We start from the raw sequence: 57,671 nt of genomic DNA on the forward strand, positions 1-57,671 counted from the left end.
TAGACCCACCAAAACCACGCCAGTCAGGAATAATAAATTTATATTTCTTTAAATTAAATGCAAAAAAAGGAATCCATTGCCAACTTTGCATTCCTAAACCAGATAGCACCAAAACAGGTTCACCTTGACCAATTTCACGAACATATAATTTTTCGTTATCTTGCATAGTAAAAAATGGCATAGATATATCCTTTATTTTGTATTCATTATTTTCAATTGTGGAATTACACGTTCTAACCAACTGATCCAACCTTGCTCTAATTCAATGCCTAATTGAAGAATCATTTTATGAATATAGAGTGTACGGTCATCATTATCTTTCTTAGCAAAATCTTTATCGTAAATCGCTTGATATATTTTTAACTTATTTTTATGAATCTCTAAATGAGATTCCAATTCTGTCAACACATTATTACCACCTAGTTGTGCTTCAGCTCTTAAACGCACCATCAATTCTTCTCTGAGTTGGGCAGGCTCACTATGCTGTACCATCCAATTGGCAAGTTCAGTTCGACCTAGAGCATCAACTTTATATTTTTTCTTTCTCGAGTTGGGATCACCTTCATCAATAGTCGAAATCCAACCTTTTTTTTGCATAGCATTGAGTTCACGATAGATTTGTTGGTGAGTTGCATTCCAAAAGAATCCCATAGAACGGTCAAAGCGACGCGCAAGTTCAATACCTGTACTTGGTTTTTCAATGAGACTGGTCAACAAAACATGTGCTAAAGACATAAATCATATATCGTAAAATGTTGAATCAACTTTATTATGCAACATGTTGCATAAAAAGCAAAATTAGAATATATATTTATGCAACAAGTTGCATGAAACACACAATAATAGCAAGCAAACGCGAGCCATGAGGTCAGAATGTCAAATTATCCAAACTTACTTGCACCACTAGATTTAGGTTTTACCACTTTAAAAAATCGTGTATTGATGGGTTCAATGCACGTAGGTTTAGAAGAGGTTGAAGGTGGCTATGAACGTATGGCCGCATTTTATGCTGAGCGTGCTCAAGGACAGGTCGGTCTTATCGTGACTGGGGGGATTTCACCCAACGATGCTGGTGTGACTTTTGCTGGAGGGTCAAAATTAGACTCGATTGCTGAAGCTGAGAAACATAAAATCATTACACAAGCAGTACATGATGCTGGCGGTAAGATTGCAATGCAGATTTTGCATACTGGTCGATATTCATATCAGCCTGAAAATGTTGCACCATCAGCAATTCAGGCACCAATTAATCCAGTTAAACCTCATGCTTTAAGCTCGGCTGAAGTTCATCAAACCATTGATGATTTTGCTAACTGTGCAAAGCTGGCTCAATATGCAGGTTATGATGGTGTTGAGATTATGGGGTCTGAAGGTTACCTCATCAATGAATTTATCGCAGCACGTACCAATCACCGTGATGACGAATGGGGTGGGAGTTATGAAAACCGCATTCGTTTGCCGATTGAAATTGTAAAACGTACCCGTGCAGAGGTGGGTGAAAACTTTATTATCATTTATAGACTTTCGATGCTCGACTTGGTTGAGGGCGGTTCAACGCTTGAGGAGGTCATCCATCTTGCAAAAGAAATTGAGAAAGCCGGAGCGACTATCATTAATACAGGGATTGGTTGGCATGAAGCGCGTATACCCACGATTGCAACGAAAGTACCTCGAGCAGCATTTACATGGGTGACAGAAAAGCTAAAAGGTGAAGTTAATATTCCATTGATTACCTCAAATCGTATCAATACCCCTGAAATGGCTGAACACGTGTTAGCTTCAGGTCATGCAGATATGATTTCTATGGCTCGCCCAATGCTTGCAGATGCAGAATTTGTACTAAAAGCTGAACAGGGTAGAAGTGACGAAATCAACACGTGTATTGGCTGTAACCAAGCGTGTTTGGATCATATTTTTTCACTCAGAATTGCGTCATGCTTGGTTAACCCACGTGCATGCCATGAAACTGAACTCATTTTTAAAGAAACCCATACGCCTAAAAAAATTGCTGTCATTGGTGCAGGTCCTGCAGGATTGAGTTTTGCTACTTATGCTGCTGACCGTGGTCATCAGGTCACCATTTTTGAGGCAGCCGATCAAATTGGTGGTCAATTTAATATTGCAAAAACGATTCCAGGAAAGGAGGAGTTTTATGAGACATTGCGTTACTTTAAGCGAAAAATTGAGTTGCAGCCTTTAATTCAATTAAAACTTAACCATACTGCAACTTTTGAAGAGCTCAATACAGATCAGTTTGATGAAATTGTCGTCGCTACAGGTGTGACACCTCGACATTTAGATATTGAAGGAATTGATCATCCAAAAGTGTTGTCTTATATCGAAGTTTTAAGAGAGAAAAAAACAGTCGGACAGCGTGTTGCGATTATTGGTGCTGGTGGTATTGGTTTTGATACTGCTGAGTATCTAACCCATGAGGGGGAAAGTGGAAGCTTGAATCCTCAAAAATTTTATGATGAATGGGGAATTGATACATCATATTCTAATGTAGGAGGTTTAAAACCTGCTCAAGTAGAACAGCCATCACGTGAAATCTACTTATTACAACGTAAAGCCACTTCAGTTGGTGCAGGCTTGGGTAAAACGACGGGTTGGATTCATCGTACTGGATTAAAAAATCGCGATGTAAAAATGATTCCAGGTGCAACGTATAACAAGATTGATGACCAAGGTTTACATATCACAATCAATGATCAAACTACCGTCTTAAACGTGGATCATGTGGTGATTTGTGCAGGTCAAGAGTCATATACGGCTATGTTTGATCAACTTGAGCAGGCAGGTAAAAAAGTTCATTTAATTGGTGGGGCGAAAGAAGCGGGTGAGCTAGATGCAAAACGTGCGATTCGTCAAGGTGCTGAATTGGCTGTCAAGATTTAAGCCATAAAATTTCTCTCTTATATTATAGATGAAAGTGCAAGAAGAGGATTTGGAGAGGGTACTTAATTAAATGAGACCTCTCCTTGACGCAGTATTCTCCCTTTTCTTCTAAAAGGTTGGACTGATACAACAAAAAGGACATAAAAATGACACTCGAAACCACACAAAAATCTATTCAACGTTGGCACCACATGCTTGAAACACGTGATTTAAGTCTATTGAATGAGCTTTTGTCTGAAGAAGTCGTATTTAAATCACCCGTCGCATTTAAGCCTTATCCAGGCAAACAAGTTGTTACTTTTATTTTGACCAATGTGATTGAGATCTTTGAAAATTTTCGTTATCACCGTGAGTTCTATACAGCAGATGGGCTCAGTGTTGTGCTCGAATTTTCCGCAAATGTCGGTAAAAAAACATTAAAAGGGATTGATATGATCCAGTTTAATGAGCAAGGTCAAATTATTGACTTTGAGGTGATGATTCGGCCTAAAAGTGGTTTAGAAGCTTTGGCGTTGCAAATGGGCCAACGTATGGCTCAATTTCTACCTAAATAAATTAGGCATGTTTTTGGCTTATGAATTGGAGTAAGTAGATTCGGAGTCTGTATGAATCTTAATCAGCGTTTCAAGTGGATGCAAGAATTCACTCAAACCCAACTTGATCATTTTACTGGTGCAGCTATACCTTCAATCTATTTTAATCCGCAAGGTGAGTTAGCCCATGTGATTTCAAACTTGAAACGTTTGCATTATAAATATAGACCAACGCCGTGGCTCTCGAATACGCATGCTCACTTGGTGTATTTTGATAAAGTTCGAAAGAAAACCGTAAAATTAGAATATGACTTCATTGAACAGTTAACAATGTCTGATGGCGGAACGACGGGTATTGCTTGGTATGGCATGCATCTTTCTGCGCAAACGCCAACTATCTTAGTGCTACATACCATTACTGGAAGCCCAGCCAGTATGAGAGAATTGGTCAGAGACTTACATCAAGTAACTGGTTGGCGTATCGCATTGTGTTTAAGACGAGGGCATGCAGGTCTACCACTTTCAGTTCCTAAAATTAATCTCTTTGGAAACACGCAAGATCTAAGAGAGCAGATCGAACGTATTCAACAGCGCTTACCATATTCTAAATTGTATGCAGTTGGGTCTTCAGCAGGAACTGGATTATTGGTTCGATATTTAGGTGAGGAAGAAAGCTCCACACCAATTCAAGCGGCTTTCGCACTTTGTCCTGGATACAATACGGAAACTGGTTTTTCAAATGTTCATCCTTTTTATAGCCGTTTGATGGCAAAAAAGTTAAATGCACATTTTTTAAAACCGTATGAGCAACATTGGCGAAATTTAGAAAGTTTAAAGCAACTGAGTGTTGCTAAAGATTTATTTGATTTTGAAAAAACATATTATCAGTTCGCTGGATTTGAAAATTATGACGCATATTGTAAAGCGACAAATCCCATCTATGTCTTTGAGAAGATTAGAGTGCCGTTGATGATTTTAAATTCGGAAGACGATCCAGTATGCCATATCCGCAATTTAGAGCCTTATAAAGAAGTGATTCAACATATGCCGAACATGGCAGTAGTGACCACAAAAAAAGGAAGCCATTGCTGTTTCTATGAAGGTAATAAAAATCCAGAATCTTGGGCACACAAATTAATTGCAGAATTTTTTTTAGAATTAGAGAAAGCCTGACAATTTTTGTTGTTTATAAATGAATAACAATTTGACTTTCATTCATGTTGACATAAAAAACCGAGTCATGTCACTCGGTTTTTTAATCTGAAAATTAGTTTTCTAAAGCAGGGGTAGCAGCAGCAATAGCAGCGGCAACAGCATCATCTTCAGATTGAGAACCACCCGTTGATGCACTTGGAGAAGGTGTAGGGCGTTCTACATTTTCAACAGTTGGTGCTGGCGCAGGATTCGTTTGTGCAGGAGCATCACGGTATTCACGACGAATAGTCGCTGACGTATTGTTTGTCTCCTGATGCTCAATTTCAACTTGAGTTGGTGGCTCAGGTTCGATTTCAGGTTCAGAAATCTCTATGTTCTCAATTTGTTCTGCCTGTTCAGTTGTTTCAACAGTTTGTTCCTGTTCTTCTTCCTTAGGCGCTTCTTTTTTTACACATGCAGTAACGAGGAGTGCAGATAAGATTGCACCAGCGATTAAAAGTTTTTTATTCATAGTTGCTCAAAACAAACTAGCTAGATCGACTAACGTAGTATAACAGCAAATTAACAGATGAAAATCACTGAAAGTGTGCGTGAATCTTTATTGGAAATGATGATAGAATAACCAATTGTTTATTGTTCTTTGAATTGATGCGGATTGACTTTGCTTTATAGGTACAGAGTAAAGTAAAATTGCGCAACATTGCAGGCCGATTTAGGCTCGATTGTACGAGAAACCCAATGACCCATTTTATTTTCGTTACTGGTGGTGTTGTTTCATCACTAGGTAAAGGTATTTCAGCTGCTTCAGTTGCTGCACTTTTAGAAGCCCGTGGATTAAAAGTAACCATGGTGAAAATGGATCCATACATTAATGTCGATCCAGGGACGATGAGCCCGTTCCAACATGGTGAAGTTTTTGTCACAGAGGATGGTGCGGAAACTGACTTAGACTTGGGTTATTACGAACGTTTCTTGCGTCGTGCGAAAATGACCAAGCTTAATAACTTTACATCTGGTCGCGTGTACCAAGACGTTTTAAATAAAGAGCGTCGCGGTGATTACCTTGGTGGAACAGTTCAAGTTATTCCACACATTACAGACAATATTAAAGAACGTGTTCTTCGCGCTGGCGAAGGCTATGACGTTGCTATTGTTGAGATTGGCGGTACAGTAGGTGACATTGAATCTCTCCCATTCATGGAATCTGTTCGTCAGTTAATGGTTGAACTTGGTCACAAACGCACAATGCTGATGCATTTAACGTTGTTGCCATATATCAAGTCAGCTGCAGAGTTGAAAACAAAACCAACTCAGCACTCGGTGAAAGAATTACTTTCAATCGGTATTCAACCAGATATTTTGATCTGTCGTACTGAACACGATGTTGATGCTGATACAAAGCGTAAAATTGCGTTGTTCACGAACGTAGAAGCTCGTGCAGTTGTGGTGTGTAAAGATGCACGCACAATTTACGAAATTCCACGTACGTTCTATGAACAAGACGTTGATGATTTAATTTGCGAGCGTTTTGGTTATAACGATTTACCAGAAGCCGATCTTTCAGATTGGGATAATGTCGTAGAAGCATTATTAAACCCTGAGTACACTGTTCGTGTTGCGATGGTGGGTAAATATGTTGAACTTCCAGATGCTTATAAATCTGTGAACGAAGCACTTTTACATGCGGGTATCCAAAACCGCGTTAAAGTTCAAATTGATTATGTCAATGCCGAAGAACTTGAAAGCCAAGATGTAGCAGAAGTGTTGAAAGATGCTGACGCAATCTTAGTTCCTGGTGGTTTTGGCGAGCGCGGTACTGAAGGTAAGATGCAAGCGATTAAATTCGCACGTGAGAATGGAATTCCATTCCTTGGTATTTGCTTGGGTATGCAACTTGCGGTCATTGAATACGCACGTAATGTTGCTGGTATTGTAGATGCAACTTCAACTGAATTTAACCGTTCAACTAAATCGCCTTTAATTGGTTTGATTACGGAATGGTTAGACGAACGTGGTGAAGTACAACAACGTTCTGTAGATTCTGATCTTGGTGGAACAATGCGTCTTGGCGCTCAAAAATCAGAATTGGTTGAAGGCACTAAAACTGCAGAAGTGTATGGTTCAGTAGAAATTATTGAACGTCATCGCCATCGTTACGAAATGAATAATCGTTATATTCCTACTTTAGAAGAAAAAGGTATGAAAATTTCTGGTTATTCACCAATCCAACGTTTAGTTGAAACTGTTGAAATTCCTCAACATCCTTGGTTTATTGCTGTACAATTCCACCCGGAATTTACAAGTTCTCCACGTGATGGTCATCCATTATTTGCTGGTTTTATTGATGCTGCTAAAAAACAGTATCAAAAATCGAAATAATGAATGTCTTAGGACATAACTAGGAAGTTTAAATGTCACAATTAAAAGCACAAGAAATTGTACGTTTAGGCGATATACAAATGGCAAATCATTTGCCATTTGTATTATTCGGCGGAATGAATGTACTTGAATCAAAAGATTTAGCTTTTGAAATTGCAGAAACTTATGTTGATATTTGCAAACGTTTGGATATTCCATATGTTTTCAAAGCAAGCTTTGATAAAGCAAATCGTTCGAGCTTAAATTCTTTCCGCGGACCTGGTCTTGAAAAAGGAATTGAGTGGTTAGCTGACATTAAAAAACATTTTAATGTACCCATCATTACAGATGTTCATGAACCATATCAAGCAGCACCTGTGGCTGAAGTGGCTGACATCATTCAATTACCTGCTTTCCTCAGCCGTCAAACAGATCTTGTTGAGGCAATGGCAAAAACTCAAGCCATTATCAATATCAAAAAAGCGCAATTCTTAGCACCGCATGAAATGCGTCATATCCTGCATAAATGTTTGGAAGCCGGGAATGACAAGCTGATTTTATGTGAGCGTGGCTCAGCATTTGGTTACAACAACTTAGTTGTCGATATGCTTGGTTTCGACATCATGAAAGAAATGAATGTGCCAGTCTTCTTTGATGTGACACATGCACTTCAAACCCCAGGTGGTCGTGCAGATTCAGCAGGTGGTCGTCGCGCACAAATTACGACATTAGCGCGTGCGGGTATGGCTACAGGTCTAGCAGGTCTTTTTCTGGAAGGACATCCTGATCCAGAAAAAGCAAAATGTGATGGACCTTGCGCTCTTCGAATGTCTCAACTTGAGCCATTCTTAGCTCAGCTTAAAGAATTGGATACCTTGGTTAAAGGTTTCAAAAAATTAGATACACACTGATGCAGCGTTAGACGCATCGTTTTATTAATCAACTGAGGAATTGTTCATGAGCCAAATCGTTGACATTCGTGCACGTGAAATTTTGGACTCTCGTGGTAACCCAACCATCGAAGCAGACGTTATCTTAGCATCTGGCGTAGTTGGCCGTGCATGTGCACCATCTGGTGCTTCAACTGGTTCTCGTGAAGCTTTAGAACTTCGTGATGGCGATAAAGCACGTTACTTAGGTAAAGGTGTTAAAACTGCTGTGAACAACGTAAACACGTTAATCCGTGACGCGTTAGTGGGTAAATCAGTATTCGAACAAAAAGACATCGATAATACGATGATCGCTTTAGACGGAACTGAAAACAAAGAAAAATTAGGTGCGAACGCAACTTTGGCAGTGTCTTTGGCTGCTGCGCGTGCTGCTGCTGACGAAAAGAAAATTCCTCTTTTCCAATACATCGCAGACCTTCGTAACAACAGCATTTTAACAATGCCTGTTCCAATGATGAACATCTTAAACGGTGGTTCACATGCGGACAACAACGTTGATATCCAAGAGTTCATGATTGAACCAGTTGGCTTCACTTCATTCTCTGAAGCACTTCGCGCAGGCGCAGAAATTTTCCATTCTTTAAAATCAGTTTTAAAGAAACAAGGTTTAAATACTGCTGTTGGAGATGAAGGTGGTTTCGCGCCGAACTTACGTTCAAACGAAGAAGCAATCACAGTTATCCTTGAAGCGATTGAAAAAACTGGCTACAAAGCGGGTTCTGACATTATGCTTGCGCTTGACTGTGCATCTTCAGAATTCTACAAAGATGGTCAGTACATCCTTGCTGGTGAAGGCAATAAAGCATTCACAAACAACCAATTCTCTGACTACCTTGCTGGTCTTGTAAACCAATATCCAATTATCTCTATTGAAGATGGTTTAGATGAATCTGATTGGGAAGGTTGGTCTTACCTAACTTCGATTCTTGGTGACAAGATTCAATTGGTTGGTGATGATTTGTTTGTTACAAATCCTAAAATCCTTCAACGTGGTATCAACGAAAAAGTTGGTAACTCTATCCTGATTAAGTATAACCAAATCGGTACGTTGACTGAAACTTTAGATGCGATCTATCTTGCTAAAGCAAATGGTTACTCTACAGTGATTTCTCACCGTTCTGGCGAAACTGAAGATTCTACAATTGCGGATCTTGCAGTAGGTACTGGTGCTGGTCAAATCAAAACTGGTTCACTTTGCCGTTCTGACCGTGTAGCGAAATACAACCAATTACTTCGTATTGAAGAATTAACGAATGCTATTTACCGCGGTAAAGCTGAGTTTAAAGGTTTAAATTAATCGTTTAGATTATTTTGAATTTCAAAAAACCACTCTGTAAAGAGTGGTTTTTTTTTGTTATTAAGCTATGAAATAAAAAGTGTAAATATAATGACTCTAGAATATTCAATAACTTTTGATATTTAACAGTACATATTTTTAAAAGAAATCAATCAATGTGAATTTGTTTAACATTTGCATATTTAACACAGTTACACATACTACCTTTCTTTGTTTTAGGGTATATTAGTGCTCTAATTTCATGATGTTAACTAAGCCTCAAATATAATGTTAGACGTCTTTAAAACTACTTCAAGTAAAGTGATTTTGCTGGTGGCAATAATTTTAATTGCCATCTTTCAATATCGCTTTTGGCTCGGTGAAGGAGGATATTTCCCTCATCAGGCGCTACTTCAGCAAATGAATCAACAAGCTGAAACAAATGAAGAGTTAAAAGAGCGTAATCGTATTCTGGCTGCTGAAGTATATGATCTAAAAAATGGTGTAGAGGCGATTGAAGAACATGCACGTTTAGATCTTGGCTTAATTAAGCCTCATGAAACGTTTATTCAAATGAGTACAATCAGTACGAATTACAAGCCGATTTACATCGACCCAAATGCTAACGTAGATTTAAGAACCAATGAGTCTAGACAACCTGAATCTGAACAACCGTAAATTATGGGCTATTATTCCGGCAGCAGGTTCTGGTAGTCGATTTTCCAAATCAGCGTTAAAGCAATATCAAATTATCCAGAATAAAACTGTACTTGAGCATACTGTAGAACGTATTGCTCAATTGCCTATTGCTGGCTATGTGTTGGCAATCTCAGAGCATGACCAATTTGCTCAGACACTTCAATTTGCTAAATCAGAAATCCTTCATTTCTGCTTAGGTGGTCAGGAGAGGGTTGATTCTGTACTTAATGGTTTAAATTATTTAACCAATATTGCAGATGAAAATGATCTGGTGTTTGTGCATGATGCTGCTCGACCTTGTGTGAGCTTGAGTAATTTAGAATCTTTGATTCGCCATGTTATCGAATCTAAGCATAGCGCAATTTTAGCAACGCCTGTACGTGATACTTTAAAAAGAGTAGATCAGTCGAGTGCCATTGAAAAAACTGTTGATCGAAGTGCATTGTGGCAAGCACAAACTCCACAATTGTCGACCATTAAATTGCTAAAAACCTCGATTGAACATGCATTAACTTACAAGATCACAATCACGGATGAAGCGAGTGCGCTTGAATATGCTCATCATCCAGTAGATGTGGTGATTGGACGATCTGATAATATTAAAATTACTTATCCTGAAGATTTAGAACTTGCTCGTCTGATTCTTCAGTCACAGTCTGACTCGAAATAATTTAGTTTTATGTTTGGGACTTTGCTTAAATAGCCAAAACATTGTCTTATAATAACGCCACTTAGAATATGCAATTCAGCCAATGATACCTTCACAACAGTACCGTTTTTTGCGTCATGCCTTGAGAGATGGACGAACAATCAAACATGATTCGTCACGTTGGACTAAATTACATTTAGATCCATGGTTACTTGGTTTTTTGATATTAAACGCAGCTTTTGGACTCATGGTTGTTTATAGTGCAACCAATCATGATTCAAGCATGGTGATTCGTCAGGCGACCAGTTTTGGTATCGGTTTTATTTTGCTGTTTATTTGTGCACAAATTCCTCCAAAAGTTTATCAAATTGTCAGTCCTTATCTGTATGCATTTTCGATTGTGCTTCTGCTTTTGGTATTGATAATTGGTGATGTCCGCTTAGGCGCAAAACGCTGGATTTCTATTCCTGGATTAGGGAGTGTGCAGCCCAGTGAATTTATGAAATTTACGATGCCACTCATGATGGCTTGGTTTTTCAGTCTGCGGACTTTACCACCCAAATTTATGCATATTCTCTTTGCATTATTTCTGATGATGATTCCTTTTGTTTTAGTCGCATTACAGCCTGACTTAAACATTGGATTAATTATTCCCGGAATTTTTGTCATTTTTTTAAGTGGTATTTCTTGGCGTTTGATTGGGGCTGTGGTCGCTGGGTTTGCAGTGGTTGCACCATTATTATGGAATTTCTTTCTACAGGAATACCAAAAAAAGCGAATTTTAACTTTATTTGATCCTGAATCAGATCCGCTAGGTGCAGGGTGGAATATCATTCAGTCTAAAATTGCGATTGGTTCTGGTGGACTATTTGGTAAAGGTTTTAATGAAGGAACACAGTCTCATTTAGGTTATCTCCCCGAACATCATACAGACTTTATTATGTCTGCTTATGCAGAGGAATTTGGCTTTTTTGGTGTGTTCGTATTATTTGTTATTTTTGCTGCGATCATTATTCGTTGTTTGATTATTTCCATGAACAGCTTCCATAATTTTGGACGTCTTTATGCCGGTGCGGCAGGTTTAACTTTCTTTTTCTTTGTGTTTTTGAACAGTGGAATGGTGAGTGGAATACTTCCAGTAACGGGTGATCCATTGCCACTCATGAGTTATGGTGGTACGGCAGTCATTGCAACGCTTGCAGGTATGGGCATTGTAATGTCTATACATACTCATCGCTAAAACATCTAGGGTTGACAGCAAATTTTCAACTCACATTCTGCTTACTCTCACATCTATTGAAACTTTGAGCTTCAATGATTGCTCTAATCAGTCATTACACTTTTATGCTGAAGAAGATGAAAGTGTAGATGGAAGTTGATCTATGCTATTTGAGAGAGTAACTCTAAAATAATTAACTTATTTCCTCATTTTTTTGTAATAACTAAATTTTTATCGATGGTAGAGAAAATTTGAGCTAAACAATGATCTTTGTAACGTTTCCCAAGCTAAAAATTTCTGTCTTAGCTGTTGTCTTAAACTTGGTGATCCATTTGTATAAAAATATTTTTTAAAATTGATTTTCGTAGATGTATAAAAAAATTAACTATGGCATATTAATTGCTGAATAAGAATTAAACGAATATTGCAGGAGAGAGGTCTTCTGTAGATCCGCCGAAGGAGCAACGACCCCGGAATCTCTCAGGCAAAAGGACTGTAATTATTCTCAATCATCTGGAGAGAAGTCTAATGATGTTTAGACTCACCGAAGGGGATGGAAATAATCATATGTTATGAAGATTTCCGAAGCTCTCAGGTACCGTGACAGATGGGGCATTGAAAATATAAAATTTTCAAGGAGCTTTTATGTCACATATTATGGTGATTGGTGCTGGCATTACAGGAATAACCACTGCCTACGAATTGTTAGAACTTGGTTATCAAGTCACGATTTTGGATAAAAACTTATACCCAGCAATGGAGACTTCATTTGCGAATGGAGGTCAACTCTCTGCATGTAATGCAGAGGTGTGGAATCAGAAAGCAACGGTACTGAAGGGTATCAAGTGGATGACCCAAAAAGATGCACCATTATTACTCAATCCATCTTTTGATTTGCATAAATACGCTTGGCTGATTGAATTTATGGGTAATATCAAGCATTACGAAGCCAACACACAAGAAACGGTAAGGCTGGCATTATTGGCAAGAAAACGGCTATTCGAAATTGCACAGAAAGAAAATATTCAATTCGATTTGGAAAAGCGTGGAATTTTGCACTTTTATCATAATCAGCAGGATTATGATGTCGCAATAAGAGTGAATGATTTGTTATGCAAAGGTGGATTAGAGCGTCACGCTGTTACAAATGGAGAAATTCACAGTATTGAACCAAGTTTGAAGGGAGAATATTACGGTGGTTTTTATTGTCCTGACGATGCCACAGGAGATATACACAAATACACCACGCATTTAGCCCAAGTGGTGGCGAATAAAGGTGGGAAATTTTTATACGGTGTAGAAGTTGAAGATTTAAATCTGGATCATTCAACAGAACAAGTTTCAGCTAAATATCGCGCTTGTGATCCTAAAAGTAGAGATATACCCGATGGATTTATTCAAGCTGATGCAATGGTCATTTGTGGTGGAGTTGGAAGCTATCATTTAGCACAACAGGCTGGAGATCGTGTCAATGTTTATCCAGTGAAAGGGTACTCGATTACAGTTCAGTTGAATGATGAACATAGCCAACAACATGCACCATGGGTAAGTTTATTGGATGAAAGTGCAAAAATTGTGACGTCGAGATTAGGTCGAGATCGTTTAAGAATTGCTGGTACTGCAGAATTTAATGGCTATAACCGAGACATCCGTATGGATCGCATACAACCTTTGGTTCATTGGGTGAATCGTAATTTTGATATTTCAACTGAGCATTGTGTCCCTTGGGCTGGATTAAGACCGATGATGCCGAATATGATGCCAGTGGTAAGACAAGGGAAGCATCCGAGAGTCTTTTATAATACCGGTCATGGGCATCTGGGTTGGACGCTGTCAGCTGCAACTGCTGCAATGATCAGTTTAGAAATTTCACAGAAAATAGCGGCTTAATGAAAAGCCACAATAGCGTGAAAACTATTGTGGCAAATACATTTATAGTCGAGTGAAAACTTGATCTGCATTCAAACGAGATTTAGGTAATTTGGCATTAAAATCTTTTTCACTTCGATAACCAAGTGCCAATAGCACTGATGGAATCAGGCCTTTTGCGTCAAGATTTAACTCTTCAGCGATAATTTTTTCATCGAATCCTCCAATTGGAGTGGCATCGATACCTTCTAAACCTGCAGCAAATAAGGTTTGCCCAAGTGCAATAAAAGTTTGATTTTCAGACCAGCGCTGGATATCGCCTTTTTCGTTGCGATAATAATCAACATAGCCTAAGCGCGTATCTTTTTGAGCTTGTTTTGCTTGGTCATCTTTAAAACGACCACTGATTTCATCTTGATTTAATAATCGATCTAGATGAGAGTCTGTAATGTCTTTATGCGTACAAAACAGAATTGTGTGTGAAGATTCAAGGACTTTGGGTGCATTATAAACATACTTACCAACCAGTGCTTTAGCAATGCGCTGTTTGGCTTCATCAGTTTCGATGACAAAGAAATGCCACGGTTGAATATTGATAGATGAAGGTGCGAGCCTTAAAGATTCCAATAATTTTTCAAACTTTTCTTGAGGGATCTTTTTTGAAGAATCGTATGCTTTGGTGGTGTAGCGAGATTGGGAGATGTTTAACAAATCCATATTATCCTCCGATTATTCACAATATATTCATCTAAAAATTTTAAATGACTCTGAACTTAAATATTTTCTATAGTTGATGCTAAATGATATGAAAAATCTGACTTGTCTTTAAATCAATAGGCATATTTTAAATCAGTATATTTTTCTAATGACATTGCAATTTGTTGGTTGATAAATGCGCGCACATCTTCTTCAGTCATAGGTTGACCATTCTTGCTGATATTATGTTCGATCGGTGCTTGGTCTGCGGCCTTAATTTTGTAGACAAGGTGGGTGATCAATTCGTAATCGTTATTATGGTTTACGATGTTAGTCACATATTGATATGAATGCTCAAAGTTGAGATCTTGATGGGAAAATATAAATTGTTCAAAGATTGTCAATGCGGCGCCATCAGCAAGATTTTTGAGTTCATCAATAATTGTGGCATCTAGCCGTACATCATAACGTTCAGAGATTGCTTTACCATCGATTAATAATGACACTTTATCATCTTCATGGTGTTGAACAGTAATATTGCTGAAATTAGACATGACAAACTCACGAATTGAATTGAGTCGTTATTATCATATGCAAAAAAACTTAAAGCAAAACATACTGATTAATATTCAAACATTGAGTGAAATTTCAATTTAAAGGTTGATGAGATCATTATAAAAATAGAGGAACTAATAAGACCATGTTTTCAGTGTCAGATCATTGATTGACTGCTTAGAGAATTTCGATTGATTAATTTCCAAAATTTGAGCTTGATCCAAACGCCAGTCGCCTAAAACAATTCTTCTTTTATCTTGAGAGATATGGATTTGAGGGCGATGCGTATGACCATGAATTAGTAAATCAACTTCTTTCAATGCATCGTGGACAGCATCTTGATTTACATCCATGACATCATAAGATTTAAATTCTTTTGATTCGTGGCTTTTTTTTCTAAATCCATTTGCAAGTTGAGTACGAAAAGAAAGTGGGGTATTCCGCAGTATCCAAATGATGAGTGGATTTCTGATTATTTTTTTAAAACGTTGATAGGCGACATCGTCTGTACACAGTGAATCACCATGTTCTATACGAATTTGGACGTCATTTATTTTTAAGTTAGAGACTTCGGACAATAAGATGCCACCAAATTTATTTAAAAAAATTTGATTCAGCGCAAAATCACGATTGCCGACAGAAAATAAAACTTGATTTCCCTGAGCAGTAAATCTTTTTAAGCGTTCAACGATTTCATCGAGCCAAGGAGCTGTATAGTCATCACCAATCCATGCATTAAACCAATCACCTAAAATATAGAGTTGGGTTTGCTGGTCTTGATAATGATCTAATAAATCTAAAAACCCTCGAACGAGTCGAGGGTGTTCAGGTGACAGGTGTAAATCTGAAATAAACAGATAGGTCACTTAATATTCCTTATTTGCCTACATCCCCATCAACTTTATATGGGGAAAAATCCCTTGAACATGATATTCGTTTTAAAGCAGTGCTTGAAAACTTAATAAGTTAAGGGGTAGGTTTTTTATTCAGAGATAATTTTAGCAGATTCGATCACAACGTTTTCTAGTGGAACGTCAGCGTGGTAGCCACGGTTACCAGTGCGAACGCCTTTGATTTCATTAACAACGTCCATACCTTCTACAACTTTACCAAATACTGCATAACCCCAGCCTTGAGCTGTTTTACCCGTATGGTTAAGGAAAGCATTGTTTTTTACGTTAATGAAGAATTGTGCAGATGCTGAGTGAGGAGCTTGAGTACGTGCCATGGCAATCGTACCTTCGTCATTGCTTAAACCGTTGTCAGCTTCATTTTCAATAGAATCGCGAGTTGCTTTTTCTTTGAAGTTTTCATCCATGCCACCGCCTTGGATCATGAAACCGTCAATTACACGGTGGAAAATTACGCCATCATAAAAACCATCACGAACGTACTCTAAAAAGTTAGCAACAGTTTTAGGTGCTTTTTCAGAGTTAAGCTCTAGAACAATACGTCCTTTATTGGTGTTTAATTCGACTTGAGGAAAACTCATTCTATAATCTCCTGATCATGGACAAAAAGCCATGGGTTTGTGGTTGAGAGAAGCATAAGCAAACTGTAAACTACAAGGCAAGCAAAAACGTTATTTTCTTTGTTAATAATATGAAGATAGCGTTTTAATTATCCTATTTTATCTTATAGAAGTGATTTATCAACTATGAAGCCGAATGATGTTGTTTCATCCCTGCCAAATACCCCGACGACTAACAATCCATCAGTCGATGCTGCGCAGCAAGAACAACAACCGGGCTTAGACTTTGTACGTCAAGTAATTACAGAAGATCTTGCAGCAGGGCGTACAGATAAAGTCGTGACGCGCTTTCCACCAGAGCCTAATGGTTATTTACACATTGGACATGTTAAAGCGATTTGCCTGAATTTTGGTATTGCAGAAGAATTTTCTGGTTTATGTAATCTTCGTTTTGACGATACAAATCCAGATGCAGAAGAACAAGAATATGTAGATGGTATTGCGAACGATGTTAAATGGCTCGGTTTCGACTGGAATGGTGAACCACGCTACGCATCAAGTTACTTTGATCAATTGTATCAATGGGCGATTCAATTAATTAAACAAGGTGATGCATATGTCGATTTGCAATCTCCTGAAGAAATTAAGCTGAATCGTGGAAATTTTGTAGAACCAGGTAAAAATTCTCCGCAACGTGATGCAACGGTTGAAGAAAACTTAGCACGTTTTGAACAAATGCGTAATGGTGAGCTTGGAGAAGGCCAAGCAGTACTTCGTGCCAAGATTGATATGGCATCACCGAACGTACATATGCGTGATCCAATTCTTTACCGTGTTTTACATTCTGAGCATCATCAAACAGGCGATACGTGGAAAATCTATCCAATGTATGACTATGCTCATCCTTTGTCTGATGCGATTGAAGGCATTACGCACTCGTTATGTACGCTTGAATTCCAAGACCATCGCCCGTTCTATGATTGGGTTGTCGCTAAGGTAAATTCTCCAGCAGTTCCACGCCAGTACGAATCAAGCCGTTTGAATGTTGATTACACCATCACCTCAAAACGTAAATTACGTAAGCTGGTCGAAGGTGGTTACGTCAATGGTTGGAATGATCCACGTATGCCTACAGTCGTGGGAATGCGTCGTCGTGGCTTTACTCCAGAAGGCTTACGTGATTTCTGTAAGCGTGTGGGCGTATCTAAAACTGATGGTATTGTCGATGTTGCAATGCTTGAATTCTGCATTCGACAATCATTAGAAAATACTGCTGCACGTGGTATGGCGGTATTGAATCCTCTTAAAGTGACATTGACCAACCTTCCAGAGGATATGGATTTAACACACGCACGCCATCCAAATGTTGATATGGGTGATCGTGTAATTCCTCTGACTTCTGAATTGTATATTGATCGTAAAGATTTTGAGGAAGAGCCGCCTAAAGGGTTTAAACGCTTAATTCCTGGTGGTGAAGTCCGTTTACGTCATGCTTATGTGATTAAATGTGATGAAGTGATTAAGGATGAAAATGGCGAAGTTGTTGAACTTAAATGCTCTATCGATCCGCATACTTTAGGTAAGAATCCAGAAGGTCGTAAAGTCAAAGGTGTTATTCATTGGGTATCTGCAAATAAAGGGATTCCTGCTGAAGTTCGTATTTATGATCGTCTATTTACTGAAGCCGCACCTGATGCGGACGATGATTTCTTAGCGAATTTAAATCCAGATTCTCTAAAAATTGTTCAAGCGGTAATTGAGCCTTCTTTAGCTCAAGCGAAAACTGAAGATCGATTCCAATTCGAACGTGAAGGTTATTTTGTCGCTGATCAATTTGATCATACTGTTGAAAAACCTGTCTTTAACCGTATTTTGGATTTAAAAGATAGTTTTAAGCCTGCAAAATAAAGTTTGGTAATATCAAAAAAAGCCTGATTGATTCAGGCTTTTTTTTATTCAAATTTAGGTTAATAAATAATTTTTGTGATTAAATTCACATGATTAGATAAAGGTGAGTATTTAAGAATAATTTAATAAGTTATAAATAAAAACTAAAATAACATTATATTTCAAATATATATTTGACTATTTGGATTTTCAAGCGCATATTTAATTCAACCGAAAGGTTAATTTGAAACTTTGTTTTCCTCGAAACCCTGCTTAAGCGGGGCTTTTTTTTGATTTAGTTTCTGATGTTGCTGTAAAGCGATATACACAGGGCCTTTCAGTTTGCGCTGATCATTTAACTTTTTCTTAATATAAAATACCAAAGCAAAACAGGTGGTTGCTAAAGTTAAAAGAAGACTATTTAAGTAGCTCATGAGTGAGCTGATATAACCAATGGTGGTGAGTCTATTCATCATTTTGATGACTTGTGGACTACTTTCGATGCCCGTGATCGCCCAAGAACATAAGTGTTCACAATTATTAATAATGAGATGATAGTTATTTTCATGCATTCGAGAGCGCATTCGTCTTACGACAGCACGACCTGAATATTTGGGGGTGCTATAATGCCGAATCGTAATTTTTTTGCCATGTGCAAATTTTTGCAGAGATGTAATTTCGATCGGATGTTTTTTAAAGAGATGAGCAAAACCTGAATAATGAATAACACGACCCTTACCCACATAAATACCATGATGTGAATAACCAAAATGCTTAACAATTAAGTGAGCACCAAGAGGGAATGTTTTGACGTGTTTATGCCGCATTTATAAAATATTCCAATAACTTTACAGATGTACATTTATTGAAAGAGAGTCCACAGTATAACCGAATTGGAAATAAATAATGAGGTATAAATACAATATAAGCACCCTAAAAAAGGTGCCTAAATTTTTTATTCAACTCAAATGAAGTTATGAGAAGAAAGCATTTTGTGCTTCACAATTTTTAATTGCATCTTCTTTAGGAAGCTGTTTAATTTGCTCTTCAAACTCGATTTTTTGACGATCTATGGCAGTTTGAGGAATACCGCTCTCTTTCGCTAATTTTTCAATGTTGCCCCAAACTTCCTCACATGCTGAAGGTAGCTTATTACAACCACTAAGCGATATGAAAGTCGCCCCTAAAATAATGAATAGAATATTTTTCATTGAATCCCCAAATGTATTTTTAATTATCCTATGAGCTTATCTTAATTGAACATTTTTAAATTGAACAGAAAATTTATCATAAAAAAAGCACTGTCTATGCAGTGCTTTTTTTCTTTACTGAAGGGTGATTTTGTTACTCAATAAATCAGTAAGATCTTTTTTTGAATAGCCACGCGAAATAAGAACTTTTTTGATTCCGCGGATTACATCTTCATCTGATGCCTTTTGTAAAGCCTCGATCAACTGATCGTTAGTCTTACATGAACAATCATTTTCAACACAAGCAATTTGATTTTTATGCTCGTTCTGCTGCGAATCTGATGAAAACAGCTTTTGCCAAAAACTCATAGAGCCTTCATTTGCAACCAAAGATAGGTCGAAATATAGTCGATTTAAAATTTAATGCAAGTTTGTAATCGTGATTTAAGGCACATTTTAAAATAAATATTTCGATGATAAACCTAAAGTTTAACGAAATTATGACATTGAAAAATTAAATTTTTCTTTATTCATATGATTTTTAAGTGAAATTCAAAAAGCATAAAAAATGGACAGTGTAAGAACTGTCCATTTAGTAAGAAATAAATTGTTTAAATTTTCTCTAAAAGAACGCCTGACTCGACATGGTGGGTATAAGGAAATTGATCGAACAGCGCAAATTTAGTGATTTTATGAGTTTCCGATAACATCTTTAAATTGTCGTGCAAAGTATCTGGATTGCATGAAATATAAATAATACGGTTAAAGCGTTGAAGCAGCTTCAAGGTATCATCATCAATGCCTGCACGAGGTGGATCTACAAATACAGTATCGAAGTCATAACTTTGAATATCAATATTGGCTTCTTGTAAACGTCTAAACTCACGTTCTGCATTGAATGCTAAGGTAAAATCTTCAGCTGAAAGGCGAGCAACTTGAATATTATTAATTTGATTTTGCTCAATATTCCATTGCGCTGCATAAACTGATGATTTAGCCAGTTCCGTTGCTAGAACGCGATTAAACTTTAGCGATAATGGAAGGGTAAAATTACCATTACCGCAATAAAGCTCTAAAAGATCTTTATCACTGGTTTGAGCTGCATTACATGCCCACGCCAGCATTTTTTGACAAACTTGCGCATTAGGTTGCGTGAAGCTACTTTCAATTTGCTTATATTTGAATTTACGGTCAAATACTTGTAATTCTTCAACTACATATTCATCCGTCAATACAATTTTTTGACCACGGCTGCGACCAATAATCTTAATATTGAGTTTTGAAGATAAATTTTTTGCTAGTTGTTCCCAGTCTTGATCAAGCGGACAACGATATATCAATGAAACCAGCATTTCACCGTTCAACGTTGAAAGAAAATGTACTTCAAACAGACGCTTAGAGAGCACTGCATTTGATTTTAGTTCAGACAGGAGAACTGGCATTAAATCATTAATAGATTTATCCGCGATTGGAAACTCATCAACACGTACAACTTTCTTTTGAATACCATCTTCCGTGCGTTCAAACATGGCATAAAACATATCATCTTCTGTATGCCAAATACGGAACTCAGCTCGCATACGGAAATGTTTTTCAGGAGATGAAAAAACTTCTAGTTCAGGTGGTTGATATTCAGCAAATTGATTGCGGATACGTTCAATTTTTGCATCAAGTTGTTGTTGATAAATAGAAGTCATAAAATCTAAAAAAAACTAGCACAAAGCAGAGTGAATGGTAGCAAATAATAAGCCAACATTCTTCTAAATCTTTATGCTGTTGTGACTATCTTTTGGTGAGGTGCTCAACTAAGTAGTCGATGAACACTCGTACAGCTGGTAATAAACCACGGCGAGAAGGGTAAACCACATGAAAAATACCGTGTGGTGCATTCCAGTTAGGCAGAACCTTAACAAGACGCCCATCTTTAATATAATCTTCAACAATACTGTCTGGGAGTAATGCTACCCCACAATTGTCACTTGCAAGTTGTGCAAGCATAAGTAAGTCAGAGCCCATCACGACTGGACTCACTTTGACTTTAATCGATTTGTTGTTTGAATCATGTAGTACGAGTTGTTGATCAGTATGTTCATCAACCATACTTAATATTCGATGATTTGAGAGTTCTTCAGGTTTTTTGATAGATCCAAATTCATTGAGATAAGCCTGGCTGGCGAAAAGATGTTGTTCAATATTTTCAAATTTTCGAATGACCAAACTTGGGTCATCATCCAAACTTGAGCGAACACGAAGCGCTAAATCAATTCCTTCATTGATGATATCGACACGTCGATTAGTAACCATCAATTGAACTTTGATTTCAGGATACTGCTTAAGGAAATTTGGCAGTATTTTGGTCATTTCATGCTGGGCAATTGATACGGGTAAACTGACACGAATTAAGCCTCTTGGTTGTTCACTTAAATGATCTACCAAATCATGAGCAGATTGGGCAGCATTCATCATTACTTGCGCATGGCGATAAATGTTCATCCCAATATCAGTGACAGCAAAATGACGTGAACTACGTTGAATAAGCCTTACACCGAGATTTTCTTCTAAATTATAAACACGTCGACTCAATTTTGATTTGGGAATGTCAGTTGCTCGCTCGGCAGCGCTAAAACCACCATGTTCGACAACAAGGGCAAAGCAATAAAAATCATCTAAATCTGAAAGCATGGATTCATTCCATATATGCGACGTTTTGTTAAAAAATACATTATTGTTCTGAATAGTCAATTGAGTTGCTGTGTTTTCTCTAAAATCTAAGGTTGTTATATGTAGTAATGAATAAAGAGGGCTATTTAAAAATCTAAAAGCAATGGTTAAACTTATGTTTTATAGCACGTAATACTTAAGGTTGACATGGCTTATACAACAATTGAACTTCAAGATCCTCAAGAAAATGTACAGTGCCCGCATTGTCAACACGCTGTTATCGACTGGAATGAAGAGCAATATATTCAACCTTGTGATCATACATTGTTTATTGCTATGGACTTGGGATTTGAATTTATTTCAGATGAATTTGAAGCAACTATGCCTCGCACAGTAGATGAAATTCATGCAGATGATGAAAACTCGGATGTGTTTACTGAGATTACACGTTCTGATTTAGCTCAGTTTAAAATTTATAAAGTTGCATTGGGTGTCGAAAACCTCAATCGTTATATTGGTTTCCAATCATAATTTTTTTAATCACACGCATATGGTGAAAAGACTTGGAGTTACCTTGAGTCTTTTAATTTCTTTGTATTGGGTTATTGATTGCAAAGTTCTAAGTTTGTGTTAATTCATGATAAGTTCAATGCTTTGCATAAAGAAATCATGGCTATCATACATAAAACGCACTTATGGCTATAAACATCTGATCTATTTTTGGATTGGTTCGTGTTTTATCGATCAACTTCACTTTAGATCCAAGTGAATTCTATCTAACCCACTTGGATTTCAGCATTAGGATGACTCAACCTGCTTTTTTTAGGGGTTGCAATTAAATAAGCCAATGTCAAAGGACCGAGACGACCCGCAAACATCAGTATCATGAGCATATATAAACTTGCAGGTTGTAATTCTGAAGTAATACCTCTAGATAATCCGACTGTACAAGCCGCGGAAACAGCTTCAAATAGTAAATCTAGAAAACGTTTATTAGGCTCTAAAATTAACAGCGTAAAGAAACCAATGAAAATGAGCATAGCAGTTATGCTAATGACCGCAAGAGCTTTATAGGTGACCGTTGCGGGAATCGAGTGTTTAAAAACAGTGACTTCGTCAGCTCGTCTCAAAAACGTGATCACACTTAATACTACAATAATAAATGTACCTACTTTAATACCACCAGCAGTACTTAAAGATCCGCCTCCAATAAACATTAATAGCATAGTCACCAAGGTTGCTGGATCACTCATACTGGCCATATCAATACTATTAAATCCAGAGGATCGCGGTACTGTGGCATGAAACCAAGCATTTAATGCTTGGTCTCCAATTGACATTGGGGCGAGGGTCAATGGATTATTTGCTTCTAAACACCAAATCATAATAAAGGCAAATAGATTGAGTCCTGCGATAGTAGAAAGAATGAGTTTGCTGTTTGTTGAGAGTTTTTTCCACTTATGAGCGCGTTTGATATCCATAAGTACCACAAAACCTATTCCACCAATGATATACAACATACTTATGGTCAGTGTTACAGCATATTGACCTGAAAAGCTCATTAAGCTGTTTGGAAAAAGAGAGAAACCACCATTATTAAATGCTGAGATACTGTAAAAGGCTGCATAAAACAGAGCATCACTAAAATCGTAGTATTGAAGCCATGTAAATGTCAGGATGAATGTTCCAATCCCTTCGAAAAATAGAGAATACAATAAGACGGCTTTAACTGTGAACGAGGCCCTTGCTAAACTGGTTTGACCAATTGTTTCTTGAGCCATCACTTGTTGCTTTAAACCAAGTTTAGTGGAAAGGCTCAAAGCAGCCAAAATTGCGAAGGTCATGAATCCTAAGCCACCACATTGGATGAGTAGCATAATGATGAACTGACCAAAAGTCGTATATGCCTCGCCAATATTGACCACAGAAAGTCCCGTAATTGTCACAGCAGACGTGGCGGTAAATAAGGCTTCTAGCCAAGAGACATTTCCTTCGTGTGCAAAGGGAAGTTTTAGCAGTAATGTTCCAATGATAATAAAACTGAGGAAGCCCAAAGCAAGCAAACTTGGTGGACTCAAATTAATACTTTGCGTTTTTTTATTGATCAATTGATCATAAAATTTCATCATTTCGAAATAAATCTCGATGAGAGTTTACGTAAAAGATTGACAGGACCTTCAACAATTAAAATGTCATTTTTTTGCAGCAATGTACCAGGTGCGATGTCATAAATTACATGTGTGCCACGTTGTAATAATAATGTTTGTACGCCGTCGCTGTGCTCCATGATATCTTTAAATTCTACACCTTGTAGTTTTTCACCCACTTCCACTTTGACAATATAACGGTCATCATTCAACGCCATATAGCGTCTAACCATTGGGTAGCTTAATGATTGTGCAACGCGAATACCCATGTCTTCTTCTGGATGAATAATTTGACCAATACCGAGATGCGTCAAAATCATATGATGGGCTTTCGATTTTGCTTTTACTAGGATTTTTTCTACGCCTAAATTTTTAAGGTTGAGGACACATAGAATACTGGCCTCAATATCTTCTCCAATTGCGACAACGACGGCATCGCAATTCTGCACATTCAGTTCTCGAAGTACATGTTCATCTGTGGCATCGGCGATGACAGCATGACTGATGTTATCAGAGATATTTTCAACGTATTTTTTTTCAGTATCGATTCCAATCACATCATGTTTTAATTGAGTGAGTTCTAATGCAACTGTACCACCAAAGCTGCCTAAGCCAATTACTGCAAATAGCGCCATTGAATATCCTAAAATTTTAAAGATCAGAAAGTAATGATTTGATTTTAATTTCGCTTCGAGTGAGTTTATCTTGTTGATCTGAGTTGATTCAATTCATTTGTTGAGGATTATTTGTGATCACTATAAAAATAGTAAATCGTAATTGAAATCAATGTCCATGAAAGTGCTAAGTAAATATAAGTTAAATGAATATGATCGATCATAAAGTTAGCATGAACGAAACTTGTCATGAGCACAATTGCCATCATATATATCAACGTCATACGATAACGATAAATAGGTGCTAATCCCAACATGATATAGGGTAGTGCTGCATAACCTAAAAAAATAAAAACTTCGAGGAATTTGCTTACGGTGGTAACTTCAGGATATAGATATTTCGAAATAAACAGAATTGCGGAAAAGATGATCCACATGAGAAAAGGAATTACTACAAAACTGAACCATATTTGCATGATTTATCTTAATATCTAAAATTTTAAAGTGATCGTTTTTTCTATCTTTCGATTTTAATTGTATATCAATTATTGAATTAAAAAAGCCTGTCAAAATGACAGGCTGTATTGATTTTATTTGAGGAAACGTTGATAACCAAGATTATTGGTAATTTCTTCGTATGGATAATTGATACTTTCTAATGTTTCAACTAAACCATCAGGGTTTTGTTGTGCATCTTCAGCTTCGAGTCCAACCAATACACGACCTTCAGCCGCACCATGATTACGATAATGGAACAGGGTAATGTTATGCGTTGGACCAAGACGTTCCAAGAATGTTAATAATGCACCTGGACGTTCAGGAAATTCAACGCGGAATAAACGTTCATTTTCAATATCAGCATGACCACCGATCAGGTAGCGAATATGTAATTTGGCAACTTCATCATCAGATAAGTCATCCACATCGTACTGAAACTTTAATGTCTCGAATATTTCTTGACGTTCTTTTTCGCCGCTTTTTAAACTAATTCCAACAAATACTTGCGCTGCAGTCGCACTACTTGCACGGTAGTTGAATTCAGTAATATTTCGACCTTGAAGGGCACGACAGAAATTGAGGAATGCACCTTTTTGTTCAGGAATCGTGACAGCAAAAATAGCTTCTTTACGTTCACCTAATTCAGTTCGTTCTGCAATATATCGTAAACGGTCAAAGTTCATATTTGCACCGCATACAATTGAAACGATGTTTTTACCTTCTAAGCCGTGCTCAGCCACATATTTTTTAATACCAGCAAGTGCCATCGCACCTGACGGCTCAACAATACTACGGCATTCATCATAGGTGTCTTTAATTGCTGCGCATATTTCATCAGTATTCACAAGAACAACTTCTGGTTCTACGATTGGGCCTGAATTGTCAGATTTTTGCAGACGAATCACTTCAAAAGGTTTTTCACCGATTTGCGCCACAGCTGTACCATCGGCGAATAAACCAACTGAAGGCAGAATCACACGTTGATTTGCTTCTAAAGCGGCTTTTAAACAAGCTGACTCGTCATATTCCACAGGAATAACTTTTACATGCGGTGCAACATCACCAAGGTAAGCAGCAACACCTGCAATCAAACCGCCACCCCCAACGGCAACGAATACATAATCCACATCTCGCCATTGACGTAAAATTTCATTGGCAATTGTACCTTGACCAGCCATAACGAGTTCATCGTCATAAGGCGGAATAAAAGTCATTCCTTCTTCTTGTGCACGTTGAATTGCGTATTTATTTGCGATGTCAAAAGAATCACCATGAAGTACGACCTCACCACCTAAGCGCTTTACTGCTTGGACTTTAATGTCTGGTGTTGTCTTAGGCATCACAATAATCGCGCGAATTCCTAATTTTTTTCCTGAGAGAGCTACACCTTGAGCATGGTTACCAGCAGAAGCGGTAATGACACCTCGTTCTAGTTGAGCTTTAGGAAGTTGGCTGATTCTGTTGTAGGCACCGCGGAGTTTGAAAGAGAATACGGGTTGTAGGTCTTCACGTTTAAAACGAATATTATTATTAAGACGTTCACTAATTCGTGGTGCCGCTTCGAGTGGGGTTTCGATAGCAACGTCGTATACCGTTGCTTGTAAAATTTGTCGAACCAAACGAGACAGCATGTTAATTTTCCATCTAACAGTTTAAAATAGGCGCTTATTGTAACAAACCATAAGGCTTAGCGGTTTAAAATAACTGCAAAAGTCCAAATTAGTTGAGTGAAGTCATGAGTCTATATGCAACCCAAGATGAGAAAAAACAAGCAGCAGCACAAGCAGCTTTAAAACACTTGCCGAAAGGGGGCATTTTAGGCGTAGGCACAGGCAGTACTGTTAACTTTTTGATTGATTTACTTCCTGAACTTCATTTAGAAGCTGCAGTTGCAAGTTCGGAAGCGACTGCGCAGCGTTTGAAGAAGCTGGGTATTGAAGTGGTAGATATGAACTCAGTGGGTGGTCTTGATGCATATGTAGATGGTGCAGATGAGATTGATCGTCATATGCACATGATCAAAGGTGGTGGTGCGGCATTGACACGTGAAAAAATCGTGGCATCGATTGCAAAAAAATTCGTCTGTATCGTAGATGATTCTAAATGGGTAGATCAGTTGGGGCGTGATTTTCCACTTCCTGTTGAAGTGATCCCAATGGCACGTTCTGCTGTTGCTCGTAAAATTGTCTCTTTAGGTGGCGACCCAGCGTACCGTGAAGGTGTAGTGACCGACAATGGTAACGTGATTTTAGACGTGCATAACTTAAATATCTTAAATGCACTTGAGCTTGAAAAAACATTGAATGATATCCCTGGTGTGGTATGCAACGGTATCTTTGCTTTGAATAAAGCAGACATTGCGATTGTTGCGACCAACAACGGTATTGAAGAGCGTACAGCGATTTAATTTTAACTCCTTGACGAGCTAGTCTCCCTAAACTCCCTCTTTTTAACTAGAGGGGCTTTTCTTCCCCCTTTCTTAAAGGGGGAGATGGGGATTTAATAATTAAAGAATAACAATGACTTTATCCGACCTTCCTGATATTGAAATCACCAAAAGTATTCGATCGAAAAGACTACGTCTACGTATAGATGGAACGTCAATTCGTGTGACTGCGCCATGGTTTTGTACCCATAAACAAATACAACAGTTTGTTCAAGATTCAGAAGCTTGGATCGTTCAAACTTGGCAGGCACAACAAAGTAAAATTCAACAGATTGATCGCGTTTTACCTTTATCTTTACAGTTATTTAATTTAGAAAATTCTATTCAAATTCAATATATTCAGCAGAAATTAAACTATAAGTTTGATTCAGTGATGAATGAGCTGAGTGTGAGTGATCGTCAGCCTCAACAATATTTAAAAGCCTTTGTTATTGATTATGCTAAACAGCATCTGCCTGTATATCTGGCTCAAGTATCTGATCAGTGTGGTTTAGCTTATCATGGCTGTAAGATTCGTCAGCCAAAAACGCGGTGGGGAAGTTGTACAGCACGTCATGACATTATGTTGAATAGTGCTTTGGTGCTTTTTCCTCAGGAAATAACACGCTATGTTTGTGTGCATGAATTAGCACATACAAAGCATTTTGATCATAGTGCTCAGTTTTGGGCGGAAGTGGCGAAGTATGATCCAGATTTTAAACTTAACCGAAAAAAATTAAAAATAACGCCGTTGCCATATTGGTGGATGCATAATTAATTATTATGCTGGGATTGCTTTGTCGATATTAAAAAATCAATTGTTTAGCGCTAGTCAATTAGTCTGATTTGGCGACTGGTATTCTAAATTTTGGCTATCATGATTGCTCTGTTTGGTTAGTTTGTCACTAATATGCTCATAAGACGAATTGATGTGTGTTTTTTGATTCTAATTTTGTCTGTACCTGCTTTAATGCTTTATAGCATCCTCATGTATATTCTACTGAACCCGATTAATCCTATTCACTATCATTGGACGAACTATTTATCGCTTTTTGGCGGGGCTATAGCGTGGTTGATATTATCGATTATGGCAACTTTATGGATAAATCAAAAAAGGATTTCTAAATTGCTTTCCGTGAGTGGAGGGTTATGTTCGGTATGGGGGGTAACTCCTTTTGTTGTGAAACAGGATCCGATCGTATTTTTTGCTCTCCCAGGGTTTATATTTGCACTGTATTTATGCTATTTGAGTTGGCAAGAAAATCAATGAAGTCACATGATAGACTTTATTAGATGCTTAACAGAGCCATCTAAATTATTAAACTTATAAAATAACAGCATTCCCATATGAAAGGGTTCAGAAAGTCACAAGTTCCTGTCATACTACTGCCTGTAACGAATACAGTCATTTAGAGGTAGATATCGTGATTTCAGTTGGTATTGTTGGTGGTACAGGATATACAGGCGTTGAACTTTTGCGTCTTTTGCTGCGACACCCAAATGTTCAAGTGAAAGCACTGACTTCTCGTACTGAGGCTGGTCGTCGTGTCGATGATATGTTTCCAAGTTTACGTGGTCATACCGATCTAGAGTTTTCAGATTTAAGCTTAGATTTATTAAAGTCATGTGATGTTGTGTTTTTTGCTACACCACATGGTGTAGCGATGAAACACGCTGAAGAATTAGTAGCAGCGAATACAAAAGTAATCGATTTAGCCGCTGACTTTCGTTTGCAGGATTTAGCGCAATTTGAAAAATGGTACGGTATGGAGCATGATTGTCCAGATCTACTTAAAAATTCAGTGTATGGGCTTTCTGAGCTCAATCGTGAAAAAATTAAACAAGCTCAAGTGATTGGTAATCCTGGTTGTTATCCAACAACAGTTCAAATTGGTTTGGCGCCTGTACTGAGATCTTCAGAAGTATTGGTAAAACCTGAAAGTATTATTATTGATGCAAAATCTGGTGTATCTGGAGCTGGACGCAAAGCAAGTTTAGGCATGATCTATACTGAAAATGCTGATAACTTCAAAGCCTACGGTGTTGCAGGGCATCGCCATCATCCTGAAATTGTTGAAGCGCTTGAAAATATATCGGGACAGAAAGGTGTATTTGACAATATCCTTTTTGTTCCGCATTTGGTGCCGATGATTCGTGGCATGTTATCTACAATATATATCGACTTAACAGAAGCAGGTCAGCAAGCCGATTTGCAAGTAATTTACGAACAGTTCTACCAAAACGAGCAGTTTGTTGATGTTATGCCGGCAGGAAGTTCACCAGAAACTCGTTCTGTTCGTGGATCAAATGATTTACGTATTGCGTTGTATAAACCACAACCAACAAAGTTAGTCATTTTAGTTGCCCAAGATAACTTGGTGAAAGGTGCAGCAGGACAAGCTGTTCAAAACATGAATTTAATGTTTGGATTTGCGGAAAATGCAGGCCTTAACGTGATTGGTTTATTACCATAAAAAACCTTTTTTGACTTCACACACATTTAACTTTGCAGTTAAATGTGTGTTTTGATTTTATAAATTAGAGATGACGATGCAAAACTCAGAATCAAATAATACGTCACAGCATAAAGATGAAAAAAATATCGGTTTTTTTCAATCGAATAAACCCCTTATGGCGGGTGGAATCATCTTATGTGCAGGCAGTTTACTTCTGGGCTATACGGTTGGTCATCGTCAAGGTCTAACTGTAGTTGGTTATGATGCTGACGCGGAACAATTGGTTGAAGTTGTCGAAAAACAAAAAAAAGAATTATCTGAGCTGAATAAGAAATTAAATACCTCAGTTCAAGAACGTGATGTTGCTGTAACTAACTCAAATGATATGTATGCTGCATTAAATCAAGCCAACGCTGAAAAACTTCAAATTGAAGGTCAGAGTGCGATTTTCCGAGAAGTGCTGAGACAACGTGGTGGATTAAGTTTAACAGTGCAAAATTTAGCTGTTAAGTCGCTTCCAGAAAATGTATATGAATATCAGGTTGATTTAGTTCAAGTCAGTCCGAATAAACGTAAAGCATCTGGTGAAATTGAAATCAGATTAATTCAAGGTACGGAAGTCTTGGTTGTTCCAATTTCAGAAAAATCATTCAATTTCGACCATTATCAGCGATTAACTGGTCGTTGGACGATGCCAAAAGGCTTTACGCCCCAATTTATTGAAATCCGTGTAAAAGGCTCAAGTGCTCAAACCAAGCGCTTTAGTTGGCAACGTGGTGAAGCAATCGAATCAACTGCTGCATTTGCAGCTGAAGTACCGCAAGCTGCGGCAAATTCTCAATAATAGATTATAGAGTGCTATGCGAAGTAATAAACGTCATAAATGTCTCAATGACATTAAATTATCATTTCAACAATCTGGATTGGTGGATTGGCACTTCAATCCACGATTGAGTGATGCACAAAATGATGAAGCCGATGGCGATTTAGCTGTAGCAACAGCACCACCGCAATTTAAGCGACCTCCCTTATACAATGTGGTATTGTTGAATGATGATTACACGCCAATGGATTTTGTAATTGAAATTTTACAACAATACTTTGCATTGAATCTTGACCAAGCTACCGAAGTAATGCTAACAGTACATTATCAAGGGAAAGGTATCGCAGGTGTCTATCCTAGAGACATTGCTGAAACCAAGGCGAATCAAGTCAACAATTATGCGCGCTCTCAAAGTCATCCATTGCTTTGCCAGATCGAGCCACAAGAATAAGGGGATCACATGCTCAGTCGTCAATTAGAAGTATCACTGCGTTTGGCTGTTAGCATGGCTCGTCAAAAGAGACATGAGTTTCTTACAGTTGAACATTTGTTACTCGCACTTTTAGATAATGATTCTGCCGTGAATGCACTAAAAGCCTGCGGTGCAGAAATTGTCAGTTTGCGTAAAGAACTTGAAGAGTATGTAGAGCAACATACGCCTAAATTAGGCGATAATGCTGAGCAAGCGCCTCATCCTACAGAAAGCTTTGATCGTATATTGCAACGTGCAATTTTCCATGTTCAGTCTAGTGGTGGAGATCGGACAGTTGAAGGTGCAGATGTACTGGTTGCAATGTACTCAGAAAGAGATTCATTTGCGGTTTATTTGCTAAAACGCCACCAAATCAATCGTCTTACTTTAACTCAATATCTTTCACACGGTGCGCGTAAGGAAGATGTTCCAGCTGAAGAAGAAACGGATGACTTAGATGGTGAACACTCAGCCTCAGCAAATGCAGGTCCATTAGAACTTTATACCCTAAATCTCAATGCAGAAGCTTTAAAGGGTAAAACCGATCCTTTGATTGGTCGTGAAAAAGAAATTGAGCGTGCAGCTCAAATTCTATGTCGACGTCGTAAAAACAATCCGCTTTTGGTGGGTGATCCAGGTGTGGGTAAAACATCCATAGCAGAAGGTTTGGCTTGGCTGATTGTTAACAATAAAGCACCAAAGCCACTGTTGAATGCGGAAATCTATAGTTTAGATATCGGTGCACTTGTTGCAGGTACAAAATACCGTGGTGACTTTGAGAAACGATTAAAGCAATTGTTAAATGCCCTAAAGAAGAAGCCCGAAGCAATTTTGTTTATTGATGAAATTCATATGATCATTGGTGCAGGCTCAAGTATGGGTAGCACTATGGATGCATCGAATTTAATCAAACCTGCATTGGCAAATGGTACTTTACGTTGCATTGGCTCAACAACGTTTCAAGAATATCGTCAAGTTTTTGAAAAAGATCATGCATTATCACGCCGTTTCCAAAAAATTGATGTTAATGAGCCATCAATTAATGAAACAATTGATATTCTTCGTGGACTCAAGTCTAAATTTGAAGAATTTCATAAAGTTCAATATGATGATGCAGCTCTTGTTTCTGCAGTTGAGTTATCGGCTAAATTTATCAATGATCGCTTCCTCCCAGATAAAGCGATTGACGTAATAGATGAAGCAGGGGCACAACGACGTTTGAGAGCTGATCAAGATAACACTTTGATTACAGTTGAAAATATTGAAGATATTGTTTCGAAAATTGCACGAATTCCACCTAAAACTGTGTCTAAAGATGATAAATCTGTACTTGAGCACTTAGAGCGTGATCTTAAACGAGTTGTATTTGGTCAAGATGAGGCGATTACCGCATTATCCTCTGCAATTAAATTGTCACGAGCTGGGCTTAAAGCACCAGATAAGCCAGTTGGTAGTTTTGTATTTGCAGGACCTACTGGTGTAGGTAAAACTGAGGTAACAAAACAACTTGCAAAACTACTCGGTGTTGAACTAGTCAGATTTGATATGTCTGAATATATGGAACGCCATGCGGTTTCACGTTTAATTGGTGCACCTCCAGGTTATGTTGGTTTTGATCAAGGTGGCTTACTGACTGACGCAATACATAAAAATCCACATTGTGTATTGTTATTGGATGAGATTGAAAAGGCACATCCTGATGTGTTTAATTTATTGCTGCAAGTCATGGATCATGGTTCATTAACTGATAATAATGGTCGTAAGTCAGACTTCAGAAATGTCATTATAGTGTTAACAACGAATATTGGCGCTGAAAGTATTTCCCGTACAAGTATTGGTTTTACAGAGCAAGATAATAGTCGTGATAATCAGGAAGCAATGAAGAAGGCATTTACACCAGAGTTTAGAAACCGCTTAGATGGGGTTATTCAATTTAAAGCTCTACCTACGACAGTAATCGATTCTGTAGTAGATAAATTCCTTACAGAACTTCAAGCTCAACTTGATGACAAAAAAGTTGTTTTAGAAGTAGATCAGTCTGCACGAGATTGGTTAAGTGAAAATGGTTATGATCGTCTGATGGGTGCTCGTCCAATGCAGCGTTTGATTCAAGAGCATTTGAAAAAGCCGCTTGCTGAAATGATTTTATTTGGTGAGCTGGCTGAAAACGGCGGTAATGTAGCAGTAACAGTTAAAAAAGAAGATGGCAAAGCTGTTGGATTAAAGTTGGAAGTATTTGAAGATTCTGCAGCTGAACCAGCATAGTGTGTTATTAATTGTATTAAAGCCCGTTTATTTAAACGGGCTTTAATTTTTGGGTGAAAGTATGGACATACAAGTTACAAAAGTAATATCTACGACAGCGTTATTTTTTCTGACAGCACTGATGGAAATATTAGGGTGTTACTTTCCATATTTGATCCTAAATCAAGGGCGTTCGCATTGGTTGTGGCTACCCACTTTTGTCGCACTCGCTGCTTTTGTGTGGTTATTGACTTTGCATCCAGCAGCATCAGGTCGAATATATGCTGCATATGGAGGTATTTATATTTGTTCGGCATTGTTGTGGTTAAAGTTTGTGGATCAAATGGATCTTACTAAATGGGATATCATTGGTGGCGGAGTGGTTATTTTCGGGGCGCTGATTATCATTTTACAGCCACAAGGCTTAATTCGGTGAGCTGTTATAGGAGAAAGTCTGTTTAATTAAATTAATAATAAATCGACCTTGAATATTTTTGATAAAAATTTAGAAGCCTATTTAATAAAATTTACATAAAGGCTTTTTAAATTGGCATGAAATAGGCATATATTTTCCGCCTATAATTTTGAAATACTTCAGAGTTTCATCATTATTCGACAATAAACAATGTAATTAGAATAAGGATTTTTCATTTGTCTACAACATATTCCAAGCAAGAAAAAACCAGCCGTATCAAAGGAATTATTGGTGCAGCTTCTGGTAATTTAGTTGAATGGTTTGATTTTTATATATATGCAGTATTTGCTGTATATTTTACCCAAGCTTTAACTGCGCCAGATATGGATAGTTCTACCCAAGCCATCTATGTGTGGGGTGTATTTGCAGCAAGCTTTTTTATGCGACCTATCGGTAGTTGGCTTTTTGGTCGAATTGCAGATAAACACGGTCGAAAAAAATCAATGGTCATCTCAATTATATTGATGGCTATAAGTTCTTTCATGTTTGCAGCGTTACCAACGTATGAGCAAGTGGGTATGGCTGCACCGTTTTTATTATTAATGGTTCGATTGCTTCAAGGCTTATCCGTTGGTGGTGAATATGGTGCTGTGGCGACTTATATGAGTGAATTGGGTTTAAAAGGTCAACGTGGCTTTTTTTCATCATTTCAATACGTAACGCTCACGGGTGGTCAACTCCTTGCAAGTTTATTGGGTGTAATATTCTTAGCTTTTATGTCTGAACAGCAGCTTTATGATGGGGGATGGCGAATTCCATTTATTATTGGTGGTGTTGCAGCAATTTTATCTTTATTAGCGAGAAGTAGATTAGAAGAGACTTTATCCAGTGATGAAAGTGATAAAGAAGATTCTGGTACACTTCGTGAGCTTTTTAAAAATCACTGGAAAACTTTCCTTTTGGTAGTTGGTTATACTTCAGCAGGCTCTCTTAGTTTCTATGTGATTACAGTTTACTCAAAAACTTACCTTACCAATATTGGAATAGATCCTAAAACGGTAGGGTTGATGATGACAGCCTGCATTTTTGTACTCATGGTGGCGCAACCATTCTTTGGTGCATTGTCAGATCGTATTGGTCGCAGAAATTCTATGCTGTTATTTAGTGGTCTGATGGCTATATTTATCTATCCAGTCATGGCAATCGGGATGAGATATTTCAGCGAAACTCCATTCATTGTCGCGATGCTACTGATTTTCCTGATGCTATTGCTTAGTTTGTATACCTCTATTGGCGGTATTGTAAAAGCTGAAATGTTTCCTCCGCATGTACGTGCGTTGGGTGTAGGTTTCTCTTATGCGATAGGTAATGCCGTATTTGGTGGTTCTGCACCTTCTGTTGCCTTGCAGTTTAAGGCCGCAGGAATTGAAAATTCATTTTTTATTTACGTGATCATTATTTTAATCGTATGTTTCTTTTGTAGTTGGCAACTTCCCAAAGAACCTAAATATTTAAAAGATGATCATTAAGAATTAGAAAATAAAAAAGCACCCGAGGGTGCTTTTTTAGTGGATGAAATTAATCTTTTTTCAAGCTTTCATTGATGAGGAACTCAACAAGTGCTTTTTGAGCGTGAAGGCGGTTTTCAGCTTCATCCCATACCACAGCATTTTTGTGATCGAGCATATTTTCTGAAATTTCTTCACCGCGATGGGCAGGTAAACAGTGCATAAATAAACAGTCTGGATGAGCAAGATCCATTAGACGTTCATTGACTTGAAAATCAGCAAAAGCTTTTTCACGAATTTTTTGCTCTTCTTCTTGTCCCATGCTGGCCCAAACATCAGTAACGATAAGGTCGGCATTCACTGCAGCATCTTCAGCAGAGTCTACAACTTCGGCGCAGTGCGCGAATTCAGAGAGAAATTCAGGTTTTGGTTCATAACCTTTTGGTGATGCAATCTTAAGTTTAAAGCCCCACATATGTGCAGCTTCGATATATGAGTTACACATATTATTACCATCACCAATCCACGCAACGGTTTTGCCTTGGATAGCGCCACGGTGTTCTACGAATGTTTGAACATCAGCAAGCAATTGGCAAGGGTGGTGATCATCGGTCAGTGCATTAATAACTGGGACTTTAGAATATTCTGCAAAACGTGTGACAATATCGTGGCCAAAAGTACGAATCATCACAATATCAAGCATGCTTGAAATAACGCGAGCTGAATCTTCAATCGGTTCGCCGCGACCTAATTGCGTATCCCGGGACGAGAGGAAAATTGCGCTACCACCAAATTGGGTCATACCAGCTTCAAAAGAAACACGGGTACGTGTGCTCGATTTTTCAAAAATCATTCCCATTACTTTACCAACAAAGGGTTGGTAGACTTCATGATTATGCTGCATGCGTTTTAATTCTATAGCACGATCAATAATGCGATTTAATTCTGCAGTTGAAAGGTCACGTAAAGTAAGAAAATGTCGTAGAGCCATGGTTACTCCACAATCATTGTTTCGTCAAAATAGTGAATGAGACGACCAATAATTGTTGGTTGATGAAAAAAAACGAGAATCGACTAATATACTATATGTAAAGAGAATTGCAAAAAAACTAGACTTTTTGGTGCCCATCTAGGAAGCGATCGACAGAATAGCTGATGTATTCGATGGTTTCTTGATCGGTTTCAAGTACTGGTATCCCCATTAAAATTTTCCATTCTAAATTTCTTAAGATTCCAAAATATAATTGAGCAGAAAATAAAGGATTTTCACATTTTAACACACCAAGTTTATGCGCATTTTCTAATGCATTTGCGATCGCTAACTGGATATGTTTAGGGCCTTTTTCGTGCAAATAAAGAGCAAGTTCTGGATTTTTTTGGGATTGCTCAATCACGAGGCGCATAAAGGCAGTATGATCTTCTTTTTTAATGTGGCGATGAAAGTTAAGTAGTGTATGTATCAGATAAGATCTAAAATCGCCATGATCTGGATCATATGCAACACAGATATCTTTAAAAAAGAGTTCACGTCGATAATCACATATAGCAGTAAAAAGGCCTTCTTTGCCGCCAAAATATTTATAAATAGATGCTTTGGAGCCTCCAGCATGTTGAACAATATCATCCAAAGACACAGCATCGTAGCCACGTTCCAAGAATAGCGTATTGGCGCTTAGCAATAATGCTAAACGTCGTTCTTGACCACGGCGAGTATGGGGCATATCACAACCAGAAGTTTCAATATGCGGAAATGGATGTTGCATGCAGTAACAATAGCGAAAAATGAAATTGAAGATGGAGTATAACAAATTAAAGCACTTAACGCCTGACACTCAAAATAATAACAAAATCAAAAAATGAATGATAATTCATTTTTATATGACTAAAGTTTTAGAGCAAAAATACTAAACGGTCATATATCAAACTAAATTTATAGATATACTAAAAACTCGATAATTATAGTAAACACTGTGGAAAGGAATATGACAGAACAATCGTCTGCAGGCTTAAGATTTAGACAAGCATTAGAAGTGGAAAAGCCATTACAAATCATCGGAACTGTAAATGCATATGCAGCAATGATGGCAAAACAAGTTGGCTATAAAGCAATTTATCTATCAGGCGCAGGTGTTGCAAACTATTCCTATGGTCTTCCTGATTTGGGAATGACGAGTTTAGATAATGTGCTTGAAGATGTTCGTCGTATCACTGAACGTGTAGATACGCCTTTACTTGTGGATATTGATACAGGTTGGGGCGGTGCATTTAATATTGCACGAAGTATCAAGCAAATGATCGCTGCTGGAGCTGCTGCTGTTCATATTGAAGACCAAGTTGCGCAAAAACGCTGCGGACATCGTCCTAATAAAGAAATTGTGTCTCAACAAGAAATGGTAGACCGTATTAAGGCTGCTGTTGATGCAAAAACTGATTCTAATTTTGTGGTCATGGCACGTACGGATGCGCTGCAAAAAGAAGGCCTTCAAGCCGTCATTGATCGTGCATGTGCATGTGTTGAAGCTGGAGCTGATGCTATTTTTGCGGAAGCGATGACTGATATAACGATGTATAAAACAGTTTGTGATGCTGTAGGTGTGCCTGTGCTAGCGAATATCACTGAATTTGGTGATACCCCTTATTATACGACCGAAGAGCTAGCAGAACAGGGAATTTCAATGGTGTTATACCCATTGTCTGCGACACGTGCGATGCAGAAAGCAGCATTAGAAGTGATGCATTCAATTCGTAAAGACGGCACGCAAGTGAATGTTATTGATAAAATGCAACAACGAAAAGAATTATACGAGTTCCTTGATTATCATACTTTCGAAAACACACTAGATAAGCTATTCACTCAGGAGAAATAAAAAAATGGCTGAAGGAAAAGTATTGACTGGCGCAGGATTGCGTGGACAAGTCGCAGGTAAAACAGCACTTTCAACCGTTGGGAAAAGTGGTGCAGGCTTAACATATCGTGGTTATGATGTTCAAGATTTGGCGGAAAATTGCCAATTTGAAGAAGTTGCATATTTAATTTTCTTTGGTGAACTACCGACGGCGCAACAACTTGCGGACTATAAAGCAAAACTAAAATCACTTAGAGCGTTACCACAAGCACTAAAAGAAGTGCTTGAGCGTATTCCAGCAGATTCACATCCTATGGATGTTATGCGTACAGGTGTTTCTATGTTGGGTAACTTAGAAACAGAACAGTCCTTTGGTGAACAGCAAGATATAGCTGATCGTATTTTGGCAACATTGCCAGCCATTATTTGTTATTGGTATCGATATAGCCATGATGGTGTTCGTATCGAAGAAAATACTGATGACGACTCAATTGGTGCTCAATTCTTGCATTTATTGCGTGGCGAAAAACCTAATGAATTACATGAACAAGTCATGAATGTTTCTTTAATTCTCTATGCAGAACATGAATTTAACGCTTCAACATTTACGGCACGTGTGTGTGCTTCGACGTTATCAGATTTACATTCGTGTATTACAGGTGCTATTGGTTCTTTGCGTGGTCCACTGCATGGCGGTGCAAATGAAGCGGCAATGGATATGATTGAGCAATGGAAATCTCCTGAAGAAGCTGAGCGCGAAATGCTGGGTATGCTCGAACGCAAAGAAAAAATCATGGGCTTTGGTCATGCAATTTACAAAGACAATGATCCACGTAATGGGATTATTAAGGTATGGTCTGAGCGCTTGGCTAAGGATGTAGGAGATACTGTTTTATATCCAGTATCAGTACGTTGTGAAGAAGTCATGTGGCGAGAGAAAAAATTATTCTGTAATGCTGATTTCTTCCATGCTTCTGCTTATCACTTTATGGGTATACCAACGAAGCTATTCACGCCAATTTTTGTGATGTCTCGTGTAACAGGATGGGCGGCACATGTGATGGAGCAGCGTGCGGACAACCGTATTATTCGACCAAGTGCAGATTACACAGGGCCTGAATTACGCAAAGTTGTACCAATTGAACAACGTGCTTGAAAAGCATAAAAAAGCTCCTTCGGGAGCTTTTTATTTTGTTGAGCTGAGTAAAATGGCATCTTGTTTTTCGTAGCCAGTTTCAATAGGAATACTCATATAACTAATAACTGCAACGCGATAATTGGGAAAAGTGTGAGACAGTACGTAAAGTTTTTTGATCTGAGGTAAATTACGATGATATCGAATATTCTCGAATTGTTGGCTTTTATACATTGAAGGATCAGAGCTCTGGCTGAGTTGTACCTGAGATTGGAATTTACTTACTTGAATTTCAGGCACGTTTAACCAAAAATTTCCAGTCTGTTCTCTTTGTTTATTTAATTTTAGGTTAGCAGTCTTGGGGCGTAATGCTGTTGGTTTGACAAGATGAGCTTGAATACTTTGAATTTTGCGTAGCGTATGCTGAGTTTCAGTAATGTGATTTCGGCTATTTAATGGGGTATAAATGGATTGAACCTCAATCGCTTTATGTGGGTTTCTGCTGTTGAGCAAATAATAATAAAGTGTTGGTGGTCGACCAGATTCATCATGGTAATGGCGTAAATAATATATTTTCTGATCTTTAATATCTGAACCTAGTACTTCTATTGTCTCCGGACCGCCGACTGTGGCAAAGGAGGGTGAAGAAATAAGGCAGAAGATGATACCTAGATAAGTTTTATGCTTTAAGTGATTATTGTTCATTTGGACTCATCTTTTTGTATTTTATATTGAGCATGATTTAAAATTTTAGAATTATGATGAAGAATAGGTTAATCAAATGTGTTGATTAACCTAAATCTAGAAGTTTACTCGGCAGTAGTGCTTACAACTTCATCTTCATCATCTTCAGCAGTATCCATTCCTAATTCTTTTAGCTTACGAGTCAAGGTATTGCGACCCCAACCTAAAAGCTCAGCAGCATGGCGTTTTCTTCCTCGAGTTTGTTGTAGTGCAGCATTAATTAAGGTGCGTTCAAACATAGGCGTGGCGATATCCAATAATTTCATTTCGCCATTTTTGAGTTTTTGTACAGCCCACTGACTAAGCAACTCATCCCAATGCTGAATAGCGATACGATCTGCTTGATTGTGTGGATGATTTGGATCATCAGATTTTTGGATTGGTAGTTGTTTTAACTCAGAAGGAAGATCTTCTGGGTAAACCTCTCTTCCAGTAATCATCACTGTCAGCCAGCGACATGTGTTTTCAAGTTGACGTACATTACCTTGCCAAGGCAACTGTTTCATGTATTCAATAGTTTCTGTACGTAAAATCTTTGGACTTACACCAAGTTCTTTACCTGCTCGTGCGAGAAAGTGTTGTGCGAGCATCGGAATGTCTTCCGAGCGGTGAGCAAGTTTAGGAATATGAATACGAATTACATTCAGACGATGATAAAGATCCTCACGGAAGCGTCCATCATGTACTAATTTTTCTAGATCTTGGTGAGTCGCAGCGACAATGCGGACATCAACACGCACTGGAATGTGTCCACCGACGCGATAAAACTCGCCATCAGCTAAAACACGCAATAAACGCGTTTGGGTTTCGAATGGCATGTCCCCAATTTCATCAAGGAATAATGTACCGCCATTGGCTTGCTCAAAACGACCTTGTCGCTGAGTATTAGCGCCAGTGAATGCACCTTTTTCATGACCAAATAATTCAGTTTCAATCAAATCTTTCGGAATGGCAGCCATATTAAGCGCAATAAATGGCTTGCTGCTACGTGGTGAATGACGATGCAATGCATGAGCGACTAACTCTTTACCTGTACCTGACTCACCATTAATTAATACCGTAATGTGTGATTGCGACAAACGTCCAATTGCTCGGAAGACTTCCTGCATTGCAGGAGATTCTCCAATGATCTCAGTTGATTGAATTGGCTGTACGGATGATTTCGCAGATTCTTGTTGTTGGAGCTTATTAATGTGCATGATGGCACGATTGACAAGTGCTAAAGCCTCATCAATATCAAATGGTTTTGGTAAATATTCAAAAGCACCCGTTTGATAGCTTGATACTGCTGACTCTAGATCCGAATGTGCCGTCATGATGATCACAGGTAGATCAGGATAATGACCTTTGACTTTAGCGAGAAAGGTAAGACCATCAATTCCTGGCATCCGTATATCTGTCAAAATTACATCAGGTGTATCATCAAGTAACTGATCCAGTGCAGATTGAGCTTCTTCGAAACTGGTAACATCTAAACCTGCTTCTTTAAATGTTTTTTCTAGAACCCAACGCATGGCGCGATCGTCATCTATTACCCAAATTTTATTTCGCGACATGGTTTAACTCCCAAGGTATATAAAGACTAAATACGGTTTTGCCTGGAACAGATTGGCATTCAATCATTCCATTGTGTTGATGCATAATATTTTGTGCGATGCTCAGACCTAAGCCTGTTCCTTTAGCGCGTCCTGTGACTAATGGATAAAATACGGACTCTAAAATTTCCTCTGGAACGCCAGGGCCGTTATCTTCGATATCAATTCGAACAGTTGAGCGATGTAAAGTTCCGTTAATCGTGACAAGGCGATGAATACGTGTACGCAGGGTTAATTCAGGTTGAGTGTCTTGAAAAAACTCTTTATTTTCAGTCATGGCCTGAATAGCATTTACACTGATGTTCAACATCACTTGAATAAGTTGATCCCGATCTGCTTCAACATCAGGTAAAGAAAGATCATAATCACGAGTAATTTTAATTTTCTTTTTTGTTTGGTTCACAATCAGAGAACGAACGCGTTCCAAAGGCTCGTGAATATTTACAGGTTCATAGCTTGGTAACTGCCGAGAACCGAGCATTGTGTCAGCAAGATTTCTCAGGCGATCTACTTCACTAATAATAATGTCCGTAAATTCTTTATATTCAGGATCATTTAAACTACGTGCCAATAATTGAGTTGCGCCACGTATGCCCCCTAATGGATTCTTAATCTCATGCGCGACACCTCTGATTAATTGGCGTGCGACCTGATGTTGTTGAATAAAATTTTCTTCTTTAGAAATTTTCAACATTCGATCAATTGGATTGAGTTCAATCAGAAGGAGGGGGTGATAACTTTTGCCAGTGTTAAGTTGGGCAACAGAATAGTCAACATGTACATCTTTAAAGTTCACAATAATAGTCGCTTCACGGCGGGTATAAGCTTGCCCCGTGAGTAATGTATTCGTGAGTGCTTCTTCTGTGTTAAATGAATCACCTGGAGATTGTAAAATACTGAGCACAGATTGACCTGATGCTCTTAATAAGCTGATATCAAAGAGTGCTTCACATGAGGAATTTAAATAAAAAATATTTAATTCACTATCGACTAAAAGTATCGCAGTGCTCAAGTTGTCTACGAGTAAACGGTAATCAATCGTTGGTTGTTGATTCATTAACCTCAAAATCCTGTCTTAAAATAGAGCAATTGCATCTATGAGTTTTTCCATCACTGCTCACAAAGAGGGAGTTATTTAATTTTAACGTCCTCAAATAAAGCAAAATATGAGCCAACTTTGTTTGAAATCGTTAAAAACAACTAAAATGAACTCATTTATTAAGAAAAAAAGCGCGAAGCGATTGCAAAATATGCATGCAAAGTTGGGTTTATTTAATAATGCATCATATTGGTGCGATTGCAATATTTTTTAAAATTTATGGGAATATTTTGGTGCGTTATGCAAAGAGTGGGGTTTTCAACTGTTTTTATGAATTGAAAAGACATACAATACGCGGATTCTAGTGGAGCGCAGATTCATGAAATCCCCCAAAGTCGGTTTTGTTTCTTTAGGTTGTCCTAAGGCATTGGTAGATTCCGAGCGAATTCTTACTCAGTTAAAAACTGAAGGTTATGATGTAGCGTCGGATTATGACGGTGCTGATTTAGTTGTTGTTAATACCTGTGGTTTTATTGAATCTGCAGTACAAGAGTCATTGGACGCGATTGGTGAGGCGATGAGTGCGAACGGTCGCGTCATCGTGACAGGTTGTTTGGGTAAAGATGAAGAAAAAATTCGTCAAATGCATCCAAACGTACTTAAAGTTACTGGTGCAGCAGCTTATCAAGAAGTAATGGAAGCTGTGCATCAATATGTTCCTGAACCTCCTAAACATAATCCGTTTATTGATCTTGTGCCAGAACAAGGTATTCGATTAACACCAAAACATTATGCATATTTGAAAATATCTGAAGGCTGTAACCACCGTTGTACCTTCTGTATTATTCCAAGTATGCGTGGCGATCTGGTATCTCGCCCAGTTGGTTCTGTATTAGAAGAAGCGGCGGCTTTAAAACGATCTGGTGTAAAGGAAGTCTTGGTTATTTCTCAAGATACTTCGGCATATGGTGTAGATACAAAATACAAGCTTGATTTTTGGAATGGTCAGCCTGTAAAAACTAAGTTCTATGATATGTGTGAAGCATTAGGTCAATTGGGTATTTGGGTGCGTCTGCATTATGTCTACCCATATCCACATGTTGATGCGGTTATCGATTTGATGGCACAGGGTAAGATCTTGCCTTACTTAGATATTCCATTCCAACACGCTAGCCCTAAAATTTTAAAACTGATGAAGCGTCCAGCGCATAGTGAAAACACGCTAGAGCGTTTAAAAGTTTGGCGTGAAAAGTGTCCTGATTTAGTCATTCGTTCTACATTTGTTGTTGGCTTCCCGGGTGAAACTGAAGAAGATTTCGTGCAACTTCTAGATTGGTTGAAAGAAGCTCAGCTCGATCGCGTTGGTTGTTTTACATACTCTCCAGTTGAAGGTGCAACTGCAAATGATCTGCCAGATCATGTGCCTGAAGAAATTAAACAGGAACGCTACGAACGCTTTATGCAGGTTCAGCAAGAAATTTCTGCTGCAAAACTACAAAAGCGTATTGGTCAAACCATGACTGTGCTGGTTGATGATCTAGAAGAAGAGTTTCCAGTTGCAGTGGCGCGTTCTTATGCAGATGCCCCTGAAATTGATGGAAATGTCTTTGTGGAAGATATTGATAAGAGCATGATTAAAGCAGGTGATTTACTGGTTGTTAAAATCACTGATGCGGATGAATACGACCTTTATGCAGAATTGATTGAAATTAAAACCGCATAATTGTTTGAAGTAATACTTATAAATGAATTCGGATATTGGAGTTTGTAATGTTAGATTCTAAAAAACCACGCTTTGGTCGTATTCTGCTAAAACTTTCGGGTGAAGCGCTAGCAGGCAATAAAGATATGGGTATCGATGCACAAGTGCTTGATCAAATGTCTTTATCTATTGCTCACTTGGTTGGTCTAGGTGTGCAAGTTGGTATCGTTGTGGGTGGTGGTAACCTTTATCGTGGTAGCCAATTACAGCAAGATGGGTTGGTTGGTCGCGTAACAGGTGATCAAATGGGTATGCTAGCAACTGTGATGAACGGTTTGGCGCTACGAGATGCATTGGTACGTCGTAATATTAAAACCCGTTTAATGTCAGCATTACCAATCGGTACAGTTGTAGAATCATATTCTAGCCGTGATGCGATTCGTCATTTAAATAATGGTGAAGTTTGTGTGTTTGTGGCGGGTACTGGTAATCCATTCTTTACGACAGATACCGCTGCTTGCTTACGTGGTATTGAGATTGAGGCCAACTTAATTCTTAAAGCGACGAAGGTAGATGGTGTCTACAATAAAGATCCAAGCAAATACGAAGATGCTGTTAAATATGATGCATTAACATTTGACCAAGTCTTAGATGAGAAACTTGGTGTAATGGATTTAACCGCGATTTGCTTATGCCGTGACCATAATGTTCCACTTCAAGTATTCGATATGAATAAATCAGGTGCGTTATTGTCAGTGGTTATGGGTGAAAAAGAAGGTACTCACGTTACTAATTGATGTACGTGGCTTTCAAAGCTATTTATACTAAACACTATTTTGATTTAAATTTTGAGAATTAGGTAAGGAAGATCACATGATTAACGATCTTAAAAAAGATGCTGAAGAGCGCATGAATAAATCATTGGACTCATTAGAGCATGGTTTTGCTAAAGTTCGTACAGGTCGTGCACATCCATCAATTCTTAACGGCGTAATGGTTCCTTACTATGGCTCTGATGTGCCATTAAACCAAGTTGCTAACATTGGTGTTGAAGATTCGCGTACATTGCTTGTTCAACCTTTCGAGCGCAATATGGTCGCTGCAATTGATAAAGCAATTCGTGAGTCAGATTTAGGTTTGAACCCAATTACTGCTGATTCAATTCGTGTACCAATGGCGGCATTAACTGAAGAAACACGCCGTGATATGCAAAAAGTGGCACGTAACGAGGCTGAAAATGCAAAAGTTGCGATTCGTAATATTCGCCGTGATGTATTAGGTGATATTAAAGCGTTGCTGAAAGAAAAAGAAATTTCTGAAGACGATGAGCGTCGTGCTGGCGATGAAATCCAAAAAATCACAGATAAATTTGTTGCTGAAGTTGAAAAGCGTTTAGCAGCAAAAGAAGCAGAGTTGATGAAGGTCTAAGCTATATAATGACCATCTCAGCAGAGCTTCTGCCTCAACATGTTGCCATCATTATGGATGGCAACAATCGTTTTGCAAAAAAGAAACATCTACAAAAAGGTGATGGACACCGTGAAGGAAAAAATGTCCTTGATCCGATTGTAGAGCATTGTCGTAAAGTGGGTGTAAAAGCACTTACTGTTTATGCCTTCTCAAGTGAAAACTGGAATCGACCTCAATACGAAGTTGATTTGCTCATGAAACTGTTGGAAGAGACGATTAATGAACAAATTCCCCGAATGATAAAGTTTCAGATTGGGCTTAGATTCATCGGGGATCGCTCTCGTTTATCGCCAGAATTGCAACAATTAATGTTGCAAGCAGAACAAAGGACTGCTACTTTCACAGAAATGACGCTCACAATTGCTGTGAGCTATGGTGGAATGTGGGATATCGCACAAACTGCTAAAACAATCGCACAACTCGTCAAAGAACAAAAAATTGATGTTGATCAAGTTGATGTTGATTTGTTTGCTCAGCATGTCAGTTTAGGTGACTTACCTCCAGTCGACTTATTGATTCGTACTGGTGGTGATTATCGATTGTCTAATTTTTTATTATGGCAATCTGCATATGCTGAGTTGTATTTTACTGAGACGTTGTGGCCAGAATTCACAACAGAAGAATTGGATCATGCCTTTGGTGTGTTTTTAGGGCGTGAAAGGCGCTTTGGAAAAACCTCTGAGCAGGTCCAACAAGAGAAAATAGAGAACTAATAATGTTAGAGCGGATAATTACCGCATTGATTTTAGTGGCTGTAGTCTTGAGCTGTATGTTTGCAACTACATCCATTTATCCAATGTTAGCGTTAATGATTATCGCTGCCGGGGGGGCTGGCTATGAGTGGTTTAAACTCATGCCTCGTCAAACTGATCAAGTGAATAAATTTAAAGCAGGATGCTTTGGTGTAATCACTGCGGTATTTTCTGCAATTGCGCTTTATTTTGATGATCTAGTACTGCTGTTGTGGAGTGCTTCGATTATTACTTGGGTTATTACCATTTATTGGGTTAAGCAATATCCTCTTTATGATGCGTGGTATAACACTTCACTGAATTGGATTGGTGTAGTGATTATTAGCGCTGCAGTATCGGCAATATACGAAGTCTGGATAAGTTCACCTTGGTGGCTCATGTATCTATTCCTCTTAGTGTGGGGTGCTGATAGTGGGGCGTATTTTGTAGGTAGGAAGCTTGGTAAGCGTAAGCTTGCACCTGAGGTGAGCCCGAATAAATCTATTGAAGGGTTAATCGGTGGTGTAATTACAGTCATCATTGTTATCTTATTTGTACAATTTAACTATTTAGATTTAACCGCAGTAGAGCATATTCTATTTTTACTCCTATCTGTGCTGACAGTATTTAGCTCAGTTCAAGGTGATTTATTTGAATCAATGATTAAGCGTCGTGCAGGTATTAAGGATTCAGGTCGTATTTTGCCTGGTCATGGTGGTGTATTAGATCGCATTGACTCATTGCTTGCTGCCGCACCTATTTTTGCTGCGGGAATATTTGTTTTAAAACTTGTTGGTGTAGATTTATAGATGTCTCAATCAGTATGTATATTAGGTGTAACGGGTTCAATTGGACAAAGTACCTTAAAAGTCATTGATCGACATCCAGAGAAGTACAATGTTTTTGCGGTATCTGCATTTAGTCGTGTAGAGCAGTTAAGCGAAATATGTCAACAATATCATCCACATTATGCTGTTGTACCTTCAGGCAAGGTGGATGAACTACATCAATTTTTCAAATTAAAAAATATCACTTCAACCGAAATTCTCTCTGATGAGTCGGGTTTAATCGCTGTTGCTGAGCATCCTCAGGTTGATATCGTGATGGCGGCGATAGTGGGTGCGGCAGGATTATTGCCAACACTCGCTGCTGTTCAAGCTGGTAAGCGTGTTCTTCTAGCAAATAAAGAATCGTTGGTGATGTCTGGTGACATCATGATGAAGGCCGCTAAAGAGAATAAAGCCTTATTATTACCTGTAGATTCTGAACATAACGCAATATTTCAGTGCCTGCCTCAAAATTATTTACAATTAGATACAGGTGGTAAACCCCAGTTAGGTGTTTCACAAATTTTGTTGACTGCTTCTGGCGGTCCATTTTTGCATCATACGCTAGATGAGCTCAGTAATGTGACACCTGCACAGGCTTGTAAGCACCCTAATTGGTCTATGGGGCAGAAGATATCAGTTGATTCGGCAACGCTAATGAACAAAGGTCTCGAGTTGATCGAGGCCTGTCATTTATTTTCAATTCAAGAACATTTTGTTACAGTGGTTGTGCATCCACAAAGTATTATTCACTCAATGGTTCAGTATGTTGATGGTAGTACTTTGGCTCAAATGGGTAATCCTGATATGTGTACGCCGATTGCACATGCATTTGCATGGCCAGATCGGATTGAAGCACATGTTCCTCCGCTAGATTTATTTCTAAACGATACGCTTAATTTTATGCAGCCTGATACTGTACGCTTTCCAGCGTTGCAATTGGCTCGTGAAGCAATGAAATCTGGAGGATTGGCGCCTGCGATCTTAAATGCTGCAAACGAAATCGCGGTTGAAGCATTTTTAAAAAATAAAATCAAATTTTTAGATATTCCTAAAGTTGTTGAATCCACTTTGAACCATATTCAAAATTCAAATGCTGATTCTTTGGAGCTAATCCTAGAGACTGATGCGCTTTCACGTCGCTATGCTATTCAACTCACGAATTCACTGAGTACCTAAGATGAATATACTTTTCATTATCGTCGCGGCTATTTTGCTTCTAGGTCCATTGATTGCAATTCATGAATTTGGACATTACTGGGTAGCACGAAAACTTGGCGTTAAGGTTCTTGTGTATTCAATTGGATTTGGTCCAACAGTTCTAAAGTGGACCTCTAAAAAGTCAGGCATTCAATATCAGCTCTCTGCATTACCTTTAGGTGGTTATGTAAAAATGCTAGATGAGCGTGAAGGTAATGTAAGTGCAGAAGATTTACCTTATGCGTTTAATCGGCAATCCCCTTTAAAACGAATTGCAATCGTTGCTGCGGGACCACTTGTTAATTTAATTTTTGCTGTTTTACTTTTTTGGATTCTGTTCTTACCAGCTCAGGAACAATTAAACACTCGAGTTGGTAAAGTGATTGAAAATACGCCAGCCGCACAAGTAGAGATGCGTTCTGGTGATAAAATCATAGCAGTGGATGGAACTGCGACGCCAACTTGGGAAAAATTGAATTATGCGCTGATTGATCGCGTAGGTGAAACTGGTACGATTCAAATTCAAGCTGATCGTGATGGACAGGTGCAAACTTTTAATTTACCGATTCAGCAATTTCTAAAAGATCAGTCTCAATCACCTTTGGATGTCTTGGGGTTTTTACCATATCGACCTCATGTTCAACCAGTTGTGCATAAATTATCTGAAGATGGTGCTGCTATACGCCAAGGGATGAAGGAAGGTGATGTAATTGTCGCGATTGATAATAAAAAAATTAACGATTGGTTTGAAGTTGTTGATATAGTACAAAAATCACCAGAAAAACTATTGAATATTGAAGTGATGCGTCAAGGCGAGATTGTTCAATTAAAGGTCATGCCTCAAGGAAAGCGTGACAATATGGGCAATACGACAGGAATGTTGGGAGTGCAAGCTCAATCTGGTCAGATCAATATTCCTGCTGAATATAAGCATACAATTCAATATAATCCAGCGGAAGCTTTCGTGGTTGCGGTTGAAAAAACGGGTCAATTATCTTCTATGATACTTGGCTCAATTGTCAAAATGATTCGTGGATTGATTGGGTTGGATAATCTCTCGGGTCCAATTACGATTGCTAAAGTTGCAGGTCAAAGTGCTGAAATGGGGTGGCAAACTTTCATTTCATTTATGGCATTAATGAGTGTAAGTTTGGGTATATTAAATTTGCTTCCGATTCCGATGTTGGATGGTGGGCATTTAGTTTATTACATAATTGAATTAATTCGTGGTAAACCTGTTTCTGAACAAATACAATTGGTTGGATTAAAAATTGGTATGGTGTTGCTGGGAAGTATGATGTTTCTCGCAATATTTAATGATTTTATGCGTTTATAAGCGTTATAGATGGATAATTAACTTACTGGAAAACAATAGGCATGCAGCACAAACATTTATTTATGCCATTGGCACTCGTTAGCGCAATGGCAGCAGTACAACAAGTATATGCAGCAGACGAGTTTATCGCGCGGGATGTGCGTGTTGATGGATTAGTTCGACTAACGCAGGCTAATGTACTCGCAATGTTACCGGTGAATGCTGGGGATCGCATTAATGATCCAGTGATTGCGAATGCGATTCGTGCGTTGTATGCCTCTAATTCGTTTGATGATATTCAAGCTTTCAAAGAAAACGATGTTTTGGTTTTTAAAGTCGTTGAACGTCCTATTATTTCTAAAATCAATTTCAAGGGTAATAAGCTCATTCCAAAAGAAGCCTTGGAAGAGGGCTTGAAGAAAATGGGTCTAGCTGAAGGTGAGGTGCTCACTAAATCTGCACTTCAGACGCTAGAAACTGAGCTTGAACAGCAGTATTCACAACAAGGTCGCTATAATGCGGATATTCAGGTCGAAACTGTTGCAAAAGCCAATAACCGTGTTGATGTCAATATTAATTTCATTGAAGGTAAACCAGCTAAAGTTTTTGAAATTAATTTAATTGGTAATACTGTATTTAAAGACGATGAAATTAAGCAAGTCTTTGCTGTCAAGGAAAGCGGATGGTTATCTGTCATTTCCAGAAATGATCGCTACGCGCGTGAAAAAATGGCAGCAAGCCTTGAAGCATTAAGAGCTTTATACCTTAATAAAGGTTATATCAATTTTGAAATTACCAACTCTAATTTGAATATCAGTGAAGATAAAAAAAATATTTTCATTGAAGTTTCAATGAATGAGGGTGAGCAATTTAAATTTGGTGAAACCAAATTTTTAGGTGATGCTTTATATAAAGACGAAGATCTTCGTGCACTAAAGATTTATAAAGATGATGCAACTTACTCACAAGAGTTGGTGAATGCAGTAAAACAGTTGTTACAGCGTAAGTATGGTAATGCTGGTTATTACTATGCTGAAATTAATGTTGTGCCTCAAATTGACAATGAAACAAAAAAAGTTAATTTGAATTATTACATCAATCCGGGTCAGCAAGTTACGGTTAGACGTATTAATTTTACAGGTAATACCAAGACTGCTGATGAAGTTTTACGTCGTGAAATGCGCCAGATGGAAGGTGCATTAGCGAGTAACGAAAAAATTGATCTTTCAAAAGTCCGTTTAATGCGTACTGGATTTTTCAGTAAAGTAGATGTTAAGCCGGTACGTGTTCCGGGGGCGCCTGATCAGATTGATTTGAATATCGCTGTTGAAGAACAACACTCAGGATCAAGTACTTTAGCTGTGGGTTATTCGCAAAACGGGGGTATTACGTTCCAAGCAGGTTTAAGTCAAACTAACTTCTTAGGTACAGGTAACCGTGTAGCGATTGATCTTTCTCGTTCTGAGACACAAGATTATTATAACCTAAGTGTTACTGATCCATACTTTACAATTGATGGTGTCAGCCGTGGTTACAATCTCTATTATCGTAAGACGAAATTAGACGAAGACTATAACGTTAACAATTATGTTACAGATAGCTTCGGTGGTGGTCTGAGCTTTGGTTACCCAATTGATGAGAATCAGAGCTTAAGTGCTGGTATTAATATTGATCAAACTGAAGTAACGACTGGTCCATTTGTTTCTACTTATGTGCGTGATTATTTACTTGCCAATGGTGGTAGGGAAACAAGTACTGGTAAGTATTGTCCAGTCGACTTAGAGCCAATTAAAGATGATAACGGTAATGTAATTGCTTATGAACCTTGCTCTGAACCTGAAGTTGAGTACGGTAATGAGTTTAAAGGTGATTTCTTTACTTATAGTTTAAATTTAGGTTGGTCTTATAACACATTAAATAATCCACGCTTCCCAACGTCGGGTATGTCTCATCGTGTTAATGCAGAGATTGCATTGCCGGGTAGTGATGTTGAATATCAGAAGGTAACATACGATACTCAAGCCTTTATTCCTTTAGGAAAGGATTTTGTATGGCGTGGTTATGGTAAGGTAGGTTTCGGTAATGATTTACCATTCTATAAAAACTATTACGCTGGTGGTTATGGGTCTGTTCGTGGTTATGATAATAGTACATTAGGTCCAAAATATCCGAGTATTACAGATGCTGCTCTAACTCGAGAAGATAGAAACCCTGAAGAGGTGGGGGGTAATGCATTAGTTCAATTTGGTACTGAATTAATCTTACCAGTTCCTTTTAAAGGCGACTGGGCGCGACAGGTCCGTCCTGTTATTTTTGCAGAAGGTGCTCAAGTGTTCGACACTCAATGTGACGTACCTACTGGAAATATTTATTTTGGCGCAACCAATTCGACTGCATTCGATGCTAGACAATACTGTAAAGACAACTTTGGTTTCGATGCTGGAAATATGCGATATAGTGTTGGTGTAGGCTTCACATGGATTACGATGATTGGTCCACTATCATTAAGCTATGCGTACCCACTGAATGATAAGCCTGGTGATGAAACTAAGTCTGTTCAATTTGAAATTGGTCGTACTTTCTAGTACGGCCTTTTGCCTTTAAGGAATAATAATGAATATGTTTAAAACAACGATTTCAACGGTTTTACTCACATCTGTAGTTGGCTTTGCGCATGCAGCAGGATATGGGGTAATTGATTTAGAAAAAGTCGTTGAAAATAGCACGTACTTAAAACAGCAGAATACTCAGCTTGAGCAGACAATTAAGCCGCAAACGGTAAAATTAGAACAATTGGGTAAAGAAATTGAAGCGTTGGCTAAATCAGCTCAAGCCAATCAATCGAATGCCCAGCAACTATCCTCTCAATATCAAACGAAGATGAACGAATTTCAATCTTTGCAACAGACTGTTCAATCACGTGTTCAAAGCACCATTCAAAATACAAATAAAGTTTTCGACTCAAGAATTAAACAAGTTGCTGAACAATTGCGCAAAGAAAATAATCTTGATTTAGTTTTAAATAAAAATGCTGCCTTGGCATATGACCCAAAATACGATTTAACTGCTAAAATGATTCAAAAGGTTAATGCAATCAAATAGTCAATGAAATCAAATCAATTTCGTCTCGATCACTTAGCCAAACTTGTACAAGGCCAAGTTATTGGTGATGCATATCTGTTGCTAGAGGGTCTTGCAAGTTTAACTCAAGCGAACTCAAACCAAATTTCTTTTGTAAATTCTGATAAGTATTTAGACGAAGCGATTTCATCTCAAGCAGGTGCCTTAATTGTCACTTCTGAGATGCAGGCTCAGCTTAATCAGCATAATAATTTTATTGTCGTACAAAATCCGTATCTTGCTTTCGCGATTTTAACTCATGTGTTCGAATCTAAAACTGTGCAACGTGGTATCGAGGCCACCGCAGTAATCGATCCGAGTGCTATGATTGGAGATAATGTATACATTGGTCATTACGTTGTAGTTGGCCCACATGCCGTGATTGGATCAAATACAGTAATTCATTCGCAAACTAAAATTGATGAGTATGTTGAAATCGGTGAGGATTGTTTCATCGATTCGCATGTCACGATTACGGGTCGATCTAAAATTGCTAAACGTGTTCGTATCCATGCGAATACCGTAATTGGAGGAGAGGGTTTTGGCTTTGCTCCTTATCAAGGTAAGTGGAACCGAATTGCTCAACTCGGGTCTGTTCAAATTGGAAATGATGTCAGAATTGGTTCTAACTGTAGTATTGATCGTGGCGCTTTGGATGACACTATACTTCATGATGGTGTGATTATTGATAATCTTGTGCAAGTCGCACACAACGTTCAAATCGGTGAAAATACTGCAATTGCTGCAAAATGCGGTATTGCGGGCAGTACTGTGATTGGCAAAAACTGTATCCTTGCAGGTGCTTGTGGTATCTCAGGACATCTAAAAATTGTAGATAATGTGACGCTAACTGGAATGTCAATGGTCACAGGTAGCATTTTAGAAGCTGGTACATATTCTTCAGGAATGGGATTGCTCGAAAATTCTCGTTGGAAACGAACAGTTGTTCGTCTAAGACAATTAGCAGATGTGCCATTGACCAAATTAGTCAAACAAATAGATGATATGCAGGCTCAGTTAGAGTCAATCGAATCAACTTTAAAATTGCGTAAATAATATGACAGAGTCTACTTTATCTTTTTCAATTCCTGAATTGCCGATGAATATTCAAACAATTCGTGAATATTTGCCGCATCGTTATCCATTTCTATTGGTAGACCGTGTTACAGAAGTGACTGAGAATGGAATTGTCGGATTTAAAAATGTCTCCATAAATGAAGAGTTTATGCAAGGTCATTTTCCAGGTTATCCAATCATGCCGGGTGTCTTAATCGTTGAGGCGATGGCACAAATTTCTGGCGTTCTTGGCTTTATTATGAACAATGAAAAACCCAAACCGGGTTCACTTTTTCTTTTCGCTGGCGCTGAAAAAGTTCGTTTTAAAAAACAAGTCGTTCCTGGTGATCAACTCGTGTTAAAATCAGAGCTTGTAATGCAGAAACGTGGTATTTACAAGTATCTTTGTAGTGCGAGCGTTGATGGTGTAATTGCAGCGACAGCTGAAATTATTATTTCTCATCAGAAATTAGAGCAAGCATGAGTAACAGTGATTTAATCCACCCTACAGCAATTATTGATCCTACGGCAACGATTGCTTCTGATGTAAAAATTGGTCCTTATTCGATTATTGGTCCTCATGTGACGATTGATAGTGGGACAGTGTTACATTCTCATGTGGTGGTTGGTGGATATACCCGCATCGGTAAATCAAACGAAATTTTCCAGTTTGCCAGTGTGGGTGAGGTGTGTCAGGATCTTAAGTATGCTGGTGAAGAAACTTGGCTTGAGATTGGCGACAACAACAAAATTCGTGAGCATTGTAGTCTGCATCGCGGTACAGTGCAGGATCAAAGTATTACTAAAATTGGTAGTAATAATCTGTTGATGGTCAATACGCATATTGCGCATGACTGTGTGGTGGGTAATAACAACATCTTTGCAAACAATGTTGGTGTCGCAGGTCATGTGCATGTTGGTGACTTCGTTGTTGTCGGTGGCAACTCCGGTATTCATCAATTCTGTAAGATCGACTCATACAGCATGATTGGTGGAGCATCATTGATTTTGAAGGATGTTCCTGCTTATGTGATGGTGTCTGGTAATCCGGCTCATGCATTTGGAATGAATGTAGAAGGTATGCGTCGTAAGGGTTGGTCAAAAGATGTAATCAATGGTTTGCGAGAATCATTTAAGTTAATTTATAAAAGTGGTCTAACGACACAACAAGCCATTGAGCAGATTACTGCTGAAATTTTACCAAATGTTTCTGAAGCTCAGCTCCTCATAGATTCTCTAAATGAATCTAAGCGCGGTATTGTTCGTTAAGAGCTTTTGCTAGAAAAAAAAAGACATCTTATGATGTCTTTTTTTATTCAACTTTTTTTGAAATATCCAGCTTCTTCAGAGTCAGGATAGGTGCTCAGTAGTTTATTTTTATAAATTTCAGCAGTTTGAGCGTTTTTATTTACATCTTTCGCGATGCTATACAGCTGATATAAAGATCGCGGTGCTTTTCCTGAATTTGGAAACTTCGAAGCGACAGTTTCATAGTGTTTTCTTGCTTCTTCATAATTGGGTGGTTCAATTGCTAAATTGAATTCAGCTAACCAAAAATAGGCATTACCTGTATACACACTATTTGGATTGTTACGTACAAAGTTTTGCATAGGTGCAATGGCTTTTTTTGCGCCACCTTGTTTGTATGCATCTAAGGCAACTGTATAAGCCGCTTTATCAAGTTCTTGTTGGTTGGTTTGATTCAAGTTCGTTGCATTTTGTGATGCTGTGGTATTGGAGTTAGTGCTAGTGCTTGGTGCAGTTGGCTCATTAGGAATGGGTGGTGCAGTATTAGGATCTTCGGCATTGGACTCCTCCACAGGATCAATTTTTTGTTGAAGGAGTTCTAATCTTTGATCTAGATCTGTATAGCGATTTTTTAATTCGTTGGTCAGTTGATTAATTTGATGTTCTTGTTCTTCTAATTTGCCTTGAAGTGCACGAATTTGATTTTCTAAGCGTTGATTTTGTTGGATAAGCTGCCAACTGGTGTTGGTAGGGGCTGTAGCGGTGTTATTCGCTGCGACTGCTGTTTGGTTCAAACTCGAATTTTGGCTTAATCCTTTTGATTCGATAGGAATATTGGCAAAAACTGATGTTGAGCTCATCAATGCTAGTGCAAGAAAAGTACGCTTATTGAGCATGTTCATTATTCCATTTGTGTCCATACTCAAATTTGAACTTTGAGTATTTTCAATTCTTAATAATCAGATCATTAAAAACGTCATAGCATTTAAAATCAATATAAATTTACAATGAAACTGTATAAATGAAGAAATTTAAGTTGAAGTTATTTAGATGAAAAATATCAAGTTTGTTGTTAATAGATTAGTAAATATTCACTTGAACTTTTTTAGTGCCTTTAAAGCCCATTATGGTCTTGCAAGATCGTTAAAAATCTCTATACTCTGTTCTTGCAATGGTAGCCCTGCTGGTGGCTTCGCAATTGTACTCTGAGAACCCCGCCAGGACCGGAAGGTAGCAACGGTATCAGAACTATAATGTGCCGGAGTTTTGCTAGTAGGGTTGCCACCATTATAATAATTTTATTTCTTATTCTTCATTCTCTTTTCGTTTTATAGCTTTCATAATCGCATCCATTTCAAAGCCTCTATATTGTAAAAAGCGAATTTGTTTTGCTTTTAATTTTGCGTCCTGAGCAACTTCATAGCCATATTTTTTGACCTTCAATAAGTATGCTTGTTCATACCAATCTATTTCTTCCATTTCTGGTTCAGCCAACGCTTTATCAACGTGTTTGCTTTTAAGCGCTAGCTTTATTCGATTTGGACCTTTTCCTTTACGTAATTGGCTGCGTACCGTCATTTCTGCAACGCGAGCATCACTTTGATAATTTTCTCGCGCTAGCTCATCAACTAAGCTCAAAACCTCTTCCTTATTTTGTGCATACAAAGCAAGTTTATCAATTAAGTCTTTTTTTGAGTATTCTTTGCGAGTTAAGACTGCAAATGCATACGATCTCAAACGAGTCCCTGTTAAGCCTTTATTCTGTGCTAGAACTGATGAATGAGTATCATCTAAATCACATTCATCTGGTGCTTGATCGGTTAGGTGTTGACTAGCCGAGTGTTGATCATTGATGAGATGTTGAGGTTCATCTTCATTCATTATTGATTTTAATTGCTCATAATGAATGAACTTGGGAAACTTCTCTGACATTTTAAATCCATGCACTTAAACAAAAGCGCCCAGAATTTGGGCG

General features: G+C 38.2%; 57 protein-coding genes, 1 other RNA gene and 1 riboswitch (1 of these 59 cut by a window edge). Of the genes, 35 read left to right on the forward strand and 23 right to left on the reverse strand.

The window, feature by feature from the left end:
• Both AC1M9E_RS06410 and AC1M9E_RS06415 read right to left on the reverse strand, forming a co-directional pair.
• On the reverse strand, nt 1-181 hold the 5' portion of the coding sequence (locus AC1M9E_RS06410; RefSeq protein ID WP_481607427.1) for an alpha/beta fold hydrolase. The gene continues 728 nt to the left of window position 1, outside the view; only the first 181 of its 909 coding nucleotides appear in the window; its start codon is at nt 179-181; its stop codon lies beyond the left edge, outside the window.
• A gap of 11 nt (nt 182-192) precedes the next feature.
• Nucleotides 193-735: a PadR family transcriptional regulator gene (locus AC1M9E_RS06415; protein ID WP_481607426.1), complete on the reverse strand. Its 543-nt coding sequence runs from the start codon at nt 733-735 to the stop codon at nt 193-195.
• Between the two features lie 138 nt (nt 736-873).
• Here AC1M9E_RS06415 and AC1M9E_RS06420 point away from each other — a divergent pair, with 138 nt between their 5' ends.
• From AC1M9E_RS06420 to AC1M9E_RS06430, 3 genes are all read left to right on the forward strand, one after another.
• Complete coding sequence (locus tag AC1M9E_RS06420) at nt 874-2,898, forward strand: 2,4-dienoyl-CoA reductase FMN-binding domain-containing protein (protein WP_481607425.1); 2,025 nt, start codon at nt 874-876, stop codon at nt 2,896-2,898.
• A 146-nt stretch (nt 2,899-3,044) separates the two neighbouring features.
• Complete coding sequence (locus tag AC1M9E_RS06425; RefSeq protein ID WP_481607424.1) at nt 3,045-3,452, forward strand: nuclear transport factor 2 family protein; 408 nt, start codon at nt 3,045-3,047, stop codon at nt 3,450-3,452.
• Between the two features lie 51 nt (nt 3,453-3,503).
• Nucleotides 3,504-4,604: a YheT family hydrolase gene (locus AC1M9E_RS06430; RefSeq protein WP_481607423.1), complete on the forward strand. Its 1,101-nt coding sequence runs from the start codon at nt 3,504-3,506 to the stop codon at nt 4,602-4,604.
• A 94-nt stretch (nt 4,605-4,698) separates the two neighbouring features.
• Here AC1M9E_RS06430 and AC1M9E_RS06435 read toward each other — a convergent pair whose 3' ends face one another.
• Nucleotides 4,699-5,097 (reverse strand): internalin, encoded by a 399-nt coding sequence (locus AC1M9E_RS06435; RefSeq protein ID WP_481607422.1) that lies wholly within the window; start codon nt 5,095-5,097, stop codon nt 4,699-4,701.
• Nucleotides 5,098-5,324: 227 nt separating this feature from the next.
• Between AC1M9E_RS06435 and pyrG the strand changes: the two genes are divergently transcribed.
• The 7 genes from pyrG (at nt 5,325) to AC1M9E_RS06470 (ending at nt 13,627) form a co-directional block, all read left to right on the forward strand.
• A complete protein-coding gene (gene pyrG, locus AC1M9E_RS06440) occupies nt 5,325-6,965 on the forward strand; it encodes a CTP synthase (RefSeq protein ID WP_035263731.1) in 1,641 nt (546 codons plus the stop codon).
• A gap of 32 nt (nt 6,966-6,997) precedes the next feature.
• Entirely contained in the window at nt 6,998-7,855 is an 858-nt protein-coding gene (kdsA, locus tag AC1M9E_RS06445; protein ID WP_035263729.1) for a 3-deoxy-8-phosphooctulonate synthase, read from the forward strand.
• Nucleotides 7,856-7,901: 46 nt separating this feature from the next.
• Entirely contained in the window at nt 7,902-9,191 is a 1,290-nt protein-coding gene (eno, locus tag AC1M9E_RS06450; protein ID WP_180027787.1) for a phosphopyruvate hydratase, read from the forward strand.
• A 267-nt stretch (nt 9,192-9,458) separates the two neighbouring features.
• Nucleotides 9,459-9,848 carry a cell division protein FtsB gene (gene ftsB, locus AC1M9E_RS06455; RefSeq protein ID WP_035263725.1) on the forward strand — a complete coding sequence of 130 codons (390 nt, stop codon included), beginning with the start codon at nt 9,459-9,461 and terminating at the stop codon, nt 9,846-9,848.
• Nucleotides 9,814-10,539 (forward strand): 2-C-methyl-D-erythritol 4-phosphate cytidylyltransferase, encoded by a 726-nt coding sequence (gene ispD / locus AC1M9E_RS06460; protein ID WP_481607421.1) that lies wholly within the window; start codon nt 9,814-9,816, stop codon nt 10,537-10,539. Before ftsB ends, ispD begins: the two co-directional genes overlap by 35 nt.
• 82 nt (nt 10,540-10,621) lie before the next feature.
• The gene (gene rodA, locus AC1M9E_RS06465) at nt 10,622-11,758 is read left to right on the forward strand and encodes a rod shape-determining protein RodA (protein ID WP_481607420.1); all 1,137 of its coding nucleotides are present in this window, start codon (nt 10,622-10,624) and stop codon (nt 11,756-11,758) included.
• A gap of 396 nt (nt 11,759-12,154) precedes the next feature.
• Nucleotides 12,155-12,243, forward strand: a riboswitch (glycine riboswitch).
• A gap of 139 nt (nt 12,244-12,382) precedes the next feature.
• Nucleotides 12,383-13,627: a D-amino acid dehydrogenase gene (locus tag AC1M9E_RS06470; RefSeq protein ID WP_481607419.1), complete on the forward strand. Its 1,245-nt coding sequence runs from the start codon at nt 12,383-12,385 to the stop codon at nt 13,625-13,627.
• A 42-nt stretch (nt 13,628-13,669) separates the two neighbouring features.
• Here AC1M9E_RS06470 and nfsB read toward each other — a convergent pair whose 3' ends face one another.
• The 4 genes from nfsB to AC1M9E_RS06490 form a co-directional block, all read right to left on the reverse strand.
• A complete protein-coding gene (nfsB, locus tag AC1M9E_RS06475; protein WP_035263717.1) occupies nt 13,670-14,323 on the reverse strand; it encodes an oxygen-insensitive NAD(P)H nitroreductase in 654 nt (217 codons plus the stop codon).
• Nucleotides 14,324-14,436: 113 nt separating this feature from the next.
• A complete protein-coding gene (locus tag AC1M9E_RS06480) occupies nt 14,437-14,856 on the reverse strand; it encodes a hypothetical protein (protein ID WP_035263715.1) in 420 nt (139 codons plus the stop codon).
• 135 nt (nt 14,857-14,991) lie between these two features.
• Nucleotides 14,992-15,723, reverse strand: coding sequence for a UDP-2,3-diacylglucosamine diphosphatase (locus AC1M9E_RS06485; protein ID WP_035263713.1), 732 nt, complete (start codon nt 15,721-15,723; stop codon nt 14,992-14,994).
• A gap of 116 nt (nt 15,724-15,839) precedes the next feature.
• Nucleotides 15,840-16,349, reverse strand: coding sequence for a peptidylprolyl isomerase (locus AC1M9E_RS06490; protein ID WP_035263711.1), 510 nt, complete (start codon nt 16,347-16,349; stop codon nt 15,840-15,842).
• A gap of 165 nt (nt 16,350-16,514) precedes the next feature.
• Between AC1M9E_RS06490 and AC1M9E_RS06495 the strand changes: the two genes are divergently transcribed.
• Nucleotides 16,515-18,236 carry a glutamine--tRNA ligase/YqeY domain fusion protein gene (locus AC1M9E_RS06495; RefSeq protein WP_481607418.1) on the forward strand — a complete coding sequence of 574 codons (1,722 nt, stop codon included), beginning with the start codon at nt 16,515-16,517 and terminating at the stop codon, nt 18,234-18,236.
• Between the two features lie 218 nt (nt 18,237-18,454).
• Here AC1M9E_RS06495 and AC1M9E_RS06500 read toward each other — a convergent pair whose 3' ends face one another.
• The 5 genes from AC1M9E_RS06500 to AC1M9E_RS06520 form a co-directional block, all read right to left on the reverse strand.
• Nucleotides 18,455-19,042, reverse strand: a complete 588-nt coding sequence (locus AC1M9E_RS06500) for a lecithin retinol acyltransferase family protein (RefSeq protein ID WP_481591057.1) — start codon at nt 19,040-19,042, stop codon at nt 18,455-18,457.
• A 147-nt stretch (nt 19,043-19,189) separates the two neighbouring features.
• A complete protein-coding gene (locus tag AC1M9E_RS06505; protein WP_092766368.1) occupies nt 19,190-19,426 on the reverse strand; it encodes a hypothetical protein in 237 nt (78 codons plus the stop codon).
• 114 nt (nt 19,427-19,540) lie between these two features.
• The gene (locus AC1M9E_RS06510) at nt 19,541-19,774 is read right to left on the reverse strand and encodes a hypothetical protein (RefSeq protein ID WP_035263705.1); all 234 of its coding nucleotides are present in this window, start codon (nt 19,772-19,774) and stop codon (nt 19,541-19,543) included.
• A 242-nt stretch (nt 19,775-20,016) separates the two neighbouring features.
• Entirely contained in the window at nt 20,017-21,102 is a 1,086-nt protein-coding gene (gene trmA, locus AC1M9E_RS06515; RefSeq protein WP_481607417.1) for a tRNA (uridine(54)-C5)-methyltransferase TrmA, read from the reverse strand.
• Nucleotides 21,103-21,187: 85 nt separating this feature from the next.
• Entirely contained in the window at nt 21,188-22,087 is a 900-nt protein-coding gene (locus AC1M9E_RS06520) for a LysR substrate-binding domain-containing protein (RefSeq protein WP_035263702.1), read from the reverse strand.
• Nucleotides 22,088-22,273: 186 nt separating this feature from the next.
• On the opposite strand from AC1M9E_RS06520, the gene AC1M9E_RS06525 reads away from it, so the two are divergent.
• Nucleotides 22,274-22,597, forward strand: coding sequence for a hypothetical protein (locus AC1M9E_RS06525; RefSeq protein WP_481592687.1), 324 nt, complete (start codon nt 22,274-22,276; stop codon nt 22,595-22,597).
• Nucleotides 22,598-22,842: 245 nt separating this feature from the next.
• Here the strand turns inward: AC1M9E_RS06525 and AC1M9E_RS06530 are convergent, their stop codons facing one another.
• From AC1M9E_RS06530 to ilvA, 4 genes are all read right to left on the reverse strand, one after another.
• Nucleotides 22,843-24,192: a TrkH family potassium uptake protein gene (locus tag AC1M9E_RS06530; RefSeq protein WP_481588561.1), complete on the reverse strand. Its 1,350-nt coding sequence runs from the start codon at nt 24,190-24,192 to the stop codon at nt 22,843-22,845.
• Entirely contained in the window at nt 24,192-24,848 is a 657-nt protein-coding gene (locus AC1M9E_RS06535) for a potassium channel family protein (RefSeq protein WP_035263698.1), read from the reverse strand. The genes AC1M9E_RS06530 and AC1M9E_RS06535 overlap by 1 nt, the downstream gene beginning before the upstream one ends.
• A gap of 107 nt (nt 24,849-24,955) precedes the next feature.
• On the reverse strand, nt 24,956-25,303 hold the full coding sequence (locus tag AC1M9E_RS06540) for a hypothetical protein (RefSeq protein WP_481591053.1): 348 nt from the start codon (nt 25,301-25,303) through the stop codon (nt 24,956-24,958).
• Between the two features lie 114 nt (nt 25,304-25,417).
• The gene (gene ilvA / locus AC1M9E_RS06545) at nt 25,418-26,956 is read right to left on the reverse strand and encodes a threonine ammonia-lyase, biosynthetic (protein ID WP_481592685.1); all 1,539 of its coding nucleotides are present in this window, start codon (nt 26,954-26,956) and stop codon (nt 25,418-25,420) included.
• Between the two features lie 104 nt (nt 26,957-27,060).
• Between ilvA and rpiA the strand changes: the two genes are divergently transcribed.
• The 8 genes from rpiA to AC1M9E_RS06585 all read left to right on the forward strand — a co-directional run bounded on the left by rpiA (nt 27,061) and on the right by AC1M9E_RS06585 (nt 35,689).
• Nucleotides 27,061-27,732, forward strand: a complete 672-nt coding sequence (rpiA, locus tag AC1M9E_RS06550; RefSeq protein WP_481607416.1) for a ribose-5-phosphate isomerase RpiA — start codon at nt 27,061-27,063, stop codon at nt 27,730-27,732.
• Nucleotides 27,733-27,844: 112 nt separating this feature from the next.
• The gene (locus tag AC1M9E_RS06555; protein ID WP_481607415.1) at nt 27,845-28,528 is read left to right on the forward strand and encodes a M48 family metallopeptidase; all 684 of its coding nucleotides are present in this window, start codon (nt 27,845-27,847) and stop codon (nt 28,526-28,528) included.
• Nucleotides 28,529-29,174: 646 nt separating this feature from the next.
• Nucleotides 29,175-30,224, forward strand: a complete 1,050-nt coding sequence (argC, locus tag AC1M9E_RS06560; protein WP_481607414.1) for an N-acetyl-gamma-glutamyl-phosphate reductase — start codon at nt 29,175-29,177, stop codon at nt 30,222-30,224.
• Between the two features lie 76 nt (nt 30,225-30,300).
• On the forward strand, nt 30,301-31,050 hold the full coding sequence (locus AC1M9E_RS06565) for a DUF6776 family protein (protein ID WP_035263690.1): 750 nt from the start codon (nt 30,301-30,303) through the stop codon (nt 31,048-31,050).
• A gap of 16 nt (nt 31,051-31,066) precedes the next feature.
• A complete protein-coding gene (gene clpS, locus AC1M9E_RS06570; RefSeq protein WP_035263688.1) occupies nt 31,067-31,480 on the forward strand; it encodes an ATP-dependent Clp protease adapter ClpS in 414 nt (137 codons plus the stop codon).
• Nucleotides 31,481-31,489: 9 nt separating this feature from the next.
• Nucleotides 31,490-33,766, forward strand: a complete 2,277-nt coding sequence (clpA, locus tag AC1M9E_RS06575; RefSeq protein WP_488225158.1) for an ATP-dependent Clp protease ATP-binding subunit ClpA — start codon at nt 31,490-31,492, stop codon at nt 33,764-33,766.
• 61 nt (nt 33,767-33,827) lie between these two features.
• Nucleotides 33,828-34,181: a YnfA family protein gene (locus AC1M9E_RS06580; RefSeq protein ID WP_092766358.1), complete on the forward strand. Its 354-nt coding sequence runs from the start codon at nt 33,828-33,830 to the stop codon at nt 34,179-34,181.
• A 215-nt stretch (nt 34,182-34,396) separates the two neighbouring features.
• On the forward strand, nt 34,397-35,689 hold the full coding sequence (locus AC1M9E_RS06585; protein WP_092766357.1) for an MFS transporter: 1,293 nt from the start codon (nt 34,397-34,399) through the stop codon (nt 35,687-35,689).
• A gap of 49 nt (nt 35,690-35,738) precedes the next feature.
• Here AC1M9E_RS06585 and argF read toward each other — a convergent pair whose 3' ends face one another.
• Together argF and AC1M9E_RS06595 are read right to left on the reverse strand one after the other, a co-directional pair.
• On the reverse strand, nt 35,739-36,659 hold the full coding sequence (argF, locus tag AC1M9E_RS06590; protein ID WP_092766356.1) for an ornithine carbamoyltransferase: 921 nt from the start codon (nt 36,657-36,659) through the stop codon (nt 35,739-35,741).
• A gap of 118 nt (nt 36,660-36,777) precedes the next feature.
• On the reverse strand, nt 36,778-37,431 hold the full coding sequence (locus AC1M9E_RS06595) for a TetR/AcrR family transcriptional regulator (RefSeq protein WP_092766355.1): 654 nt from the start codon (nt 37,429-37,431) through the stop codon (nt 36,778-36,780).
• A gap of 219 nt (nt 37,432-37,650) precedes the next feature.
• Here AC1M9E_RS06595 and prpB point away from each other — a divergent pair, with 219 nt between their 5' ends.
• Nucleotides 37,651-38,535 carry a methylisocitrate lyase gene (gene prpB, locus AC1M9E_RS06600; RefSeq protein WP_035263679.1) on the forward strand — a complete coding sequence of 295 codons (885 nt, stop codon included), beginning with the start codon at nt 37,651-37,653 and terminating at the stop codon, nt 38,533-38,535.
• A 4-nt stretch (nt 38,536-38,539) separates the two neighbouring features.
• Nucleotides 38,540-39,670, forward strand: a complete 1,131-nt coding sequence (gene prpC / locus AC1M9E_RS06605) for a bifunctional 2-methylcitrate synthase/citrate synthase (protein WP_092766353.1) — start codon at nt 38,540-38,542, stop codon at nt 39,668-39,670.
• Between the two features lie 30 nt (nt 39,671-39,700).
• Here prpC and AC1M9E_RS06610 read toward each other — a convergent pair whose 3' ends face one another.
• The 3 genes from AC1M9E_RS06610 to glnL form a co-directional block, all read right to left on the reverse strand.
• Nucleotides 39,701-40,354, reverse strand: coding sequence for a hypothetical protein (locus AC1M9E_RS06610; RefSeq protein WP_488225159.1), 654 nt, complete (start codon nt 40,352-40,354; stop codon nt 39,701-39,703).
• Nucleotides 40,355-40,458: 104 nt separating this feature from the next.
• Nucleotides 40,459-41,949, reverse strand: coding sequence for a nitrogen regulation protein NR(I) (gene glnG / locus AC1M9E_RS06615; RefSeq protein WP_488225160.1), 1,491 nt, complete (start codon nt 41,947-41,949; stop codon nt 40,459-40,461).
• Nucleotides 41,936-43,045, reverse strand: a complete 1,110-nt coding sequence (glnL, locus tag AC1M9E_RS06620) for a nitrogen regulation protein NR(II) (RefSeq protein WP_180027802.1) — start codon at nt 43,043-43,045, stop codon at nt 41,936-41,938. Before glnL ends, glnG begins: the two co-directional genes overlap by 14 nt.
• Before the next feature lie 361 nt (nt 43,046-43,406).
• Here glnL and rimO point away from each other — a divergent pair, with 361 nt between their 5' ends.
• The 12 genes from rimO (at nt 43,407) to lpxA (ending at nt 55,717) form a co-directional block, all read left to right on the forward strand.
• Nucleotides 43,407-44,750, forward strand: a complete 1,344-nt coding sequence (gene rimO / locus AC1M9E_RS06625) for a 30S ribosomal protein S12 methylthiotransferase RimO (RefSeq protein WP_179998097.1) — start codon at nt 43,407-43,409, stop codon at nt 44,748-44,750.
• Nucleotides 44,751-44,797: 47 nt separating this feature from the next.
• Nucleotides 44,798-45,526: a UMP kinase gene (gene pyrH / locus AC1M9E_RS06630; protein ID WP_035263670.1), complete on the forward strand. Its 729-nt coding sequence runs from the start codon at nt 44,798-44,800 to the stop codon at nt 45,524-45,526.
• A 76-nt stretch (nt 45,527-45,602) separates the two neighbouring features.
• On the forward strand, nt 45,603-46,157 hold the full coding sequence (gene frr / locus AC1M9E_RS06635) for a ribosome recycling factor (protein ID WP_481588194.1): 555 nt from the start codon (nt 45,603-45,605) through the stop codon (nt 46,155-46,157).
• 8 nt (nt 46,158-46,165) lie between these two features.
• Nucleotides 46,166-46,912, forward strand: coding sequence for a polyprenyl diphosphate synthase (gene uppS, locus AC1M9E_RS06640; protein ID WP_481587503.1), 747 nt, complete (start codon nt 46,166-46,168; stop codon nt 46,910-46,912).
• 2 nt (nt 46,913-46,914) lie between these two features.
• Nucleotides 46,915-47,739, forward strand: coding sequence for a phosphatidate cytidylyltransferase (locus AC1M9E_RS06645; RefSeq protein ID WP_035263666.1), 825 nt, complete (start codon nt 46,915-46,917; stop codon nt 47,737-47,739).
• The gene (gene ispC, locus AC1M9E_RS06650; protein WP_481607412.1) at nt 47,740-48,936 is read left to right on the forward strand and encodes a 1-deoxy-D-xylulose-5-phosphate reductoisomerase; all 1,197 of its coding nucleotides are present in this window, start codon (nt 47,740-47,742) and stop codon (nt 48,934-48,936) included.
• Nucleotide 48,937: 1 nt separating this feature from the next.
• A complete protein-coding gene (rseP, locus tag AC1M9E_RS06655) occupies nt 48,938-50,293 on the forward strand; it encodes an RIP metalloprotease RseP (RefSeq protein WP_481589954.1) in 1,356 nt (451 codons plus the stop codon).
• 41 nt (nt 50,294-50,334) lie between these two features.
• On the forward strand, nt 50,335-52,857 hold the full coding sequence (gene bamA, locus AC1M9E_RS06660; protein WP_481607411.1) for an outer membrane protein assembly factor BamA: 2,523 nt from the start codon (nt 50,335-50,337) through the stop codon (nt 52,855-52,857).
• A gap of 28 nt (nt 52,858-52,885) precedes the next feature.
• On the forward strand, nt 52,886-53,374 hold the full coding sequence (locus tag AC1M9E_RS06665) for an OmpH/Skp family outer membrane protein (protein WP_373683274.1): 489 nt from the start codon (nt 52,886-52,888) through the stop codon (nt 53,372-53,374).
• A gap of 3 nt (nt 53,375-53,377) precedes the next feature.
• On the forward strand, nt 53,378-54,448 hold the full coding sequence (gene lpxD / locus AC1M9E_RS06670; protein ID WP_481607410.1) for a UDP-3-O-(3-hydroxymyristoyl)glucosamine N-acyltransferase: 1,071 nt from the start codon (nt 53,378-53,380) through the stop codon (nt 54,446-54,448).
• A gap of 1 nt (nt 54,449) precedes the next feature.
• Nucleotides 54,450-54,932, forward strand: a complete 483-nt coding sequence (fabZ, locus tag AC1M9E_RS06675; protein ID WP_035263658.1) for a 3-hydroxyacyl-ACP dehydratase FabZ — start codon at nt 54,450-54,452, stop codon at nt 54,930-54,932.
• Nucleotides 54,929-55,717, forward strand: a complete 789-nt coding sequence (gene lpxA / locus AC1M9E_RS06680; protein WP_035263657.1) for an acyl-ACP--UDP-N-acetylglucosamine O-acyltransferase — start codon at nt 54,929-54,931, stop codon at nt 55,715-55,717. Before fabZ ends, lpxA begins: the two co-directional genes overlap by 4 nt.
• 47 nt (nt 55,718-55,764) lie before the next feature.
• Here the strand turns inward: lpxA and AC1M9E_RS06685 are convergent, their stop codons facing one another.
• Complete coding sequence (locus tag AC1M9E_RS06685) at nt 55,765-56,592, reverse strand: YbgF trimerization domain-containing protein (RefSeq protein WP_481607409.1); 828 nt, start codon at nt 56,590-56,592, stop codon at nt 55,765-55,767.
• A gap of 285 nt (nt 56,593-56,877) precedes the next feature.
• On the opposite strand from AC1M9E_RS06685, the gene ffs reads away from it, so the two are divergent.
• Nucleotides 56,878-56,974, forward strand: an RNA gene (ffs, locus tag AC1M9E_RS06690) — signal recognition particle sRNA small type.
• Nucleotides 56,975-57,001: 27 nt separating this feature from the next.
• On the opposite strand, the gene AC1M9E_RS06695 is transcribed toward ffs, so the two are convergent.
• Nucleotides 57,002-57,628, reverse strand: coding sequence for a regulatory protein RecX (locus AC1M9E_RS06695; protein WP_035263653.1), 627 nt, complete (start codon nt 57,626-57,628; stop codon nt 57,002-57,004).
• Between the last annotated feature and the right edge of the window lie 43 nt (nt 57,629-57,671).

It is taken from the genome of Acinetobacter sp. 24-47-47 (genome assembly GCF_057737035.1).

Bases quoted from the DNA above. Each gene is read 5' to 3' on its own strand.
- AC1M9E_RS06415 (WP_481607426.1), bottom strand. From the start codon at position 735: ATGTCTTTAGCACATGTTTTGTTGACCAGTCTCATTGAAAAACCAAGT.
- AC1M9E_RS06420 (WP_481607425.1), top strand. From the start codon at position 874: ATGTCAAATTATCCAAACTTACTTGCACCACTAGATTTAGGTTTTACC.
- AC1M9E_RS06425 (WP_481607424.1), top strand. From the start codon at position 3,045: ATGACACTCGAAACCACACAAAAATCTATTCAACGTTGGCACCACATG.
- AC1M9E_RS06430 (WP_481607423.1), top strand. From the start codon at position 3,504: ATGAATCTTAATCAGCGTTTCAAGTGGATGCAAGAATTCACTCAAACC.
- AC1M9E_RS06435 (WP_481607422.1), bottom strand. From the start codon at position 5,097: ATGAATAAAAAACTTTTAATCGCTGGTGCAATCTTATCTGCACTCCTC.
- pyrG (WP_035263731.1), top strand. From the start codon at position 5,325: ATGACCCATTTTATTTTCGTTACTGGTGGTGTTGTTTCATCACTAGGT.
- kdsA (WP_035263729.1), top strand. From the start codon at position 6,998: ATGTCACAATTAAAAGCACAAGAAATTGTACGTTTAGGCGATATACAA.
- eno (WP_180027787.1), top strand. From the start codon at position 7,902: ATGAGCCAAATCGTTGACATTCGTGCACGTGAAATTTTGGACTCTCGT.
- ftsB (WP_035263725.1), top strand. From the start codon at position 9,459: ATGTTAGACGTCTTTAAAACTACTTCAAGTAAAGTGATTTTGCTGGTG.
- ispD (WP_481607421.1), top strand. From the start codon at position 9,814: ATGAGTCTAGACAACCTGAATCTGAACAACCGTAAATTATGGGCTATT.
- rodA (WP_481607420.1), top strand. From the start codon at position 10,622: ATGATACCTTCACAACAGTACCGTTTTTTGCGTCATGCCTTGAGAGAT.
- AC1M9E_RS06470 (WP_481607419.1), top strand. From the start codon at position 12,383: ATGTCACATATTATGGTGATTGGTGCTGGCATTACAGGAATAACCACT.
- nfsB (WP_035263717.1), bottom strand. From the start codon at position 14,323: ATGGATTTGTTAAACATCTCCCAATCTCGCTACACCACCAAAGCATAC.
- AC1M9E_RS06480 (WP_035263715.1), bottom strand. From the start codon at position 14,856: ATGTCTAATTTCAGCAATATTACTGTTCAACACCATGAAGATGATAAA.
- AC1M9E_RS06490 (WP_035263711.1), bottom strand. From the start codon at position 16,349: ATGAGTTTTCCTCAAGTCGAATTAAACACCAATAAAGGACGTATTGTT.
- AC1M9E_RS06495 (WP_481607418.1), top strand. From the start codon at position 16,515: ATGAAGCCGAATGATGTTGTTTCATCCCTGCCAAATACCCCGACGACT.
- AC1M9E_RS06500 (WP_481591057.1), bottom strand. From the start codon at position 19,042: ATGCGGCATAAACACGTCAAAACATTCCCTCTTGGTGCTCACTTAATT.
- AC1M9E_RS06505 (WP_092766368.1), bottom strand. From the start codon at position 19,426: ATGAAAAATATTCTATTCATTATTTTAGGGGCGACTTTCATATCGCTT.
- AC1M9E_RS06510 (WP_035263705.1), bottom strand. From the start codon at position 19,774: ATGAGTTTTTGGCAAAAGCTGTTTTCATCAGATTCGCAGCAGAACGAG.
- trmA (WP_481607417.1), bottom strand. From the start codon at position 21,102: ATGACTTCTATTTATCAACAACAACTTGATGCAAAAATTGAACGTATC.
- AC1M9E_RS06520 (WP_035263702.1), bottom strand. From the start codon at position 22,087: ATGCTTTCAGATTTAGATGATTTTTATTGCTTTGCCCTTGTTGTCGAA.
- AC1M9E_RS06525 (WP_481592687.1), top strand. From the start codon at position 22,274: ATGGCTTATACAACAATTGAACTTCAAGATCCTCAAGAAAATGTACAG.
- AC1M9E_RS06530 (WP_481588561.1), bottom strand. From the start codon at position 24,192: ATGAAATTTTATGATCAATTGATCAATAAAAAAACGCAAAGTATTAAT.
- AC1M9E_RS06535 (WP_035263698.1), bottom strand. From the start codon at position 24,848: ATGGCGCTATTTGCAGTAATTGGCTTAGGCAGCTTTGGTGGTACAGTT.
- AC1M9E_RS06540 (WP_481591053.1), bottom strand. From the start codon at position 25,303: ATGCAAATATGGTTCAGTTTTGTAGTAATTCCTTTTCTCATGTGGATC.
- ilvA (WP_481592685.1), bottom strand. From the start codon at position 26,956: ATGCTGTCTCGTTTGGTTCGACAAATTTTACAAGCAACGGTATACGAC.
- rpiA (WP_481607416.1), top strand. From the start codon at position 27,061: ATGAGTCTATATGCAACCCAAGATGAGAAAAAACAAGCAGCAGCACAA.
- AC1M9E_RS06555 (WP_481607415.1), top strand. From the start codon at position 27,845: ATGACTTTATCCGACCTTCCTGATATTGAAATCACCAAAAGTATTCGA.
- AC1M9E_RS06565 (WP_035263690.1), top strand. From the start codon at position 30,301: ATGCAAAACTCAGAATCAAATAATACGTCACAGCATAAAGATGAAAAA.
- clpS (WP_035263688.1), top strand. From the start codon at position 31,067: ATGCGAAGTAATAAACGTCATAAATGTCTCAATGACATTAAATTATCA.
- clpA (WP_488225158.1), top strand. From the start codon at position 31,490: ATGCTCAGTCGTCAATTAGAAGTATCACTGCGTTTGGCTGTTAGCATG.
- AC1M9E_RS06580 (WP_092766358.1), top strand. From the start codon at position 33,828: ATGGACATACAAGTTACAAAAGTAATATCTACGACAGCGTTATTTTTT.
- argF (WP_092766356.1), bottom strand. From the start codon at position 36,659: ATGGCTCTACGACATTTTCTTACTTTACGTGACCTTTCAACTGCAGAA.
- AC1M9E_RS06595 (WP_092766355.1), bottom strand. From the start codon at position 37,431: ATGCAACATCCATTTCCGCATATTGAAACTTCTGGTTGTGATATGCCC.
- prpB (WP_035263679.1), top strand. From the start codon at position 37,651: ATGACAGAACAATCGTCTGCAGGCTTAAGATTTAGACAAGCATTAGAA.
- prpC (WP_092766353.1), top strand. From the start codon at position 38,540: ATGGCTGAAGGAAAAGTATTGACTGGCGCAGGATTGCGTGGACAAGTC.
- AC1M9E_RS06610 (WP_488225159.1), bottom strand. From the start codon at position 40,354: ATGAACAATAATCACTTAAAGCATAAAACTTATCTAGGTATCATCTTC.
- glnG (WP_488225160.1), bottom strand. From the start codon at position 41,949: ATGTCGCGAAATAAAATTTGGGTAATAGATGACGATCGCGCCATGCGT.
- glnL (WP_180027802.1), bottom strand. From the start codon at position 43,045: ATGAATCAACAACCAACGATTGATTACCGTTTACTCGTAGACAACTTG.
- rimO (WP_179998097.1), top strand. From the start codon at position 43,407: ATGAAATCCCCCAAAGTCGGTTTTGTTTCTTTAGGTTGTCCTAAGGCA.
- pyrH (WP_035263670.1), top strand. From the start codon at position 44,798: ATGTTAGATTCTAAAAAACCACGCTTTGGTCGTATTCTGCTAAAACTT.
- frr (WP_481588194.1), top strand. From the start codon at position 45,603: ATGATTAACGATCTTAAAAAAGATGCTGAAGAGCGCATGAATAAATCA.
- uppS (WP_481587503.1), top strand. From the start codon at position 46,166: ATGACCATCTCAGCAGAGCTTCTGCCTCAACATGTTGCCATCATTATG.
- AC1M9E_RS06645 (WP_035263666.1), top strand. From the start codon at position 46,915: ATGTTAGAGCGGATAATTACCGCATTGATTTTAGTGGCTGTAGTCTTG.
- ispC (WP_481607412.1), top strand. From the start codon at position 47,740: ATGTCTCAATCAGTATGTATATTAGGTGTAACGGGTTCAATTGGACAA.
- rseP (WP_481589954.1), top strand. From the start codon at position 48,938: ATGAATATACTTTTCATTATCGTCGCGGCTATTTTGCTTCTAGGTCCA.
- bamA (WP_481607411.1), top strand. From the start codon at position 50,335: ATGCAGCACAAACATTTATTTATGCCATTGGCACTCGTTAGCGCAATG.
- AC1M9E_RS06665 (WP_373683274.1), top strand. From the start codon at position 52,886: ATGAATATGTTTAAAACAACGATTTCAACGGTTTTACTCACATCTGTA.
- lpxD (WP_481607410.1), top strand. From the start codon at position 53,378: ATGAAATCAAATCAATTTCGTCTCGATCACTTAGCCAAACTTGTACAA.
- fabZ (WP_035263658.1), top strand. From the start codon at position 54,450: ATGACAGAGTCTACTTTATCTTTTTCAATTCCTGAATTGCCGATGAAT.
- lpxA (WP_035263657.1), top strand. From the start codon at position 54,929: ATGAGTAACAGTGATTTAATCCACCCTACAGCAATTATTGATCCTACG.
- AC1M9E_RS06685 (WP_481607409.1), bottom strand. From the start codon at position 56,592: ATGCTCAATAAGCGTACTTTTCTTGCACTAGCATTGATGAGCTCAACA.
- AC1M9E_RS06695 (WP_035263653.1), bottom strand. From the start codon at position 57,628: ATGTCAGAGAAGTTTCCCAAGTTCATTCATTATGAGCAATTAAAATCA.